The 57671-nt window shown below is 70.4% G+C and carries 42 protein-coding genes and 6 pseudogenes (1 of these 48 only partly in view); 17 read left to right on the top strand and 31 right to left on the bottom strand.

Annotated features, from left to right (window positions below):
* The first annotated feature begins 127 nt into the window (after positions 1–127).
* Both AQ610_RS31230 and AQ610_RS31235 read left to right on the top strand, forming a co-directional pair.
* The gene (locus AQ610_RS31230; RefSeq protein WP_006028260.1) at positions 128–400 is read left to right on the top strand and encodes a hypothetical protein; all 273 of its coding nucleotides are present in this window, start codon (positions 128–130) and stop codon (positions 398–400) included.
* Positions 379–930, top strand: a pseudogene (locus tag AQ610_RS31235) (glycosyltransferase family 2 protein). The gene AQ610_RS31230 and the pseudogene AQ610_RS31235 overlap by 22 nt, the downstream one beginning before the upstream one ends.
* A 39-nt stretch (positions 931–969) precedes the next feature.
* On the opposite strand, the gene AQ610_RS31240 reads toward AQ610_RS31235, so the two are convergent.
* Positions 970–2340, bottom strand: coding sequence for a sigma-54-dependent transcriptional regulator (locus tag AQ610_RS31240; RefSeq protein ID WP_006028262.1), 1371 nt, complete (start codon positions 2338–2340; stop codon positions 970–972).
* Positions 2341–2693: 353 nt separating this feature from the next.
* Between AQ610_RS31240 and AQ610_RS31245 the strand changes: the two genes are divergently transcribed.
* Positions 2694–3662: a sigma-54 interaction domain-containing protein gene (locus AQ610_RS31245; RefSeq protein WP_006028263.1), complete on the top strand. Its 969-nt coding sequence runs from the start codon at positions 2694–2696 to the stop codon at positions 3660–3662.
* 58 nt (positions 3663–3720) lie between these two features.
* On the opposite strand, the gene AQ610_RS31250 is transcribed toward AQ610_RS31245, so the two are convergent.
* From AQ610_RS31250 to AQ610_RS31280, 7 genes are all read right to left on the bottom strand, one after another.
* Positions 3721–4620: an NAD(P)-dependent oxidoreductase gene (locus AQ610_RS31250; RefSeq protein ID WP_009916072.1), complete on the bottom strand. Its 900-nt coding sequence runs from the start codon at positions 4618–4620 to the stop codon at positions 3721–3723.
* Positions 4621–4737: 117 nt separating this feature from the next.
* Positions 4738–6087 (bottom strand): LLM class flavin-dependent oxidoreductase, encoded by a 1350-nt coding sequence (locus AQ610_RS31255; protein ID WP_006028265.1) that lies wholly within the window; start codon positions 6085–6087, stop codon positions 4738–4740.
* 260 nt (positions 6088–6347) lie between these two features.
* Positions 6348–7163 carry a 4'-phosphopantetheinyl transferase family protein gene (locus AQ610_RS31260; protein ID WP_006028266.1) on the bottom strand — a complete coding sequence of 272 codons (816 nt, stop codon included), beginning with the start codon at positions 7161–7163 and terminating at the stop codon, positions 6348–6350.
* A 115-nt stretch (positions 7164–7278) separates the two neighbouring features.
* The gene (locus AQ610_RS31265; protein ID WP_015603460.1) at positions 7279–8532 is read right to left on the bottom strand and encodes an MFS transporter; all 1254 of its coding nucleotides are present in this window, start codon (positions 8530–8532) and stop codon (positions 7279–7281) included.
* 354 nt (positions 8533–8886) lie between these two features.
* The gene (locus AQ610_RS31270) at positions 8887–9567 is read right to left on the bottom strand and encodes a flavin reductase family protein (RefSeq protein WP_006028268.1); all 681 of its coding nucleotides are present in this window, start codon (positions 9565–9567) and stop codon (positions 8887–8889) included.
* Positions 9567–9827, bottom strand: coding sequence for a hypothetical protein (locus AQ610_RS31275; protein ID WP_043282944.1), 261 nt, complete (start codon positions 9825–9827; stop codon positions 9567–9569). The genes AQ610_RS31270 and AQ610_RS31275 overlap by 1 nt, the downstream gene beginning before the upstream one ends.
* A 420-nt stretch (positions 9828–10247) precedes the next feature.
* Positions 10248–11387 (bottom strand): autoinducer binding domain-containing protein, encoded by a 1140-nt coding sequence (locus AQ610_RS31280; RefSeq protein ID WP_006028270.1) that lies wholly within the window; start codon positions 11385–11387, stop codon positions 10248–10250.
* Positions 11388–11566: 179 nt separating this feature from the next.
* Here AQ610_RS31280 and AQ610_RS38285 point away from each other — a divergent pair, with 179 nt between their 5' ends.
* Positions 11567–11962, top strand: coding sequence for a hypothetical protein (locus tag AQ610_RS38285; protein ID WP_009916074.1), 396 nt, complete (start codon positions 11567–11569; stop codon positions 11960–11962).
* Between the two features lie 78 nt (positions 11963–12040).
* Here the strand turns inward: AQ610_RS38285 and lpdA are convergent, their stop codons facing one another.
* From lpdA to AQ610_RS31305, 4 genes are read right to left on the bottom strand one after another with little or no spacing between them, the layout of a single operon-like run.
* Positions 12041–13441: a dihydrolipoyl dehydrogenase gene (gene lpdA / locus AQ610_RS31290; RefSeq protein ID WP_009916077.1), complete on the bottom strand. Its 1401-nt coding sequence runs from the start codon at positions 13439–13441 to the stop codon at positions 12041–12043.
* A 4-nt stretch (positions 13442–13445) separates the two neighbouring features.
* Positions 13446–14816 carry a dihydrolipoamide acetyltransferase family protein gene (locus AQ610_RS31295; protein ID WP_006028272.1) on the bottom strand — a complete coding sequence of 457 codons (1371 nt, stop codon included), beginning with the start codon at positions 14814–14816 and terminating at the stop codon, positions 13446–13448.
* A gap of 1 nt (position 14817) precedes the next feature.
* The gene (locus AQ610_RS31300; RefSeq protein ID WP_009916082.1) at positions 14818–15861 is read right to left on the bottom strand and encodes an alpha-ketoacid dehydrogenase subunit beta; all 1044 of its coding nucleotides are present in this window, start codon (positions 15859–15861) and stop codon (positions 14818–14820) included.
* A 5-nt stretch (positions 15862–15866) separates the two neighbouring features.
* A complete protein-coding gene (locus AQ610_RS31305) occupies positions 15867–17099 on the bottom strand; it encodes a 3-methyl-2-oxobutanoate dehydrogenase (2-methylpropanoyl-transferring) subunit alpha (protein ID WP_009916083.1) in 1233 nt (410 codons plus the stop codon).
* Positions 17100–17738: 639 nt separating this feature from the next.
* Here AQ610_RS31305 and AQ610_RS31315 point away from each other — a divergent pair.
* On the top strand, positions 17739–18866 hold the full coding sequence (locus AQ610_RS31315) for a DUF6670 family protein (RefSeq protein WP_006028276.1): 1128 nt from the start codon (positions 17739–17741) through the stop codon (positions 18864–18866).
* A 265-nt stretch (positions 18867–19131) separates the two neighbouring features.
* Entirely contained in the window at positions 19132–19572 is a 441-nt protein-coding gene (locus tag AQ610_RS31320) for an SRPBCC family protein (RefSeq protein ID WP_006028277.1), read from the top strand.
* Between the two features lie 70 nt (positions 19573–19642).
* Here the strand turns inward: AQ610_RS31320 and AQ610_RS35620 are convergent.
* Positions 19643–19917, bottom strand: a pseudogene (locus AQ610_RS35620) (SRPBCC family protein); the annotation flags it as partial.
* A gap of 33 nt (positions 19918–19950) precedes the next feature.
* Here AQ610_RS35620 and bsrA point away from each other — a divergent pair.
* Positions 19951–20886, top strand: coding sequence for a LysR family transcriptional regulator BsrA (gene bsrA / locus AQ610_RS31325; RefSeq protein ID WP_006028278.1), 936 nt, complete (start codon positions 19951–19953; stop codon positions 20884–20886).
* 145 nt (positions 20887–21031) lie between these two features.
* Positions 21032–21745, top strand: a pseudogene (locus tag AQ610_RS38290) (GMC oxidoreductase).
* An 82-nt stretch (positions 21746–21827) separates the two neighbouring features.
* Here the strand turns inward: AQ610_RS38290 and AQ610_RS31335 are convergent.
* Together AQ610_RS31335 and AQ610_RS31340 are read right to left on the bottom strand one after the other, a co-directional pair.
* A complete protein-coding gene (locus AQ610_RS31335) occupies positions 21828–24101 on the bottom strand; it encodes an FAD-dependent oxidoreductase (RefSeq protein WP_006028280.1) in 2274 nt (757 codons plus the stop codon).
* Between the two features lie 96 nt (positions 24102–24197).
* Entirely contained in the window at positions 24198–24593 is a 396-nt protein-coding gene (locus tag AQ610_RS31340) for a TraR/DksA family transcriptional regulator (protein WP_006028281.1), read from the bottom strand.
* Positions 24594–25233: 640 nt separating this feature from the next.
* On the opposite strand from AQ610_RS31340, the gene phaZ reads away from it, so the two are divergent.
* The 5 genes from phaZ to AQ610_RS31365 all read left to right on the top strand — a co-directional run bounded on the left by phaZ (position 25234) and on the right by AQ610_RS31365 (position 33434).
* Complete coding sequence (phaZ, locus tag AQ610_RS31345; protein ID WP_006028282.1) at positions 25234–26511, top strand: polyhydroxyalkanoate depolymerase; 1278 nt, start codon at positions 25234–25236, stop codon at positions 26509–26511.
* A gap of 42 nt (positions 26512–26553) precedes the next feature.
* On the top strand, positions 26554–28395 hold the full coding sequence (locus AQ610_RS31350) for a ribonucleotide reductase barrel domain-containing protein (RefSeq protein ID WP_006028283.1): 1842 nt from the start codon (positions 26554–26556) through the stop codon (positions 28393–28395).
* 92 nt (positions 28396–28487) lie between these two features.
* Positions 28488–30290, top strand: a complete 1803-nt coding sequence (locus tag AQ610_RS31355) for a bifunctional aminoglycoside phosphotransferase/ATP-binding protein (protein ID WP_043282945.1) — start codon at positions 28488–28490, stop codon at positions 30288–30290.
* Positions 30291–30558: 268 nt separating this feature from the next.
* On the top strand, positions 30559–31590 hold the full coding sequence (locus tag AQ610_RS31360; protein WP_006028285.1) for an Acg family FMN-binding oxidoreductase: 1032 nt from the start codon (positions 30559–30561) through the stop codon (positions 31588–31590).
* Positions 31587–33434: a SulP family inorganic anion transporter gene (locus tag AQ610_RS31365; protein ID WP_006028286.1), complete on the top strand. Its 1848-nt coding sequence runs from the start codon at positions 31587–31589 to the stop codon at positions 33432–33434. The genes AQ610_RS31360 and AQ610_RS31365 overlap by 4 nt, the downstream gene beginning before the upstream one ends.
* A gap of 232 nt (positions 33435–33666) precedes the next feature.
* On the opposite strand, the gene AQ610_RS31370 is transcribed toward AQ610_RS31365, so the two are convergent.
* Positions 33667–34116: a CBS domain-containing protein gene (locus tag AQ610_RS31370; protein WP_006028287.1), complete on the bottom strand. Its 450-nt coding sequence runs from the start codon at positions 34114–34116 to the stop codon at positions 33667–33669.
* 305 nt (positions 34117–34421) lie between these two features.
* On the opposite strand from AQ610_RS31370, the gene AQ610_RS31375 reads away from it, so the two are divergent.
* Entirely contained in the window at positions 34422–35075 is a 654-nt protein-coding gene (locus tag AQ610_RS31375) for a nitroreductase family protein (protein WP_009916101.1), read from the top strand.
* 102 nt (positions 35076–35177) lie between these two features.
* On the opposite strand, the gene AQ610_RS31380 is transcribed toward AQ610_RS31375, so the two are convergent.
* Both AQ610_RS31380 and AQ610_RS38480 read right to left on the bottom strand, forming a co-directional pair.
* Positions 35178–35612 (bottom strand): Hsp20/alpha crystallin family protein, encoded by a 435-nt coding sequence (locus AQ610_RS31380; protein ID WP_009916102.1) that lies wholly within the window; start codon positions 35610–35612, stop codon positions 35178–35180.
* Positions 35613–35858: 246 nt separating this feature from the next.
* A pseudogene (locus AQ610_RS38480) lies at positions 35859–35936 on the bottom strand (LuxR family transcriptional regulator); the annotation flags it as partial.
* Positions 35937–36510: 574 nt separating this feature from the next.
* Between AQ610_RS38480 and AQ610_RS38485 the strand changes: the two are divergent.
* Positions 36511–36963: pseudogene (locus tag AQ610_RS38485) on the top strand (polysaccharide deacetylase family protein); the annotation flags it as partial.
* Positions 36964–37128: 165 nt separating this feature from the next.
* On the top strand, positions 37129–38481 hold the full coding sequence (locus AQ610_RS37855) for a putative glycoside hydrolase (RefSeq protein WP_045554773.1): 1353 nt from the start codon (positions 37129–37131) through the stop codon (positions 38479–38481).
* Between the two features lie 124 nt (positions 38482–38605).
* On the opposite strand, the gene AQ610_RS31390 is transcribed toward AQ610_RS37855, so the two are convergent.
* The 7 genes from AQ610_RS31390 to AQ610_RS31420 are packed head-to-tail and all read right to left on the bottom strand — an operon-like array spanning position 38606 to position 46107.
* Complete coding sequence (locus AQ610_RS31390; protein ID WP_006028291.1) at positions 38606–40099, bottom strand: M81 family metallopeptidase; 1494 nt, start codon at positions 40097–40099, stop codon at positions 38606–38608.
* Positions 40096–41436, bottom strand: a complete 1341-nt coding sequence (locus AQ610_RS31395) for a Zn-dependent hydrolase (protein WP_045554712.1) — start codon at positions 41434–41436, stop codon at positions 40096–40098. The genes AQ610_RS31390 and AQ610_RS31395 overlap by 4 nt, the downstream gene beginning before the upstream one ends.
* Before the next feature lie 37 nt (positions 41437–41473).
* Positions 41474–42175: an ABC transporter ATP-binding protein gene (locus AQ610_RS31400; protein ID WP_006028293.1), complete on the bottom strand. Its 702-nt coding sequence runs from the start codon at positions 42173–42175 to the stop codon at positions 41474–41476.
* On the bottom strand, positions 42172–42939 hold the full coding sequence (locus tag AQ610_RS31405) for an ABC transporter ATP-binding protein (RefSeq protein WP_006028294.1): 768 nt from the start codon (positions 42937–42939) through the stop codon (positions 42172–42174). The genes AQ610_RS31400 and AQ610_RS31405 overlap by 4 nt, the downstream gene beginning before the upstream one ends.
* Positions 42936–43988, bottom strand: a complete 1053-nt coding sequence (locus AQ610_RS31410; RefSeq protein WP_006028295.1) for a branched-chain amino acid ABC transporter permease — start codon at positions 43986–43988, stop codon at positions 42936–42938. The genes AQ610_RS31405 and AQ610_RS31410 overlap by 4 nt, the downstream gene beginning before the upstream one ends.
* A complete protein-coding gene (locus AQ610_RS31415) occupies positions 43985–44845 on the bottom strand; it encodes a branched-chain amino acid ABC transporter permease (RefSeq protein WP_006028296.1) in 861 nt (286 codons plus the stop codon). The genes AQ610_RS31410 and AQ610_RS31415 overlap by 4 nt, the downstream gene beginning before the upstream one ends.
* A gap of 53 nt (positions 44846–44898) precedes the next feature.
* Positions 44899–46107 (bottom strand): ABC transporter substrate-binding protein, encoded by a 1209-nt coding sequence (locus AQ610_RS31420; RefSeq protein WP_009917034.1) that lies wholly within the window; start codon positions 46105–46107, stop codon positions 44899–44901.
* A 210-nt stretch (positions 46108–46317) separates the two neighbouring features.
* Here AQ610_RS31420 and AQ610_RS31425 point away from each other — a divergent pair, with 210 nt between their 5' ends.
* Positions 46318–47151: a FadR/GntR family transcriptional regulator gene (locus AQ610_RS31425; RefSeq protein WP_043283029.1), complete on the top strand. Its 834-nt coding sequence runs from the start codon at positions 46318–46320 to the stop codon at positions 47149–47151.
* 85 nt (positions 47152–47236) lie between these two features.
* On the opposite strand, the gene AQ610_RS31430 is transcribed toward AQ610_RS31425, so the two are convergent.
* The 6 genes and pseudogenes from AQ610_RS31430 to AQ610_RS31460 all read right to left on the bottom strand — a co-directional run.
* Complete coding sequence (locus AQ610_RS31430; RefSeq protein ID WP_043282949.1) at positions 47237–49786, bottom strand: penicillin-binding protein 1A; 2550 nt, start codon at positions 49784–49786, stop codon at positions 47237–47239.
* 131 nt (positions 49787–49917) lie between these two features.
* Positions 49918–51486: a thioredoxin fold domain-containing protein gene (locus AQ610_RS31435; RefSeq protein WP_006028300.1), complete on the bottom strand. Its 1569-nt coding sequence runs from the start codon at positions 51484–51486 to the stop codon at positions 49918–49920.
* 287 nt (positions 51487–51773) lie between these two features.
* On the bottom strand, positions 51774–52946 hold the full coding sequence (locus tag AQ610_RS31440; protein ID WP_006028302.1) for a porin: 1173 nt from the start codon (positions 52944–52946) through the stop codon (positions 51774–51776).
* Between the two features lie 254 nt (positions 52947–53200).
* Entirely contained in the window at positions 53201–56377 is a 3177-nt protein-coding gene (locus AQ610_RS31450) for a multidrug efflux RND transporter permease subunit (protein WP_006028303.1), read from the bottom strand.
* 13 nt (positions 56378–56390) lie between these two features.
* Positions 56391–56528: pseudogene (locus AQ610_RS31455) on the bottom strand (GNAT family acetyltransferase); the annotation flags it as partial.
* 10 nt (positions 56529–56538) lie between these two features.
* On the bottom strand, positions 56539–57671 hold the 3' portion of the coding sequence (locus AQ610_RS31460; RefSeq protein ID WP_009917051.1) for a metallopeptidase TldD-related protein. Its footprint extends 229 nt past the window's final position; the window shows 1133 of its 1362 coding nt (coding positions 230–1362); the start codon falls outside the window, past its right edge; the stop codon is at positions 56539–56541.

Genomic DNA, 57671 nt, shown 5'->3' on the forward strand with positions numbered 1-57671 from the left:
TCTCCTGCCCGCGCATGCGCGCGCGGCCCGCCCGCGATGCCCTGCGCCAGCCGACGGCACGGAATTTGCGGACCCTGGCGGACAAGCCGCGCATCCACGCGCGCCGCATCGAGGAGGCTCGCGGACCATGACATCGACACACCGCCGGCTCGTCATCTCGCCGCCGCATCTCGACGGCGGCGTGTTCGGCTGCGGCCGGTCGCTCGCGCTGGCGGCGCTCGCGAGCGCCGTCGAGCGGCCCGCCGCGCCGATCGTCGGCGCACGAGCGAGTCCGCCGGCCCAAGCCGAAACGATGCGTGCGTATGCGAGCCAGGTTGCCCTCTTCGCCGCTCATGCGCTCGTCGACCTCCATGCTCCCGAAACCTGCCGGCGGCTCCAATGCGAGACCATGTCTGCGTAACGCCCGCGCGCGTCGTCGTGCCGACGCGCGAGCCGCGCATCACCGCGATCGTGCTCACGCACCGTCGCGAGCACGAGCTCGCGCGCACGCTCGCGCGTCTCGCGCGGCTGCCCGAACGGCCCGCGATCATCGTCGTCGACAACGCGTCGAACGACGGCACCGCGGCGATGGTGCGCCGGCGCTTCCCGTGCGCGACGCTCGTGCGCGCGCCGCGCAATCTCGGCGCGGCGGGCGCGCACGCCGTACATCGCGTTCTGCAACGACGACACATGGTGGGCGTCCGGCTCGCTCACGCTCGCCGCGCAGCTCTTCGACCGCCATCCGCGCATCGGCGCGCTGACCGCGCGCGTGCTCGTCGACGTCGAGCGCCGCGAAGATCCGGCCTGCGCGGCTGGCGGCGCACGCTCGCCGGCCTGCCGTGGACGCTGCGCGAACGCCGGCCGATTCCGATGCGCGTCGACGCGATGCGGCGCGTCGTCGAGGCCACCGAGCGCATCGCGCGCCGGCAGGCGCGGCGACAGCAACGGTAGCGGCGTCGGCATCGCGTGCGGTGTACGGCGCGCGCATCGTCATCGCTTCGCCTTGTCGTCCTCCTCTTCTTCGCGTTGCGCGAGCCGGTTGTAGATCGTCTTCAGGCTGATGTCGAGCACGTCGGCCGCGTGCGTCTTCACGCCGCCGCACTGCGCGAGCGTGCCGAGGATGATCCGTCTGTCGACTTCCTCGAGCGTCGTGCCGAACGGCACCGTCACCGAATCGCCCCCGCCGCCCGGCTCGCTCGCCACTTCGTCCATGATCGGCGGCGGCAGCGTGTCGATCACGTCGCCGTCGTTGAAAATGCACGCGCGCTGCACGAAGTTGCGCAGCTCGCGCACGTTGCCCGGCCAGTCGTATTCGGCGAGCGCGGCGAGCGCGGACGGCGAGAAGCGCATCTTGCGCCCGCTCTCTTCGCCGAGCTGCCGCAGGAACGCCTCGGCGAGCATCGGAATGTCGTCGCCGCGCGCGCGCAGCGGCGGCAGCGTGATCGGAAACACGTTGATCCGGTGATACAGGTCCGGGCGCAGCTTGCCGTCCGCCATCGCCGCTTCCGTGTCGAGGTTCGTCGCGGCGACGATCCGCACGTCGACATCGATCTCGCGCGCGGAGCCGAGCCGCGTGAGCCGCCCCGTCTCGAGCACGCGCAACAGCTTCACCTGCGACTCGACGGGCATCTCGGTGATCTCGTCGAGGAACAGCGTGCCGCCGTCCGCGCGCTCGAAGAAGCCCTTGTGCTGACGGTCCGCGCCGGTGAAGCTGCCGCGGTCGTGGCCGAACATCTCGCTCTCGACGAGATTCGCCGCGATCGCGCCGCAGTTGACCGCGAGAAACGGCCCCTTGCGGCGCAGGCTCAGATCGTGGATCGTCTGCGCGGCAAGCTCCTTGCCGGTGCCCGATTCACCCATCAGCAGCACGGACGCCTCGGTGCCAGCGACGCGGCCGATCGCGTCGTACATCGCCTGCATCACGGGCGAGCTGCCGAGCAGCCTGCCGAAGCGGCCGAGCCGCTGCAGCTCGGAGCGCAGCGCGGCGATCTCCTCGTGCAGCACGCCGGTGCGCGGCACGCGCGCGAAGATGCTGTTCAGCCGCTGCACGTTGATCGGCTTCACCAGATAATCGGTCGCCCCGCGCCGCAATGCGTCGATCGCGGTCTCGAGGCTCGCATGCCCCGTCGTCAACACCATCTCGACATGCGCGTCCTTCGGCAGCTCGTCGAACAGATCCATGCCGTTGCCGTCCGGCAGGACGAGATCGCACAGCACGAGATCCGGCGTGTGCGCCGCGATCAGCGCGCGCGCTTCCTCCAGCGTCGCCGCAGTGTCACAGGCAAGTTGCTGGGTGTGGGCGAGCGCGGACAGCATGTCGCGTGTGTCCGCATCGTCCTCGACGATGAGAATGCAGGGCATTCGTGCTCCTTCATTCGTTGCGCGCCGACACAAGCAACGAACGAGCCCGCATGCCGGCGCATATCCGATCAGGCAGCCGAACGATGCCGGCCGATGTGCGATGCGATCGACGATTCGATCGCGGCGACGAAGCGCGTTGCTCGTTACAGTATAGAAAACGCGCCCGCGGCAAAACCTGTTATCGGATATTTCTATCCGGTCCCATCGTCGACATGGAAATTTCAATTCATTGTTGAAAAATAGTCGCTAGGCTTCTTCTGTGTAAAAAATGCATGCGCCGGGCGCATCCGGCACCGTTCGACCGGAGCGAGCCCGCGCGGCCCCTCGGGGATATCCCACTCAGCGAGAGGTTCATGTCGCAACCCAGCAGTGACGGCAGACGGCTGCAAGGCAATTCGTGTCTGATCCAGGCGCTGTTGCACAAGGTCGAGAAAGTGGCCGGGACTCGCGCGAGCGTGTTGATCGTCGGTGAAAGCGGGGTCGGCAAGGATATCGTCGCGAGACTCCTGCATGACATGAGCCCGCGCCGCGACGGTCCGTTCGTTCCGGTCAATTGCGGCGCGATCCCGCGCGACATCGCCGAATCGCAGTTGTTCGGCCACGAGAAAGGCAGCTTCACCGGCGCGGCCGCGCAGCACATCGGCTTCTTCGAGGCCGCGCGCGGCGGCACCATCTTTCTCGACGAAGTGGCCGAAATGTCGCGCGATCTGCAGGTGAAGCTGCTGCGCGCGCTCGAATCGAACAGCATCACGCGCGTCGGCGGCAGCGAGCCGATCGCGCTCGACGTGCGCGTCGTCGCGGCGACCCATCACGATCCCGCCGAAGCGGTGCAGGAAGGACGCTTTCGCGAAGACCTGTTCTATCGCCTCGCGGTGTTCGCGCTGCGCGTGCCGGCGCTCAGGCATCGCGAGGACGACATCGAAGGCATCGCGCAGGAACTCGTCGACACGCTCAACGCCCGGCACCGCACGCGCAAGCGGCTGTCGGGGCAGGCGCTGAAGACGCTGCGCACCTATTCGTGGCCCGGCAACGTGCGCGAGCTGCGCAACGCGATCGAGCGCGCGTACATCCTCTCCGACGAGCAGATCGAGCAGTTGCCCCTGCGGCGGATCGCGCCGCGCGACGACGTGCGCAAGCACGCGATGACGCTGCCGCTCGGCATGACGCTCGCGCATTCGCAGCAGCGCTTCATCGCCGCGTCGCTCAAGTACTTCGACGGCGACAAGCCGCGCACCGCGAAGGCGCTCGGCATCAGCCTGAAAACGCTGTACAACCGGCTCGCGCTGATGCGCGAGCACGATGGAGAAACCGCGCAGCAATGAATGCGCCGGACGCGCTGCGCGCCTGTCGCGCAGCGATCGCGCGGCGAGACGCGCGTTGTCAACTGCCCGCGTACCGCGCGACGCTGCGCGCCTCGATCGCGCGCACGACGGCCGCCATGTCCGCTTGCCCGTACCCGAGCGCCTCGGTCTCGCGATACAGCTCGCAGCAGACTTCGAGCAGCGGCGCCGCGAGATGCGCGCCGTGCGCGGCCTCGGTCGCGAGCCGGCTGTTCTTGAACACGTCGGTGATCGACGCCTGAACGTCGAAATCCTCGTTGACGAGCTTGTCGATCTTCACGCGCGACACGCTGCTCGCCATCGGCCCCGCGTCGAGCGCCGCCTGGAACTGCTTCATGTCGAGCCCGAAGCCGCGCGCCGCGTGCGTGGCCTCGGCGAGCCCCGTCACCATCGCGATCAGGAACGTGTTGATCGCGAGCTTCATCAGCAGGCCGGTCGGCACCGGCCCCGTCACGACGATCTCGTGGCACATCGGCGCCAGCAGCGCTCGCACCTCGTCGACGGCGGCCGGCTCGCCCGCCAGCATCGCGACGAGCCGCCCGGCTTCGGCCGGCTTGCGCGAGCCGGACACCGGCGCCTCGACATAGCGGCCGCCCGCCGCGCGAATGTCGGCCTCGAGGCCGCGCGAATACTCGGCCGACACAGTCCCCATCTGGACGATCGTATGTTGTGCGACGTTGCGCGCGAACGCGGGCTTGCCGCGGCCGAGCACCGCGTCGATCGCGGCGTCGGTCGCCATCATCAGGATGACGATGCGCGCGTGCCGATAGACGTCGGCCACCGAATCGACGACTTGCGCGCCGGCCGCGCGCAGCGGCTCGCAACGCTCGCGCGTGCGGTTCCACACGACGAGCCCGGTTCCGGCGCGCGCGAGATTGAGCGCCATCGGCAGCCCCATCACGCCGATGCCAACGAAGCCTACTTTCATGATCGCCTCCATGAGCACGCCGCCGCACGCGGGCGGCGGCGCCATCGACAGGTTGCGGGCGATCGGAGCGCTTCAGTCGGCCGTGCGCCCGGGTTGGCGGCATGCGCGCCGCGCCGGCGGCCAGTTTAGCTAAATTGCCGCAACCTGTGCGTCATGGGCGTAGCGACTCTCCTTGTACGGCAGCCCGAGGTGGTCGCGCAGCGTCGCGCCGCGCCGCACCGGATCGAAGTAGCCGCGCGCGGTCAGCACCGGCAGCACGCGGTCGACGAAATCGTCTAGCCCGAAGCCCGTCACCGGCAGGCCTAGCATGAAGCCGTCCGCCGCGCCCTCGTCGACCCAGCGGATCATCTCGTCCGCGACCCTGTCCGGCGTGCCGATGAACGCCTCCGACGTACCGATGTTCGAGCGCCGCGTCGACACTTCGTACGCGACCTCGCGCAGCGTCAGCTTGCGCTCGCGCGCAAGCCGCTTGATGTTCTCGGTCGTCGACTGGAAGCCGTCGTTGCCGAGATTGCCGATGTCGGGAAACGGGCCGTCGAGCGGATACACGCTGAAATCGTGCTGCTGGAAGAAATGGCTGAGGTACGTGAGCGCCTCGCGCGGCGACAACAGGTCGCGCACCTGCCGATACTTGTCATCCGCGTCTTCCTGCGTTGCGCCGACGATCGGGCCGATGCCCGGAAACACCTTCACGTGATCGGGATCGCGGCCCGCGGCGGCGGCGGCGGCCTTCACTCGGCGATAGAACACGCGCGCTTCGTCGAACGTGCTGCCGTTCGAGAACACCGCATCCGCGTAGCGGCCCGCGAAGCCGATGCCGTCGTCCGACGAGCCTGCCTGGAAGATCACCGGCTGCCCTTGCGGCGAGCGGCGGATGTTGAGCGGCCCCTCGACCGAAAAGAAGCGGCCGCGATGATCGAGGCGATGCAGCTTGTCCGGATCGAAGAATTGGCCGGTCGCGCGATCGCGCACGAGCGCGTCGTCGTCCCAACTGTCCCACAGGCCCTGGACCACGTCGAGATGCTCCTCGGCGATCGCGTAGCGCTGCGCGTGATCCGGATGCGGGCGGCCGTAGTTCTTGCCCGTGCCCTCGATCGACGACGTCACGACGTTCCAGCCCGCGCGCCCGCCGCTGATCAGATCGAGCGACGCGAACTGCCGCGCGACGTTGTACGGCTCGCTGTACGACGACGACATCGTGCCGACAAGGCCGATCTTCGACGTGAGGACCGCGAGCGCGGACAGCAGCGAGATCGGCTCGAAGCGGTTGAGGAAGTGCGGCGCCGACTTCGGCGTCACGTACGCCGAATCCGCGATGAACGCGAACGCGATGCCGGCGCTTTCCGCGCGGCGCGCGCGATCGACGTAGAAATCGAAGTTGATGCTCGCGTCCGGGGGCACGCTCGGATGTTTCCATGCGTTCATGTTCGCACCCGCCCCTTGAATCAGGACGCCGAAATGGATGTGTTTTCTGGTCATGGGAAGGCTCTATCGAAACGTTCAAACAGCGCGCGCGAACGCAGCGGCGCGTCACGCCGCTCGGGCCGCGCGCCCGGGAAGGCCGCGCACCACGTCGCAGCCTCGCGGCGCCGTCGTCCGACGAACCCGGACTTCGTCGTGCGATGGCGCCTGTCTCGAACGTCGGGCGAACATCGCCCGTCAGTTCGCGATACTAAATAAATTCGCGCGACCGATCCGTGTACGGTGCGGCCGTCCTGCTTTCGGTGCGCGCTGCGCGCTCAGCCGAGCGCGGCCGCGCAGCGCGCGCTCGCGGCCGGGTTCGGCACGATCTCGCGCATCCTGATGTCGAACGGGCGCGCCGCCGCGTGCGCGTCGCGAATCCCGAGCGCCATCTGATGCTCGGCGCCGACGTCGAGCAACGCGAACTGCCAGTGGCTCGCGTCGTCGCCGACGTGCCGATCGAATGCGATGCGCACGGGCTGTGCGGGCAGCGCGAACGAGAACTCGCCGAGATCGATCGACAGCCCGACGCCGCGCGCCTTGATGTACGCCTCCTTCAACGTCCACAGCTCGAAGAAGCGCGTGCGCCGCTCGTCGGGCGGCAGCGCGAAGAACGCCGCGCGCTCGCGCGCCGAGAAGTGCGATGCGGCGATGCCGTCGAGATCGTTGCTGCGCGCGCGCTCCTCGACGTCGATTCCCGCGTCGGCCGTGCGCGTGACGACGCACGCGACGATGCTGCGCGCGTTCGACAGATTGAAGCGCAGCGGCGGCCGCGCATCGCCCGCGTCGATTTCCGGCCGGCCGTGCGCGTTCGCGCGAAATCGCCATTGCGCGGGCGCGACGTCGCCGGCATACGCGGACAGCACGGTGCGGCACAACGCGCGCGTCACGAGATATTCGAGCTTCAGGTGATCGAAGGCGAAGCGTCCGAGGCGCTCGCGCTCGTCGGCGCTCAGCAGCGCGCGATAGCGCTCGCGCAGCGCGGGCGTGTCGCAGGCAGCGGTGCGCGCGTACCACACGTGCGCGTCGCGTTCGCCGAGCGGCAGCGCAGTCGGTGCGTTCATCGTCGGGAAGGGCGTCGAGGCGTTCGTCATACGGGTCGTCGTATCGTGCGCGAGCCGCTCGCGCGGGTATTCGGGTCCATGTTCGAGTCGGCGCGCGCGATTGCGTCCGCATTCGCGGCGCCGACGCCTCGCGCGCCGCCCTGCGTCAAGCCCGCGCGACCGCCGCGCCGCCATGCGCGGGCGCGTCGTTGATCGGGAAGTGCAGCAGCGCCGCGAACAGCCCGGCGAGCGCCGTCGCGGCCCAGATCAGCGTGTACGACCCCGTCGCGTCGAACACGTAGCCGCCGAGCCACGAGCCGAGAAACGAGCCGATCTGATGGCTCAGGAAGCACACGCCGAACAGCGTGCCCAGATGCCGCGTGCCGAACACCTTCGCGACGAGCCCGCTCGTCAGCGGCACGGTGCCGAGCCACGTGAGCCCCATGATCGCCGCGAAGACGACGACCGACGTAGCGGACTTCGGCCCGAGGAAGAACAGCGCGATCGCCGCGCCGCGAATCAGGTACAGCCAGCCGAGCACGTGATGCTGCCGGTAGCGCCCGCCGAGCCAGCCGCACGCCCAACTGCCCGCCATGTTGAACAGGCCGATCAGCGCGAGCGCGGTCGCGCCGAGCCCGACCGGCATGTGGCAGAGCAGCAGATAGTTCGGCAAGTGCGTTCCGATGAACGCGAGCTGGAATCCGCAGGTGAAGAAGCCGAGCGTCAGCAGACAATAGCCGCGATGCCGCACCGCATACGACAGCGTGTCCTTCAGCGATACGGCCGCGGTCTCGTGCACGACCGCATGGCTGCCGCGCGTGTTCCGGTCGAGCAGCACGCCGAGCGGCGCGATCGCGATCATGCAGCCGGCAAGCACGAACAGCGCCACCATCGTGCCCGAATGCGACGTGAACCACTGCGCGACCGGCACGAGCGCGACCTGGCCGAGCGAGCCGCCCGCGCTCGCGATGCCCATCGCCATGCTGCGCTTTTCGGGCGGCGCGCCGCGGCCGACCGCGGTCAGCACGACGCCGAAGCTCGTGCAACTGATCCCGATGCCGACGAGCACGCCTATGCCGAGCACGAGCATCGCGCCCGTTGGCACGACCGCGGCGATCGCGAGGCCGAGCGCGAACACGACCGCGCCGATCGCGACGAGCGGCCCGGCACCGTAGCGGTCGGCGGCCGCGCCCGCGAACGGCTGCGCGGCGCCCCAGACGAGGTTGTGCAAGGCGATCGCGAACGCGATCGTCGTCACGGGCAAGCCGTGGTCGAACGAGAATGGCCCGATGAAAAGGCCGAAGGTTTGCCGCACGCCCATCGCCGCGCTCATCACGAGCGCGCCGGCGATCACGGCGATCATCATCGGATTGAAGAAACGTGGGGATCCGTCGCGTCGATGCGTTTCGGGTGCAAACATGTCCGCTCCTGTTATGGCGGCTATCCACGGCGCGAGCGCGACGCGGACAGCGCGATTCGTTTTAGTCGATACGGCGTCGCATCCTCGATCGCACGGCGCCCGCAAGCGTACGCCATCGCGAATGCAATGGCGCGTCGCGCGACAAGCGGCATGTCGCCGGCCCTCGGATGCGCGCGACGATTGCGCTTGGCGCCCGCACCGCACGCGAGCGTCTGAACGATCGAAGACTTTGCAGCGCAACAATCCGGCGCGTGTCGGCGCGCCGCGCTGCGGCCATGGAACCATCGGATGATTCGCATTGGAGTCTATATGAGCGTTTCGCATTTGTGCAGGAATTCCCTCGCCCGCTCGGCGTCATTGCGCATCGTGCAAGCATGGGGTCAGGGCGCGCGCCGCGCACGGCGCGCCGTCCTGCCACAGCAGCGGCGCGACGGGCCCGGCAACCAGCACCGAATCGACCCGGCCGATCACGATCGTATGGCTGCCGTAGCTGAAATCGCCGTCGACGGCGCACCACAGCGTCGCCTGCGCGCCGGCGAGCATCGGCACGCCGTGCGCGTCGCGCCATTCGCCGTGCGCGAAGCGCGCGTCGTGATCGAGCTTGCCGCTGAACGGCGCGATCAGGTCGAGCTGGCGCTCGTGCAGCAGGTTCAGCGAGAACCGGCGCGCGCGCATCAGCGGCGCATGCAGCGTCGCCGCGCGATTGATGCACACGAGGATCGCGGGCGGCTCGGTGGTGAGCGCGCTCACCGCGGTCGCCGCCATGCCGTAGCGGGCGCACGCGTCGCGCGTCGCGACGATCGACACCGTCGACGTCAGCCGGCGCATCGCGGCCTTGAAATGCTGCGCGAGCGCATCCGGCGCGGGCGCGGAAGATGCCGCGCGCATCGGCGCCGATGCGTGTGCATGCGGCGTCGATGCGCGCGGCTCGGCGCGCGATGCGTCGCGCCGTTCGCGCTCGGGCGCCGGCCGCTCGAATGCGGCGTGCGCGTCGCTTGAGGCGCGCGATGCGCGCTCGGTCCAGGGGCTCGCCATTACGTCTCCTCCTTTTGATATCGGGCGGTCGCCGCGAAACGGTCGTCGAACAACGCGAATTCGGATGTGCCGGAGCGCGCGGCGCCGCCGCCGATCAGGAACCAGCCGCCGCCGATGTACAGCGGCCCGGCCGACGCGATGCGCGCGTCGACCGAATAGCCCGCGCGGCCCGCGCCCGCCGCCACGATCGACAGCGCGCGCTTTCCCGCGCCGTGCGCAACACGCGATAACCGCCGCGCCAATCCGGTGTCTGTCGCCATCTGATCGAATCCTCGCTGCGAGGCGTCGCTTGTCGTCGCGATTCAGCGACATCGCGCGCCGGCGGGCGGGCGAACGGCGGGCCGCGCATCCGTGCGCCGATGCGCGCGCCCGTTCGTCGACGACTACCGGCCCCTCGTCGTCCAATTGCCTCTCGTTCGAATCTGCCCGTTTCTGTTTCTCGGCGTCCGGCGCGGTTCGGGCCCGCATCGAACGCACTTCGTCATGCATTCAACCTGAATCGTGAACCGATGGATGCAGCGGCCAACCTGACGGCGCATCCGCGCGACGCACCGCGCGCGTGCGCGGCGTTCGTCCGGCGACGCATCGCGCGTGACGGCCGATGCGTGCGATACAGGCTAACGGAAAACGCCCGCGTAATGACTTAGATCGTTTACGGCATATGGCAAGCATGCTTACGCTCATTTCGAGATATAGCCTTCGGCAAGCAATCCCAGGCGCTTCGCCTTCGTCGCGCTGCTCTTGATGTGCTTGCTGTCCATCTTGCGGTTGATCGCGGTGAAGAGCTGATAGACCGCGCGCTCGTCGAGCCGCAATTCCTCGGCGACGTGGCGCGCGCCGCCGCCGCGCGCGACGAGCCGCAGCGCCAGCACGTCCTGCGCGGCGAGCGACAGCTCCTGCGCGAGCTCGCGACGGCGCCGCACGACGCGCCATTCGAGCATCTCGTTCGCGAGCCCGCGCAGCACGCGCCGGTTGCGCCACAGCGCGTCCTCGCCGTGCGGCGCGGACAGCGGCGTCGCGACGTGCAGCAAGCCGAACGTCGACACGTCGCGGCGATGCGCGGGAAAGAACACGTTGCTGCCGAGCCCCTGCGTCTGCGCGTAGTGGTTCAGCCAGTGATCGGACGGCAATTCGGCAAGCGCCGAGCCGCGCAACGGCTGCGTGTTGTCGCGCGCGTGCGCGACGGCGGGATCGTTCAGATACCAGTGCTGGTGCACGTAGCGCTGCGCCCACGCAGGCGCGCCGCCGATCAGCAGATCGTGCGTCGTGAACTCGCCCGTGTCCTCGTCGACGACGAACCAGTGATAGAAGCACTGCGTCGCACCGCATGACGCGCAGATCCATCGCATCAGCGCGAGCAGCGCGCCGTCGTGCTCGCATTCGACCGCGAATTCCGGCTGCGCGGCGGGTGCGGCAAGTGCGGCGGGTGCGGCGGCCGCGCGCTCCGCTGGGCGGTATGCACCGGATGCGTCGTTCGCGGCATGCGCATGCCGTGCATCATGCACAGCGAGCGTGCCGTGCAGCCCCGCATCGCCTGCTGCGCGATGCACGTCGAGCAACGCGCGGTAGTCGATCCCGAGCTGCGCGGCATAAGGGTCGTGCTCGACGAACGCCGCGACGGCCGCCGGGTCGCGCAGGCCGACGCGCTGCGTCGACACCGGCTCGCCGGGGCTTTTGCAGCGCCGTTCGAGCACGAAGCCGCGCAACGCGTCGCCCTGCACGCCGAGCGAGATGCGCTTGCCGTCGACGATGCCGACGCGCGTGCGCGCGAGGTCGGAAGAGGAAGGTTCGAAAGGAACAGAGGTGGATTGTCGAGCCATGACGCCGATCCATTGGTTGGGGTGGGAAGGCGATGGCGGTTTGGCCCGACAGCCGCAAAGCGCACGACGACCGGGCGGCTCATGGCGACAGGTCAAATTGCGAACGGTGACGTGAACGCGTCGTGCGGAGTCGGGAAAGAAAAGAATTGCTCCTGCATCACGGCCACCGGCGGCCATCGGTGGTGATCAGTCGCGCGGCAGCGACGCTGCCGCCGTCAAGCGGAGTCGAGCAAAGGGAAAAGGAAGGGCACGCCCGCGCGATGCGCGGGCGAATCGGACGCCGGCGTGCCCGGCGGGCCTCGTTATCTGGGCTGGAACCGGTACGCCGGCACGGCGCACCGAATGCGAAAACGCGCGCGACGCGCGCGGCAGAGGCTGCGTTCGCTCAAGCGGCGCGCCGCCGGCGCGAGGCACGATGCCGCGCACCGGCGGCGCGCGCCGGAATGGCGAACGAAACGCGTCGGCCAGCGCAGCCCGCGACGCGCGAACGCGTCCGGCACGTCGCCGTACCGCTTAGTTTTCGTCGTAGTGGATGTTGGAGATCGCCATTCGCCCTCGCTCGCCTCTGTGCCTGATGGCCGGGATCGCGACGCGTCCCGGCGTCGTTGATGTCGGACGCGATCGCGCGGCGCGCGCGATCGCGAATGCGTGCTTCAGATGTGCAACGCGTGGCCGAGCGCGCGAAGTGCGGCTTCCATCACCGCTTCCCCGAGCGTCGGATGTGCATGAATCGTACCACTGACGTCCTCGAGGCGCGCACCCATTTCGAGCGATTGCGAGAACGCGGCCGCGAGCTCGGACACGCCCACGCCGACCGCCTGCCAGCCGACGATCACGTGATCGTCGCGGCGCGCGACGACGCGCACGAAGCCGTCCGCGCCTTCGAGCGTCAGCGCGCGGCCGTTCGCGGCGAACGGAAACGACGCGCTCAGGCATGCGCCGAACGCGCGCTCGGCTTCGTCGGGCGCGAGCCCGGCCGACACGACCTCGGGATCGGTGAAGCAGATCGCCGCAATCGCGGCGGGCATGAAATGGCGCCGCTTGCCGGCAACCAGCTCCGCAACCATCTCGCCTTGCGCCATCGCGCGATGCGCGAGCATCGGCTCGCCCGTCAGATCGCCGATCGCCCACACGTTGCGCATCGACGTGCGGCACATGTCGTCGATCTTCAGCGCGGCGCCCGCGCGGTCGAGCTGCAGCGTCTCGAGCCCCCAGCCCTGCGTGCGCGGACGGCGGCCGACCGTCACGAGCACCTGATCGGCGGCGAGCTCGGTTTGCGCGTGCGCGTCGTCCTGCACGCGCACCGCATCGCCACGCGCGTTCAGTCCGAGCACCTCGTGGCCGAGATGCACGCGCACGCCGAGGCGCTTGAGCGAAGCGGCGACGGGCTTCGTCAGCTCCGCATCGTAGATCGGCAGGATGCGCTCGCGCGCCTCGACGACGGTCACGTCGACGCCGAGCTTGCGGTACGCGATGCCCAGCTCGAGCCCGATGTACCCTGCCCCGACGACGACGAGCCGCTTCGGCAGCCTGCCCGGCGACAATGCCTCGGTCGACGAGATCACGTTGCCGCCGAACGGCATCGCCGGCAGCTCGACGGGCTCGGAGCCCGCGGCGAGCAGCAGATGCTCGCACTGGATACGCACGCGCGCGCCGTCGCCCGTGTCGACGTCGACGTTCTTGCCGTCGACGACGCGCGCGTCGCCGTGCACGACTTCGACGCCGTTCTTCTTCAGCAGCGCGCCGACGCCGCCCGTCAGCTTCTTCACGATGCCGTCCTTCCACGCCACCGTGCGCGCGATGTCGATCGCGGGCGCCTCGGTGCGGATGCCGAGCGGCGAATCGCTGGCGAAACCGCGCACCTTGTCGAATTCGCCCGCTGCGTGAATCAGCGCCTTCGACGGGATGCAGCCGATGTTCAGGCACGTGCCGCCCAGCCTGTCGCGCTCGACGAGGATCGTGCGCACGCCGAGCTGCCCCGCGCGAATCGCGGCGACATAGCCGCCGGGCCCGCCGCCGATCACGAGCAGGGTTGTTGTCCTGGTGTCGCTCATCGGCTCATTCCACGAAAAGAAGGGCGGGTTGCTCGAGCAGCGCGCGCACGGCCTGGATGAACTCGGCCGCATCCATGCCGTCGACCACGCGATGATCGAACGACGAAGACAGGTTCATCAGCTTGCGCGCGACGACGGCGCCGCCGCGGAACATCGGCCGCTCGACGATCCGGTTCACGCCGACGATGCCGACTTCGGGCGAATTGATGACGGGCGTCGACGCGATGCCGCCGAGCGCGCCCAGGCTCGTGATCGTGATCGTCGAGCCCGACAGCTCGTCGCGCTCCGCGCGGCCCGCGCGCACCGCGTCCGCGAGCCGTGCGATCTCGGCCGCGATCGCCCACGGATCGCGCGCCTCCGCATGGCGCACGACAGGCACCGTGAGGCCCGCCTTGCTCTGCGTGGCGATGCCCAGATGCACCGCGCCGTGACGCGTGACGACGCCGGCTTCGTCGTCGTAGCGCGCGTTGATCTGCGGGAAATCGCGCAGCGCGATCACCATCGCACGCGCGAGGAACGGCAGCACCGTCAGGCGGCCGCGCGCATCGCCGTACTTGCGGTTCAGCTCGGCGCGCAGCGCTTCGAGCTCGGTGACGTCGATCTCTTCGACGTAGCTGAAGTGCGGAATCCGGCGCTTCGCGTCCTGCATCCGCTGCGCGATCTTGCGGCGCAGGCCGATCACGGGCACCGCTTCCTCGTCGTGACGCTCGGCGTACACGGCATGGCCGCCGCGCGCGCGCGACTCGGCCGCGCCGCCGCCTTGCAGGAAGGCGTCCAGATCCTCGTGCCGGATACGGCCCGCTTCGCCCGTGCCGTGCACGTAGCGCAGCTCGACGCCGAGATCCCACGCGCGCTTGCGCACCGCAGGCGACGCGAGCGGACGCTCGCCCGGCCGGCGTGCGGGCGGCGGCGGCGAGGCGCTCTCGCGCGCGGCGGATTGCGCGGCGGCGGGCGATGCCGCGTGCGCGGCGCTCCGCGCTTCGCGGTCGTCGCCGGCATCGCGCTCGCTTCGCGCGGCTGCCGCGCCCGCATGCGCATGCGCCGCGTCGGCAATGCGCTCCCGCGCCGCGGCCGAGCCGCGCGCGTCGCCGTTCGCCGCCGTGCCATCGGGCTCGCCCTTGTGATTGCCGTCGCCTTCGACTTCGAGCCGCACGAGCTCGCTGCCGACCGGCAGCACGTCGCCTTCCTTGCCGCCCAGCGCGACGACGACGCCCGCGACGGGCGACGGAATCTCGACCGACGCCTTGTCGGTCATCACGTCGGCGATCGCCTGGTCTTCCTTCACGTGATCGCCGATCTTCACGTGCCACAGCCCGAGCTCGACCTCCGCGATCCCTTCGCCGATATCCGGCATCTTGATGACGTGGATGCCCATGTCAATTCTCCATCGCGCGCCGCAGCGCGTCGCCGACCCGGTTCGGGCCCGGGAAATACGCCCATTCCTGCGCATGCGGATACGGCGTGTCCCAGCCGGTCACGCGCTCGACGGGCGCTTCGAGCCAATGGAAGCAGTGCTCCTGCACGAGCGAGATGAGTTCCGCGCCGAAGCCGCAGGTGCGCGTCGCCTCGTGCACGACGACGCAGCGCCCCGTCTTGCGCACCGATTCGACGATCGTGTCGAGATCGAGCGGCCACAGGCTGCGCAGGTCGATCACCTCGGCGTCGATGCCGGTTTCCGCGGCGGCCACGAGCGACACGTGAACGGTCGTCCCGTAGGTGAGCACCGTCACGTCGCCGCCGGCGCGCACGATCGCCGCCGAATCGAGCGGCACCGTGTAGTAGCCGTCGGGCACGAGGCTCGCCGGATGCTTGCTCCACGGCGTCACCGGCCGATCGTGGTGGCCGTCGAACGGGCCGTTGTAGAGCCGCTTCGGCTCGAGGAAGATCACCGGATCGTCGTTCTCGATCGCCGAGATCAGCAGCCCCTTCGCGTCGTATGGATTCGACGGCATCACGGTGCGCAGCCCGCACACCTGCGTGAACATCGCCTCGGGGCTCTGGCTGTGCGTCTGGCCGCCGTAGATGCCGCCGCCGCACGGCATGCGGATCGTCAGCGGCGCGATGAACTCGGCCGCCGACCGGTAGCGCAGCCGCGCCGCCTCCGACACGATCTGGTCGGACGCCGGATAGAAGTAGTCGGCGAACTGGATCTCGCAGACGGGGCGCAGCCCGTACGCGCCCATCCCGACCGCCGCGCCGACGATGCCGCCTTCGTTGATCGGCGCATCGAACACGCGCGACTTGCCGTACTTGTTCTGCAGTCCTTCGGTGCAGCGGAACACGCCGCCGAAATAGCCGACGTCCTGCCCGAACACCACCACGTTGCCGTCGCGCTCGAGCATCACGTCCATCGCCGAGCGCAAAGCCTGGATCATGGTCATCGGCGAAGCCGCCGGACCGTCTTTGCCTGCTGTCGTCATCGCTGTCAAACCCCGAGCTGTTGGCGCTGCCGGCGCAAGTGCGCGGGCATCTCCTTGTAGACGTCCTCGAAAATGCTCGCGACGTTCGGCACGTGCTCGTCGGCCAGCGTGCCGTAGCGCTCCGCTTCCTTCTGCGCGGCGAGCACCTCGGCCTCGAACGCGGCCTTCGTGTCCTCGTGCTCCTGCTCGGACCACACGCCGAGGCCGACCATGTGGCGCTTCAGGCGCTCGAGCGGATCGCCGAGCGGGAAGTGCGTCCAGTCGTCGCCGGGGCGGTACTTGGTCGGATCGTCGGACGTCGAGTGCGGGCCCGCGCGATACGTGACCCATTCGATCAGCGTCGGCCCGAGGTTGCGGCGCGCGCGTTCGGCCGCCCAGCGGGACGCGGCGTAGACCGCGAGGAAGTCGTTGCCGTCGACGCGCAGCGATGCGATCCCGCAGCCGACGCCGCGCCCGGCGAACGTCGCGCCCTCGCCGCCCGCGATCGCCTGGAACGTCGAGATCGCCCACTGGTTGTTGACGACGTTCAGGATCACGGGCGCGCGGTACACGTGTGCGAACGTGAGCGCGGTATGGAAATCGGCTTCGGCCGTCGCGCCGTCGCCGATCCACGCGGAAGCGATGCGCGTGTCGCCCTTGATCGCCGAGGCCATCGCCCAGCCGACCGCCTGGATGAACTGCGTCGCGAGATTGCCCGAGATCGAGAAGAAGCCCGCGTCGCGCGACGAGTACATCACCGGCAACTGGCGGCCCTTCAGCGGATCGCGCGCGTTCGACATCAACTGGCACATCATGTCGACGAGCGAATAGTCGCGCACCATCAGGATCCCTTGCTGCCGATACGTCGGAAAGCACATGTCGCCGCGCTCGAGCGCGAGCGTGTGCGCGACTGCGATCGCTTCCTCGCCGAGGCACTGCATGTAGAACGAGATCTTCTTCTGGCGCTGCGCGATCTGCATGCGCGCGTCGAAGATGCGCGTCTTCAGCATCGCGCGGATGCCTTTGCGCAAGATGTCGGGATCGATGTCGGGCGCCCAGGGCCCGACGGCTCGTCCGTGCTCGTCGAGCACGCGCACGAGGCCATAGGCCAGGTCGCTCGTGTCGGCGGGCGCGACGTCGATAGGGGGTTTGCGCACCTTGCCGGCTGGCGACAGGCGCAGGTAAGTAAAATCGGTCTTGCATCCCGGACGCCCGGTAGGCTCCGGCACATGCAATCGCAATGGCCCGTACTGGCTCATTCAATTGTCTCCACGTTTGATTTTGTCGCACGCTTCGCCGCAGAGCGTAACAAAGTTATCGCGCATGGTGAAAGCTTCTTCGGCCCCGGAGTCGCCCCGATTTTCAAACGGACGCCGGAATGCTATGAGGTCGTTTGGCACGCTCGTTCGCGTGGCGTCGGTCGCGCGTGGCGGATGCTGCGGGCGCGATATCGCGCGGCATGTTGCCGTGCATGCGGCACGCGTGTTCGTCGAGTTCGTTTTTGTGCGATGCGCAAGCGCCGCGGCGCGAGCGCGCGCGCGAACCCGCCCGGCATTCGCGCGTCGCACGAGCGGCGCGCGCCGTGCGCGATGCCCCCACTCTCGTCACGAGTTATGCGCTTGCGTCCGCCCGCCGACGCGGGGAAAACGGCGGCGCATCGCGATTCGAATATCGCTTATCACCACAATCAATTTCCGCGGTTTCGCGTTTCGTCCTAGACTCTCCAGAACGTTACATCGATTGATGTAATTATTGGCTGGGCGGCGCGCATTCCGTCTCGACCGTTCGCGCGAAGTCCGCTTCATTCACGACATGGAGACCGCCCGCGCGCGACATCATCTGGATTCCGAATCGTCACGACTTCGTCGCCTGCGGCGCGCCACCGACTGCTTTCGCTCATGAACTCGATCCTTGCCCCGGACAACGCGCCGCCCGCCTGCGCGACGCGCACGAACCCGCTGATGTCGGCGCTCGCGCGCATCGTCGTCACCGCGCTGCTGCCGAGAATCGACCGCGCGGCCGATGCGTCGACGCGTCCGTTCGTCACGCCGGACATGCTCGTGCCGCACGTGCGCGACAAGCGCTACGGGCTCACGCATTACGGCATCTTCTTTCCCGAGTTGCCGGAACCGCACCGGTACTGCAACGTGATGACGCTGCTCGGCGCGACGGGCAGCGTCGCGTTCGACAATGACTACCTGACCGACGGCGATCCGCGCGACGTCGCGACGGTGCTGTCGTCGACGGCCGCCGACGGCGCGCATCACTATCGCGCGTATTCGATCGCGCGCGAATGCGCGGTACGGCGCGCGGACATGGTCGTCGCGTTCGGCGGCGACCTGACGATCGCGGGCGCGTACCCGCGCTACACGGTGAAGGCCGACTACGCGCACTTCGGCCTCGACGTCGCGATCGACTGCACCGACATCGTCTCGTGGTTCGTCCGCAACGTCGCATACGACCACCTGAGCCTGCTCGCGACGTGCTCGGGCACGATCCGCCACGGCGGCCGCACGATGCCGGTCGACACGCTGTGCACGTTCGAATACGCACGGATGACGACGCCGCAAGCGTGGTTCGCGAAGCCGCTCGGCGAGCGCTGGAAGCTGCCGCTCGATTTCTTCACGTACCAGATCGTGAACCTCGGCGAAGGCGTCCAGTTGCTGCTGACCGAAGTCCGCGTGCTCGGCGAAAAGGCGTTCAAGGGCATCCATCTGCGCGCGCTCGACGGCGCGGCCGAGATCCACGAGCGCGGCGTCGCGTTCGTCGTCGACGAATACGGGCCGGAGCTCGCGAACGCGCCGGACGGCCGGCGCATGCGGCTGCCACAACGGCTGTCGTGGACCGCGCGCGACGGCGCGGGCCGGCCGTGGCTCGAACTGCGCGGCACGATCGACAGCCCCTGGCGCTTCGGCCATGGGCGCGGGTATGTCGCGAGCTATCGCTTCGACGGCTTCGCCAAAGGCCGCGCATACAGCGGCCGCGGCTACATCGAGTACGTCGATTGCGAGGTGCCGCGGCGCTGACGGTTCGCTTCATTGTTGCTTGCCGTCGCTTCCCGTCGTCTCCGTCGCGCGTCGCGCGACGCTCGTCCGCAACTCGGCCCCGCATCCGCGCGGCGATGCACGGCGATCGTCCCGATTGACGATTACATTGATCGCTGTCATTGTCATTGCGTGTGCGACGAGGCCGGCTGCCGTGGCGCACCGCAGCATCGGCCGGCGCGCAGCCGGGCGATGCCCTGCTCGATTGCGCACCGGCCGCCCTCCACCCTCGAAACGCGAGCTTCATATGAAACAGCAACGCATAGAAATCGCCGAAGAGTTCGACGCCCCGGTTCAGCAGGTCTTCCGCTTCTTCAGCGAGCACGAGAATCTCAAGTCGATCTTCTCGCCCGCGAAAATCCGCCGGATCAGCGACGGCGAGCCCGCGCGCAACGGCGTCGGCTCGGCGCGCGAGATGCGCGTGCCGGGTGCGCCGCCGTTCGTCGAGACGGTGACCGCTTATCAGGAAAACGAACGGATCGAATACCGGATCACGCGCGGCAGCCCGCTGCGCGACCATCTCGGCGTGATGCGCTTCGTTCCGATCGACGAGCGCCGCACGTATTTTCATTACGTGATCACGTTCGAGGGCAAGGTGCCGTTCGTCGCGCCGCTCGTCCGGCACGTGCTCGAGGGCAGCATTCGCCGCGGGCTCGGGAAAGTGGCGACGCGGCGGCTCTGGGCGTGAGCGCGCGGAAAGCGGCGACAGGCGCGCCGTGAAGCGCGAAGCATGCGTTCGATACGCATGCTTCGCGGGGCGCGGCTTCGAGCCGCCGCTTCAGCAGCGTCAGCGAATGCGCGGACTCGCGTTCGACGCGCCTGCGCATCACGAGCGCGTTCGCGAGCCGCAGCAGCGGGCTCGGCGAATGGTAGTGCAGCGTGCGGACGAAACGCGTTCCATGCGCGCCGCAGCGACACTCGTAGGTCGGCAGGATGCTCAGGCTGCCGGCCGCGTTCGCGGCGCGCGCCTGCCACGGCGCGCCGCGGGCTCGTTGCGCACGACGTCCCGGCGCAGATGGTCGACGCGCCCCGCGCGCGGCATGCAACCCTTCCGGAGCGCCACCGAATGATCCAGAATCTGCGACAGCTCGACCTGAACCTGCTGCTCGTGTTCGACGCGCTGATGCAGGAGCAGAACCTGTCGCGCGCCGCGGTGCGCCTGCACATGAGCCAGCCGGCCGTCAGCAATGCGCTGACGCGGCTGCGCCAGCAGCTCGGCGAGTCGCTCTTCACGCGCACCGCGCGCGGCATGACGCCCACCGCACAGGCGCGCGCGCTGTACGAGCCGGTGCGTCAGGCGCTGTATCTGCTGCAGATCGGGCTTGGCCCGCAAGCCGATTTCGAGCCCGACACGCATCATCTGTTCAAGCTGTCGATGAACGATTACGGGCAAACGGTGCTGCTGCCCGATCTGCTCGCGCACATCAAGTCGCGCGCGCCGAACGTGATGCTCTCGGTGCAGAGCGACGACGCCGGCTCGATTCCCGCGCAACTGACGACGGGCACGCTCGATCTCGCGATCGACTATCTGCATTTCGACAATCCCGAGCTCTGCTACGAGCCGCTGCACGAGGAGCATCTCGTCGTGATCGGGCGCGCCGGCCATCCGGCGTTCGCCGGCGGGCTCGCGCTGCGCGGTTACGAGGAAAGCGGGCACGTGTCGATCCAGCCGCGCGACAGGCGCGGCTCGCCGCTCGAGATCGTGCTCGGCTCCGCGCGCGTGCGGCGCGTCGTGCATCTGCAGGTGCCGCACTATCTGACGATTCCCGCGCTCGTCGCGAAATCGGACCTGCTCGGCACGATCCCGCGCCGGCTCGCCGAACGGTTCGCCGATGTCCATGCGTTGCAGATCGCGCCGCTGCCAATCGACATCGCGCCGATCCAGGTGAGCCTCATCTGGCATCGGCAGCAGGACGCTCAGCCCGGCCTGCGCTGGCTGCGCGAGCAGATAGTCGTCACGCATCGCGCGATCGTCGAGTGCGCCGAGCACGCGCCGGCGTGACGCGCGTTCGCGATGAATCAGAAACCGCGCAAGCATCGCGGCCGTGCATCGCGCAGGCGCTGAGAGCTCCGCCGGCCGCTGTTTGAATCGCCGCGCAAACGAGCGGGAAATCAACGCGCTATCGCGCGCACCGCGTTTCGAATCGATGCTCGGCGCAAGGCGCTCGACACCGTGGGGTTCGCGCGGGAATACGCGGATCGGATCGGTGTGCGCGCGTCGTGCGCCGCATCGCGCGACAGCAGGAAAACAGGGAGACGAACCCGCTCGCGCACCGTCGCGCACGCCGGCCGGTTCGAACCATCAAAAAGGTGAACCGAATGAAGCAGCAGTCCTGCGATTACGACTATGTCGTGATCGGCTCCGGCTTTGGCGGCAGCGTATCGGCGCCGAGAAGAGCTTTTATCCGACCGAGGTCGGCGTGCTCTTCGGCGACGACGCCGACGCGCCCGGCACGCGCCATGCCGATCCGTACTTCGGCGGCGCGGGCCCCGAGCGCACGTCGTGCGTCGGCTGCGGCGGCTGCATGGTCGGCTGCCGCCACGTCTGGCCGTTCTCGAAGCAGCTCGCGACGTCCGGCGCGAAGATCCCCGCGTACATTCCGGCCGCGAACGACTTCGCGCGGAAGGCGGCGCGCGCGCTCGGCGGCGCGGAGATGGCGCGCGACGGCGTGTGCGACGGCCGCAGCCGCGTGTTCGGCTACCGGAACATGTACGTCTGCGACGGCTCGGTGCTCGGCGCGAATCTCGGGGTCAACCCGAGTCTCACGATCACCGCGCTCGCCGAGCATGCGATGAGCCACGTGCCCGCGGCGGGCGAGCAGCAGTGGGACAGCGCCGGGGAGGAACGCGCCGCGGCGTGAGCGAGGGCACGTGCGGGGCGACGCGAGCGCCTCGCGCGCGTCACACGTCACACGTCACACGTCACACGTCAAACGTCAAACGTCACGCGCCGCGATGCGCGCGCCGGCGCTGCGCGCGGCCGTTCGCGAGCGCGGCGAGCGCCGCGTCGTAGCCCTGCTTCTGCAATTGCGCGATCGCGTCCGACGAAAAATCGTAATCCTCGATGAACGACAGCCGCCCGTCCCGGTTCAGCGTGATCCGCTCGATGTCGATCGCCGCGCGATTGCCCATCAGCCGGATGTAGAGCGGCTGCTGACGGATCTCGTTCGCGGCCGGCGCGTCGACGTGCGCGAGGATGCCGTCGACGAGATCGCGAAAATCGCTCGCGTATTCCTCGAAGCGCAGATCGTTGCGAACGCGGTCCATGTACGCGATTTCCTCGCGGCGCAGCATCACTTCGACGAGGTTCGTCGGCAGCGTCTTCGTGCCCGAGAACAGATCGACGATGAACACGCGTCCGCCGATCTGCCCGCACCGCGCGATCACGAGATCGAGCGGCGAGTTGCTGACGACGCCGCCGTCCCAGTATGGCCGGCCGTCGACGACGGTCCACGGCATTCCCGGCGGCAGGCTGCCGCTCGCGAGCAGATGCGTGGGGCTCAGGCGATCGACGTAGCTGTCGAAGATGCGCGGCTCGCCCGTCTCCACGTCGACTGCGGCGATCAAGAGGCGCGTCGGGCTCATGCCGAGCGAATCGAAATCGACGTAGCGCTCGATCAGCTTCTCGATCGACGACGCGTCGAAGAAGCTCGTCCATTTCGCGCGAAGCCGATCGGCGTCGAAGCCGAGCCGCGACCATTGCGGCTTCAGGAAATTCGGCACGCCGAACGACAGCACATACGTCGACAGCCACGCCTGATGCCACTGCGAGCCGTGCGGCAGCGGCAGCGCGATCGACATGTCGCGCCAGAACGCTTCGAGCGCCTTCGACGCGCCCGTCGGGTGGCTCGCGACGATCGCGCCGTTGAACGCGCCGATCGACACCGCGGAGATCACGTCGGGCCGCACGCCGTGCTGCTCGAGCGCCTTGATCGCACCGCACTCGAACGCGCCGAGCGCGCCGCCGCCCTGCAGGATCAGGATCGTCTGCACGGGCAGCCTGTCGAGCGCAAAGTTCGGATCGCTCAGTTTCGACTTCTGCGCGGCGACGTTCACGTGCAGCCGGATCGCATCGTTCAGCGCGGCGATCTCGCCGGCCGGCCGGTCGATCGTGAACGCGGCGCGCAGCACGTCGTCGGCGAGATAGAGCAGCGTGTACGAGGAATCCTCGAACGAGCCGCGCTCGATCGTCTCGGTTGCGCCGGCCGGATAGCCGAGCAGGTTGTACGACAGCCCGAACACGCTGCCGTAGAAAATCGACACGTCGCGATACGGCAGCCGGCGCCCGAGCATGTTGCGCGCGGCGATCCTGCCCTGCCGCACCGCGTTGTCCCAGTGCTCGATCCGCCGCCGCACGCCGAAAATCGGATCGCCGAAGTGCGCGACGTCGCCCGCCGCGAACACGTCCGGATCGGCCGTCTGCAGGAACGCGTCGACTTCGACCCCATCACCGAGCACGAGGCCGCTGCCGTCAAGCCAGCCGCAGTTCGGCGTGACGCCGACCGCCGCGACGAACAGATCGCACGGCCGCGTGCCGCCGTCGCTCGTCTCGACCGCCTCGACGCGCGCGTCGCCGAGCACGCGGCGCACCTCGCGGCTCGTCAGCACCTCGATGCCGCGGGCCTTGCAGAGCGCGTCGAAATGGCTCGCGAGCGCCGGCGCGCGCAGTGTCGGCATCACATCGGGCGCATGCTCGACGAGCGTCACCTGCAGGCCGAGCGCCTGCAGCGTCGCGGCGATCTCGACGCCGAGAAAACCGCCGCCCAGCACCGTCGCGCGGCGCGCGTGCGCGCTCGCGTCCTTCAGCGCCTGCGCCTGCGCGACCGTGTGCAGCACGTGCACGCCGTCGAGCCCGATGCCGGGCAGCTCGGGCACCTTCGCGCTCGCGCCCGTCGCGATCAGCAGCTTGTGGTAACGGTATGCGACGCCGTTCGACGCGCGCACGATCCGCTTCGCGCGATCGAGGTGCTCGGCGCGCGCGTCGAGCACGATGTCGATGCGCTGCGATGCGTAGAACGCCGCGTCATGCAGCGTGATGCTCGCGGGCTGCGCGGCGCCCATCAGGAATTCCTGGCTGAGCGGCGGGCGCTGATACGGCAGCACGGGCTCGCCGCAGAGGATCGCGATGCTCGCCGACGCGTCCTCGCCGCGCAGCGTCCGCGCGGCGCTGACGCTCGCGATGCCGCCGCCGATGAGCAGATAGTCGAATTCACGCATCGGCGCCTCCCGTCGCCACGCCGCGCGCGGCGAACGCGGCGAACGCGGCGGGCTCGGCGCGCGTAGCGCGCGTGGTGTACGAACGACCGGCGCCGCTCACAGCGACGGCCTCGGCTGCGTCGCGAACCGCCGCTCGTGCGCGCGCTGGCACGATGCGCAGCGCAACGCGGTCGGGCGCGCGAGCAGGCGCTCGTAGGCGATCGGCTGCCCGCAATCCGCGCAGAAGCCGTAGTCGCGCCGCGCGATCCGTTGCAGCGCCGCATCGACGTCGCGCAGCTCGGCGAGCTTCATGCCGATCAGCGCATGGCCGACGTCGACGAACAGATCCGCGTTCGCCTCGTCGCCTTCGTCGGGCGCGGGGCCCGCGAGGTTCGCATACGGCTCGTTGGCGCGCTGCCGCTCGCCTGCGCGCACGTCCGCCTGGAGCGCCTGCCTGCACGCGCGCAGCAGGGCGCCCAGAACCTGGAGTTGATGTTCGTCGAACGCTGCCATCGGGTCCTCCGCGTTTCGCGTTGCCGCATCGGGCCGTCGCGCGGTGCGCGGCGACGGCGGGGCGATGCGTGCCGTGTTGCCTGCCGGGTTTGCCTTGAAGCTGCGATTTCCGCTTCGCCGCGCGGCGCTCCGCGTGCGGGCGCGTGTCCGGGCGACCGGCGGCGATCCGTTTCCGTTTCTGCTTCTGCTTCTGCTTCCGTTTCCGCGCGCCGCCCTCCGTGCGAAGCGCGTTCACGCCACGATGCCACCGCGATCGCGCCGCTGCAACGCCCTGCGTCGAACGATCGCGCGCCGGCGACCGCCGCCGTCATCGCGCCCCGCCGCCACATCGCGCCCCGCCGCCGGAACGCTCGGCTGCCGGGGCGCCCGGCCGCGATCTGCTTGACTATCGTCAATGACCCGCCGCACCCGGCTTTTAATCTGGCGATGCGGCGTTCGCCGGCCTATGCTGTCCCAATCCGATGCGCGTCGGACGCGCAGCGCCGCGGCAGGCGAATGCGCGCGCGCCCGCCGTCTCCGGCACGCTTTGCGAAGGCGGCCGCTTCGGTGCCGGAAGCGCCCCAGCCGCTTGCCGCTCCGCGCCCGCGCGCGCCGCGACGGCCGCGGCAGTGTGTCCCCGTACCGCCAGCAAGGAGGTCCGATGCTGTACGCGTGGCTCGAAGCGCAACGTGAATTCTTCCGCGCATGCCAGCCGTGGGCGGGCGCCGCGCAGCACGCGAGCGCGAGCGCGAGCGCGCGCCCGGCCGGCTGGCCGACATGGGGCCCGATGGCGCGCGCGGCCGATGCGGTCCCCGCGCCGCCGCCGTTCGCGATCGCATCGGTCGCGATCGACGGCGCGGCCGTCCCGGTCGACGAATGCATCGTCGACGACACGCCGTTCTGCGCGCTGCGCAAGTTCTCCCGCCGGCTCGACGGCGGCGCGGCCGCGCGCTCCGCGGTCTTTCTGTGCACGCCGCTCGCCGGCCACCATGCGGTGATGCTGCGCGAGACCGTCGAGACGATGCTCGCGACGCGTGACGTCTACGTGACCGACTGGCGCAACGCTCGCGACGTCCCGCCCGACGCGGGCGCGTTCGGCCTCGACGACTACGTGTGCACGCTCGAGCACTTCATCGCCGGCGCGGACGGAGACAGGCTGCACCTGATGGCGGTCTGCCAGGCGACGGTGCCCGCGCTCGCGGCCGCCGCGCTGCTTGCGGCGCGCGGCGTCCACGTCGCGAGCGTCGCGCTGCTCGGCGGCCCGATCGACACGCGCTCGCACCCGACGCTCGTCGACCGCTTCGCGCTCGAACACGACCTCGACTGGTTCCGCCGCGCGGCGATCGACGTCGTGCCGCCGCCGTATGCGGGCGCGGGGCGGCGCGTCTATCCGGGCTTCATCCAGCACGCGGCGATCGTCGTGGCGCATCCGCAGCGGCGCGTGTCGCTCGAAAGCCGCTACTGGGCCGCGTGGATGACGGGCGATCTCGCGTCCGCCGCGCGCTGCCTGCGCGAGATGAACGAATATGGCGCGGTGCTCGACATGACCGAGCGCTATTTCCTCGACACGATCCGCGTGATCTTTCACGAGCGGCTGCTCGCGCAAGGCCGCTGGTCGATCGGCTGCCGCCGCGTCGCGCCGGAGCAGCTCACGCGCACTGCGCTCTGCACGATCGAAGGCGGCCGCGACGACATCGCCGGCACCGGCCAGACGCACGCCGCGCATGAGCTGTGCAACGCGGTGCCCGACGCCGCGCGCGAGCGGATCACCGAGCCGGACTGCGATCACTACGACCTCTTTCTCGGCCCACACTGGCGGCGCTCGATCCATCCGGCGCTCGACGCGTTCTGGGCGCGCGCGGAAGCGGCGCGGCGCGCGGCCAGCGAGCCGCCGCGCGGCGCGCAGAGCGTCGAGCCCGAGCACCGAATCACGCATTGAGCCGCGCGGCGAACCACCGCGCGCGGCGCGCGCGCACGCCGCTTGCGGACGATCAACAAACGCACGCGCGTCGGTCGCCACGCCGATTCGTTCGTCCGCATGATCGGCATCATGGACGACCAACCGATCTGCGACGCCGTATTCGCCGACCGCTACGCGCTGCCGGGCGAGAACTCGCGCGCCCAGGCGTGCGCGCGGGTCGCTCGCGCGCTCGCGCTCGCGGAGCCGGCGGCGACGCGCTCGAGCGCCGCGCGGCGCTTCTACCGGAACCTGCTGAACGGCGCGCTCGGCGCGGGCCGCATCATGGCGCGCGCGGGCGCCGCGCCGGACCAGACGATGGCGAGCTGCTTCGTGCATCCGATCCGCGCGCCCGCCGCGCTCACGCGCTTTCAACCGAACCTAGACGAGGCGCTCGACGAAGCGCGCCTCGCGCTCGCGATGGGCGCCGACCTCGGCTACGACTTCTCGGACATCCCGCCCGCTGGCGCGCGGCCCGACGCGGACCAGCCGACGTCGCCCGGCGTGCGCGCGGCGCTCGACCGGTTCGATCGCATCGGCGCGCAGGCGGGCGAGCGCGACGGCCGCCACCGCGCGCAGCTCGCGGTGCTGCGCTGCGACCATCCGGATCTGTCCGCATTCGCCACAGCGAAGTGCGGTCGCGAGCGCGGACATGCGCACCGGACGACGCTCGAGCTCGCGGTGGCCGTCACCGACGCGTTCATGCAGGCGGTCGAGCAGGATCTGCCGTGGACGCTGCGGCACCCCGCGCCGCCGCGCGACGCGGCGAGCGGCGCGCTGCCCGCCGCGGACGGCGCATGGACGTATGCGAGCGTGCCCGCGCGCAATTTGTGGCGCGAGATCGTAGCGGCCGCGCGCGACGGCGCGGGGCCCGGCCTCGTGTTCGTCGACGCGATCGACGCCGCCGATCCGCTGCGCGGCCGCGAGCGAATCGACGCGACGAGCCCGTGCGGCGCGCAACCGCTGCCGCCGTACGGCAGCGCGATGCTGGGCGCGGTCGACCTGTCGCGCTTCGTGCGCAATCCGTTCGGCGCCGGCGGCGAGCCGCGCTTCGATTTCGCCGCGTTCGACGCGGCCGTGCGCGTCGAGGTGCGCCTGCTCGACAACGCGCTCGACATCGCACGCTGGCCGCTCGCCGCGCACGCGCGCGAGTCGTACCAGAAGCGGCGGATCGGCGTCGGCGTGACGGGGCTCGCGGACATGCTCGCGATGATGCGGCTGCGCTACGATTCGCCGGCCGCGCGCGAGATGGCGCGCTACATCGCGTCCGACCTGCGCAATCTCGCGTATTCGGCATCGGCCGAACTCGCCGCCGAGCGCGGCGCGTATCCGCTGTGCGACCGCCATGCGCATCTCGACGCGCTGCGCGCGGGGCCGCCGCTGCCGCATGCGGTCTGCCACGCGATCGAGCGCGACGGGCTGCGCAACAGCCATCTGACGTCGTTCGCGCCCGCCGTCGGCGTGAGCCTCGCGTTCGGCGACAACTGCTCGCCCGGCATCGAGCCGGCGCGCGCGTGGATCGAGCACCGGACGGTGCGCGCAGGCGCGGCCGGCGCGCCGGGGATGCGCGCGGAGAACCACGCGCACCGGCTGTTCCGGTCGCTGCGCGGCGAGCGCGTCGCGCTGCCGGAGTATTTCGCGACCGAAGCGGACATCGCGCCGGGCGACCGCCTCGCGATGCGCGCGGCGCTGCAGCCATGCGTCGACGCGGGGATCGGGAATACGCTGACCTTGGCGAGCCATTACTCGCTCGAGGAGGTCAACGCATTGCTGTTCGCCGCGTGGCGCGCGAAACTGAAGAGCGTCGCGATACGGCGAACGGATCTCGCGCGCGACGCGCAATCGGGCGACGGCGACCGCGCTTAGAGTCTGTTCACGCTGATGACGACCTGGCGCAGCGCTCGGCGCGCGCGGGCGCTTGACCCACGTCAAGCCGACGCCCGGCGCAATCGGGTCGAATGACGACGGGCGCGATCGCGGCGCGGCGGTCTCCACACTGCGGCAGCCGCGCGGCAGGCAGCGCCTCATCCCGCGCGACCACGATCCCCGGAGGTGACGAGATGCGCCGTTCGCGCCAGCCGAAGCCCGCGAAATCCGCCGACTTGCCGAGCCGCGCACGCGGCGCCGCGCGCACGACCGCCATCCGCGGCAACGGCCCGCGGCGGCGCGCCGTGCGCGAACGCGCGGCGCGCCGCCTGTCGCGCGAAATCGACGCGACGCTGCGCCGGGCGTCGACGTATCCGCATCCGGCCGGCCGCATCGTGCGCATCGAAACGCACATCTCCGTCGTCTATCTCGTCGGACGCTTCGCATACAAGCGCCTGAAGCCGTTCGACTTCGGCTTCGCGAACTTCGGCGACCTCGCCGCGCGCCGCCGCGCGTGCGAAGCGGAGCTCACGCTGAACCGCCCGCTCGCCGCGCCAATCTATCTCGCGACCGGCCCGGTCGTGCGTCGCACGCGCGGCCTGCGCCTGTTCGGCGCGGGCGCCGCCGTCGATCACGTCGTCCGGATGCGCCGCTTCGACGAGCGGATGCTGTTCTCCCGGCTGCTCGCGCGCGGCGCGCTCGGCGCGGCGGACATCGACGCCGCCGCGACGCGCCTCGCCGCGTACCATCTGCACGCGCCGCGCGACGTCCCGCGGCGCGCGTACGGCAGCGCGCACGAGCTGCGCAAGCAGATCGACGACGTGTTCGCGCCGCTCGAACGCGCGCTCGGCGCGGCGTTGCCGGCGGCGCTGCGCGCGTGGTGCGGGCGGCGCTGCGACGAACTCGCCGTGCATCTCGACGCACGGCGAGCCGACGGCTACGTCCGCGCGTGCCACGGCGACCTGCATCTGAACAACGTCGTGAAGCGCGGCCGGCACGCGCTGATGTTCGACTGCATCGATTTCGACGACGCGCTGCGCTGGATCGACGTGATCAACGATCTGTCTTTTCTGCTGATGGATCTGCGCGCGCACGATCGCGCCGATCTCGCGCACCGGCTGCTGAACCGCTGGCTCGACGAGACGGGCGATTTCGCGGGTCTCGCCGCGCTGCCGCTGTACGTCGCGTATCGCGCGCTCGTGCGGGCGCTCGTCGCGACGATGCGCGCGGGCGGCGGCGGCGCGGCGCGCGCCGAGCTCGCGCGCCAATACGTCGACGTCGCCGCGCACGCGGCCCGCGCGCGCCGCCCATGCCTGCTGCTGTGCCACGGCTATTCGGGTTCGGGCAAATCGGTCGCGAGCCGCGCGCTCGCCGACGTGTCCGGCGCGATCCGGCTATCGAGCGACAGCGAGCGCAAGCGCGCGCGGCCGTTCGCGGCGGTCGACGCGCGGCCGCTTCCCGCGGCCGCGTACACGCCGCAGCAGATCGACGCGCAATACGCGCGCCTGCGCGCGCTCGCGCGCGACGTGCTGCGCGCCGGCTACACGGCGCTCGTCGATGCGACGTTTCTCTCGCATGCGCGCCGCGCGCGTTTCGTCGCGCTCGCGCGCGAAACCGGCGTACCCGTGTTCATTCTCGATTTCCATGCGAGCCGCGCATGCCTCGAACGACGCGTCGATGCGCGCGCCGCCGCGCAGAACGATCGCTCGGACGCGGGCGCGGCCGTGCTTGCGGCGCAACTCGCGACCGCCGATCCGCTCGACGCCGGCGAACGCGCGCGCGCGATCGGCTTCGATACCGACGTGCCGCTCGCGACGATCCGGTCGGCCGGATATTGGCGGGCGGTGCTCGACGTGCTCGACGCCGCGAGTGCGGACGCACCCGCAACGGGCTGACGCCGCAGCGCGCCGCGCCCGCGCGAACACATCGCGCCGCCGCCGCGCATCGCGTGCCCATCTGCCCGCACTGCAACGACGAAGAGCGCTCCGCCCCGAACCGAATACCCGCTCGCCCCCCGCCCATTCGCCGTTGATCTGGGTCAAGCCCCGCGCGACAGCCGCTCCATAGACTGAAATCGACGCTGCGCAGCCCGCATCGCCCCCGAATCCCGGCGCGTCGTCCCCGCCCGCACGCGAACGCGCCTCCCGACAGGAGACCCGCAACATGGAAACATCCCCGCTCCAGACGACGCCGCACGAAGCCATCCCGCCATTCGATCCGTCGGCGAGCGTCGAGGACAAGCTGCGCCTCGCGATCCACTACGCGACACTCGCGCCGTCGAGCCACAACACGCAGCCGTGGCGCTTCATTCTCGGCGACGCGTCGGTGATGCTGTGCGCGGACCGGCTGCGCGCGCTGTCCGTCGTCGATCCGTACGATCGCGAGCTCCTCATCAGTTGCGGCGCGGCGCTCCTCAACCTGCGCGTCGCGCTGAGCCGCTTCGGTTTCGCGTACACGATCGACATGTTCCCGTCGACGTCGGACCCCGACGTGATCGCGCTCGTGCGGCTCGATCCGCACGGCTACCACGACGAGAGCCTCGTGCCGCTGTTCGATGCGATCGTCGAGCGCGTGACGACCCGCATGCCCTACGCGAACGAAGCGGTGCCGTGCGAAGTCCAGCGCGCGCTCGTCGCCGCCGGCGCGGCCGAGGGCGCGGAGATCGCCTGCGTCGACGCGCCCGACGCGCGCAACGAGATCGCCGAGCTGATCGCCGACGCCGACCGCCTGCAATTCGCCGATCCGCGCTTTCGCCGCGAGCTCGCGAACTGGGTGCATCCGCGCCGCCAGAACGACGGGATGCCCGCGTTCGCCGCCGGCGTGCCCGCGCTGCTCGACTTCGCGACGCCCGTCGTCGCGTCGGCGATCCGCACGTTCGATCTCGGCGGCGGCCTGGCGGCGATGCATCACAAACTCGTCGACGGCTCGCCGCTCATCGTCGGCATCTCGACCGCGAGCGACGATCACGACGCCTGGGTCGCGGCCGGCCAGGCGCTCGAACGCGTGCTGCTCGTCGCGACGGCCGCCGGGCTCACCGCGTCGTATCTGAATCAGCCGATCGAGATCGCCGCGCTGCGCGAAAGGCTGCGCCCGCTGCTGCACGTCGACGCGCACCCGCAACTGCTGCTGCGAGTCGGACGCGGCCCGGTCGTCGCGCACGCGCCGCGGCGCCCGATGATGGACGTCGTGTCTTGATCGAGCGGGAACGCGCCGCGCGCGGGCGGGACGCCGCGCGGCGCGGTGGCGATGAAGGCAGCGGCGGCGGCGAAGCGTGGCGGCGCTGGCTGCCGGGCGTCGCGGCGCTGCGCGCGTACCGGCGCGCATGGCTCGCGCGGGATCTGTACGCGGGCGTCGCGCTGACCGCGGTGCTGGTGCCCGTCGGCATGAGCTACGCACAGGCGGCGGGCCTGCCTGTCATCGCCGGCCTGAACGCGTCGATCGCCGCGCTTCTCGGCTACGCGATCTTCGGGCCGAGCCGGATTCTCGTGCTCGGCCCCGACTCGGCGCTCGCCGCGCTGATCGCCGGCGCGATCGCGCCGCTCGCGCACGGCGACCCCGCGCACGCGGTCGCGCTCTCCGCCGCGCTCGCGCTGATGTCCGGCGGCTTCTGCGTGCTCGCCGGCCTGCTGAAGTTCGGCTTCGTCACCGATCTGCTGTCCAAGCCGATTCAGTACGGCTATCTGAACGGGCTCGCGCTGACGCTGGTCGCGAGCCAGCTCCCGGGCCTGCTCGGCGCCGCGCCGCCCAGCGGCACGTGCATCGACGCGGTCGCGAGCATCGCCGCGACCGTCGCGCAAGGCCGCATCGACTTCGTGTCGCTCGCGCTCGGCGGCGGCTGCCTCGTCGGCATCGTGCTGCTGCGGCGCGTCGCGCCCGCGTGGCCCGGCATGCTGATCGCGGTCGCCGCCGCGTCGGCCGCCGCCGCTTGGCTCGGCGCGGCGCCGGAAGCGGCCGGCGCGAATGCGCATGTCGCAAACGCGCACGTCGCCTACGCGCACGTCGCCTACGCGCACGTCGCCCTCGTCGGCTCGCTCGCCGGGACCCTGCCGCCGCTCGGCCTGCCGTCGATCTCGCTCGCCGACGCGAGCCGGCTCGTCGCCGGCGCACTCGCGATCGCGATGGTGTCGGTCGCCGACATCAGCGTGCTGTCGCGCGTGTTCGCGCAGCACGACGGCAGCGAAGCCGATCGCAATCAGGAACTGATCGCGCTCGGCGCGGCGAACCTGCTCGCCGGCGTGCTGCGCGGCTGCGCGGTCAGCGGCAGCTCGTCGCGCACGCCCGTCGCGCTCGCGGCCGGCGCGCGCACGCAGTTGACAAGCGTCGTCGCGGCCGCCTGCATCGCGCTGCTGCTCGTCGCGCCGACGCTGCTCGCCCGCGTGCCGCTCCCGGCGCTCGCGGCCGTCGTCGTCTATGCGGCATACGGGCTCGTCGACGTGCGCGCGATCGTCCGGCTCTACCGCGTGCGCCGCGGCGAATGCGCGGTGTCGGTGCTGTGCTTCGCGGGCGTCGTGCTGCTCGGCGTCGTGCCGGGCATCCTGCTCGCGGTCGGGCTGTCGCTGCTGTCGTTCGTCTGGCGCGCGTGGCACCCGTACGACGCGGTGCTCGGCCACGTCGAGGGGATGCACGGCTATCACGACGTGTCGCGCCATCCGGATGCGCGGCGAATGCCGGGCCTCGTCGCGTTCCGCTGGGACGCGCCGCTGTTCCACGCGAACGCGGCGATCTTTCGCGATCACGTCCGCGACGCGATCGCCGAGGCCCGCGCGCCGGTGCGCTGCGTCGTGATCGCCGCCGAGCCGATCACCGACGTCGACGTCACCGCCGCCGACATGCTCGCGACGCTGCGCGACGAGCTCGCCGCGCGGCGGATCGCGCTGGTTTTCGCGGAAATGAAGGGGCCGGTGAAGGACCGGCTGCGCACGTACGGGCTCTTCGACAAGATCGGCGCCGACCACTTTTTCCCGACGGTGACGGACGCGATCGCGCACTTCGCGCAGATGCGCAAGGACGTGGCGACCGCGCGGCGGGCGCGGCGTTAGCGATGCTCCGGGTTCGAGCGGGCGCACGGTCGCGGCTCGAACGATCGAACGATCGCAATCGCTCGCAACGGCGGGCATCGCATGCGGGTGCGCCGCGCCGATGACGGTGCGTGCACGCATGCAATCGAATCGGCCACGCCGATAGCGTGAACCGCAATCAAAGCGACTGCGAAGCAGCGGCGACGCCGCCGCACGGCGCAGCGCGCTCTTGCCTTCGCCGCGTGCGCATCCGTCAATCCCGCGCCTTCTCCTCGAAGTGAACCTGGCGCCGCGAAATCGACGCGATCTCGTCGAACAGCCTCGCGGCGCTCGCCAGCAGGTCGTCGACGGACACCATCCCGACGAGCGCGCCGCCAGCGTTCACGACCGGCATCCGGCGCGCGCCCGTCAGCCGCATCCGCTGCGCGATCGTCCACAGGCTGTCGTGCTCGTGCACGACGACCGCCGGCGCGGACATGATCTCGCCGACGAACAGCGCGGCGGGATCGACTTCCTTCGCGATCAGCGACAGCACGATGTCGCGGTCGGTCAGCATGCCGACCGGCTCGTGCGCGCCCCCCACGTCGTCGACGACGATCAGGTCGCCGACATGGCGGTCGCGCATCAGGTGCGCGGCGTCGAGCACGGTGTCGGTGCGGCGGCACACGACGACGTCGCGGGTACAGATCTCGGCAGCGTTCACGATCGGCCTCCGTTCGTGAGCAGGGCGGGCGCAGCGTGCGCCACTGGAACAGCGCACGCGACAAGGCGCGGCGAAGCGCAACGATACCGGACGACGATCCAGAACGAAGCGCCCGCACGAGCGCGTCACCCAGCGTCGCATGCGCGCCCCTTCGCCATTTGATGCACGTCAACGCAAGCGGCCCGCGCGCGCCGGCGCGCGACGCTTGATCGGGATCAGACCGGCGCGCCGCGCGCTCGCTATCGTTGACGAACGCACGCGCTCGCGCGGGTGCGGCGCGCCATTCCACTGCCCAGGAGACGGACATGAGCGAACCCGAACTGCTGACCTATCAACCGATCGCCGTGGCATTGCCCGCGCCCGCCGAAGACGAGGCGCCGGCGATCATCGATCTGCCGCAGCCCGATCTCGGCGCGGGCCTGCCACTCATGGCCGCGTTGTCGCTGCGGGCGAGCACGCGCGAGTTCTCGTCCGCGGCGCTCGCGCCGACGACGCTCGGCGAGCTGCTGTGGGCCGCCGACGGCGTCAACCGCCCGGCGACGGGCGGCCGCACCGCACCGTCCGCGCATGCGTTCAACGAGATCGACATCTATGTCGCGCTGCCCGACGGCGTCTATCGCTACGATGCGGCGCTGCACCGGCTGCTGCTGAAACGCTCGATCGATGCGCGCAACCTCACCGGCTACCAGGATTTCGTCGGCGCGGCGCCGCTCGATCTCGTCTACGTCGTGCAGACGTCTCGGCTGCTGCCGATGCCGAAGCCGCTGCGCGAGACGTTCTCGGCGGTGGCGGCGGGCGCGATCGCGCAGAACGTCGCGCTGTATTGCGCGTCGACGGGGCTCGGCTGCGTCGTGCGCGGCTGGATCAACCACCGGCTGCTCGCCGACGCGCTCAGCCTGAACGAGGACGAATTGCCGATCCTCGCGCAAACGGTCGGCAAGCCCGTGGCGCGTGCGTGACGGCGCCGGGCCGCAAGCGGACGCCGGCGACCGACAGCGCGCGAGGCACGCGCGCCGCCCCGCTTCACGGCGCGCCGCCTGCGCGGCGGCGCACACGCGAATCTAGCCGATCGTCAGCTTCTTCTTTTCCGACGTCGCCTTCTTCGGCAGCGTCAGCGACAGCACGCCGTCCTGATACTGCGCGCTCGCCGTGTCTCGATCGAGGTCGCTCGCGAGCGAGAAGGTTCGCGCGAACTCGCCCGAATAGCGCTCGCGCCGGATCACGCGCTCGCCTTCCTTCAGCTCCTTGTTCCGCTCGACCTTCGCGGCGATCGACACGGTGTTGCCTTCGATCTGCACGTTGATGTCGTTCTTGTCGACGCCCGGCAGCTCGGCCTTGACGACGTAGGCCTGGTCGTTTTCGGTCACGTCGATCTTCATCGACGCGAGCTTCTCTTCTTCGACGTCGGCGAAGCCGCGCAGCGGACGGAACAAGCCCTGGAAAAGATCGGACACGGGCTCAAGCGAAAACGGGTCGTAACGCGTCACATTGCTCATTGCTCTCTCCTGGAATTCGCGGCCGCGCACGATGCGCGGCCTACGCCACGGACGGCACCCGGCGCGCGCCGGATGCCCGTCGATCGGTGATGCCGGTCCGGCTCGATACCGGCTGTCTTCAGCGTAGCGACGCAGGCAGGCCGGGCATTGACGTGAGTCAATCGGCGGCGATCGGGCGGCGGGCGCGAGCCAGGGCCTGTTCACGCGCCCGAAGCAAACTCGCGCGCCCGCCGCCCGACGCCCGCGCTACTCGGCCGATTCGAGCAGGCCCGGCACCAGCGCGCGGCACACCGCATGTCTGCGCGAGCTCGCGTCGAGCCTGCCGGGCCGGACGGCGCGCGGCGGGCGTTCTTGACTACGATCAACCGCCGCCCGTCAAACCGTAGCAGCATGGTCGACGCAGGACCGATCCCAGCGGGCCGCTCCGCGCTCATCCGTTGCGGCCGGTGCAGCGACAGTCGCGCCGCCGCCCGGCTCCGCAAAGGTGAAGCTTTACGGGAGCCGATGACTACCGGCTCCGCACGGTGCGCGAGCGCGGCGGGCAACCATCGGCGGCGCGCGAAACCGGGGCGCAAATCGGCTTCGTCGCGTGGCCGCCCGGTGGCGGAAACCACACGCTCGCGCGCCGCGCACGAAAAAAACGCCCACCGTCCGGCGCTATCGCGGCCGGTGGGCCCGAACACGTTACGAACAACCGACGGAATTGCCCTTGCGACACTCACGCTCCTGGCTCACCCGATTCCGGCTCGCGGCGGCTGCCTGGTGTCTCGCATGGGCGGGCGTCGCGCCGCCCGCATTCGCCGGCGCGGATGCCCCCGCCACCGCGCCGCCCGCCGACGCGTCGCGCCCCGCGATCCTCGTCTACCACCGCTTCTCGACATCCGCGCCGCCCGATTCGATGACCGTGCGCGTCAGCACGTTCGACGCGCAGCTCGCGTTCCTGCGCGCGCACGGCTATGCGATCGTGCCGCTGCGCGACGTCGTCGCGTGGGCGGCATCGCCATCCGCATCGCTGCCGGAAAAAGCAGTCGCGATCACCGTCGACGACGGCCACCGCTCGGTGTACGAACTGCTGCGCCCGATCGTGCTGCGCGAGCGCTTGCCCGTCACGCTGTTCATCTATCCGTCCGCGATCTCGAATGCGTCGTATGCGATGACGTGGGACGAGCTGCGCGCGTTGCGCAATACCGGCCGCTTCGACATCGAATCGCATACGTGGTGGCATCCGAACTTCCGCACCGAGCGGCGACGCCTCGCACCCGACGCGTTCCGCCGCTTCGCCGCGACCCAGTTCGCGCACGCGCGCGCGCTGCTCGAGCGCGAAGTCGGCGGCCCGGTCGATCTGCTCGCATGGCCGTTCGGCATCTACGACGACGAGCTGACTTCGCTCGCCGCACAGGCGGGCTACGTTGCAGGCTTCACGCTCGACGCGCGCAAGGTCCGCCGCGGCGACGCGCCGCTCGCGCTGCCGCGCTTTCTGATCGTCGACAGTTGCACGCCGGCCGTGCTCGCGCGGATGCTCGGCGAGCGCGGCGACGCGCAGACCGGCGTCGCCTTCGCCGCTCGCGCAACGGCCGGCGTTCCGGCCGCCGGCGTCGCGACAGCCTCGATGCCGATGCCCGACACCCCGGCGCGCGCCGCTTCGTCCGCCGCTTCGTCCACTGCTTCGTCCACTGCCCCGTCCGCCGCCATCCGCGGCAGCGTCGTCGACGCGCGGACCGGCAAGCCGATCGCCGCCGCGATCGTGACGATCGGCGGCCGCCCGATCCGTGCGGACGAGCGTGGAGCCTTCCCGGCCGACGCCGCGGCGGCCGGCATCGCCGTCCGCGCGCCCGGCTATCTGGCGACGCGCACGAGCGTCGAAGCCGGCCGGCCCGTCACCGTCGCGCTCGCGCCGTTCAGGCCGAAAGCCGTCTATCTGTCCGTGTTCGGGATCACGAGCAAGACGCTGCGCGAAGCCGCGGTCGATCTCAAGGGCGCGACCGCGATCAATGCGCTCGTCATCGACATGAAGGGCGACCGCGGCATCACGCCGTATCCGAGCGCGGCGCGCCGCGCGTCGGGCGCGGCCGCGCAGACGCCGAACGCGCCCGTCGTGCGCGACTTCGCGGCGCTCGTCGCCGAGCTGCGCCGGCGCGGGCTGTATCTGATCGCGCGGATCGTCGTGTTCAAGGACGATCCGCTTGCCGCCGCGCATCCGGACTGGACGGTGCGCGATGCGAACGGCGACATCTGGCGCGATCGCGAAAAGCTGCGCTGGATCGATCCGTCGCTGCGCGCAGCGTGGGCACACAATCTCGACGTCGCCGAGGAAGCGGCGAAGCTCGGCTTCGATGAAATCCAGTTCGACTACGTGCGCTTTCCGGACGCGCGCGGGCTGCGCTTCAGCGTGCCGAACACGCGCGCGAACCGCACTGCGGCGATCGCCGGCTTCCTGCAGGCGGCGCGCGAGCGACTCGCGCCGTACAACGTGTTCGTCGCCGCCGACATCTTCGGCTACGTCTGCTGGAACGAGGACGACACCGCGATCGGCCAGCAGATCGAGACGCTCGGCGGGCCGCTCGACTACATCTCGCCGATGCTCTATCCGTCCGGCTTCACGTGGGGATTGCCGGGCTGCACGCAGCCGACCGCCGATCCGGGGCAGATCGTGCGCCGCTCGCTCGCGGAGGCGCGCTTGCGGACCGGGCTGCCGGGCGTGCGGTTCCGGCCGTGGCTGCAGGCGTTCCGCGATTACGCGTTCGACCACCGCGATTTCGCGGCGGCGCAGATCCGCGCACAGGTGGACGCCGCCGAGGCCGCCGGCACGGACGGCTGGATGCTGTGGAACGCGCGCAATCGCTACGATCCGCAGCAGTTGCCGAAGTAGCCGCGCGGTTGCGTGCGCGAGCGCGCGGCGCGATGCCTGCGGCAATGCCGACATCGGCATCGGCATCGGCATCGCATTCGAAACTCCAATCGCCCCGGCACGGCCGCACGATCGCGGCCCCCTTTCAAGCGTCGAATGCGCTCCACTCCGTTCGCGAATCGAGCGGGAACACCGGCCGCTCGACGCGCTCGAAATCGAACAGCGCGTAATCGGAGCCCGTCACGCCGCGGCTGTCGCATTCGACGAGCGCCGCCGCGATCGGCACGAACACCGGCCGGCAGTACATCCGCGATTTCAGCAGCAGAAAGCGCGCGCGCCGCGGATCGACGCCGACGCTCTCGAACACGCCGAGATCCCATGGCTCGTGCGTGCGCTCGGTGACGACGAGCGTCGCCGCGCCGGTGTCGAGCACGGCCGCCCGCCCCATGTACGCGCGCTGGCCGGTGTAGGTCGGCCCGCTGATCACGTATTCGCCATCGGTGATCGCGCGCACGACGCCCGTCGCGCGAAACGGCGCGCGCGGCGCGGCGCCCGCGCGCGGCAGCTTGTTGCCGACGTCGATCGTCACGCGCGCGCCGACGCCCGCCGCGATCATCCGCGCCACCGCCTCGGGATCGCACAGCGGCCCGCTGACGAGGCCCGAAAGCCCTTGCGCGAGCGCCGCTTCGAGCAGGTCCATCGTGTCGCACGTGCCGCCCGACATGCAGTTGTCGCCGTGATCGAGCAGCAGCACCGGCCGGTCCGCGCCGTGCGCGAGCCCGGCCGCGCGCGCGACCGATTCCGCGAGCGGCGGGCTGCGATAGACGAACTCGTCGCGCGCGTCCCAGATCTGCTGCGCGATGCGGGCGGCCACCGCGTCGGCGGCGGCCGCGTCGCCGTCGCCGACGACGACCACGCTGATGCACGGCGCCGGAATGTCCGCGAGCGAAAACCCGGCGAGCACCGACACCGCGAGCATCCCGTTCGCCTGCGCCGCGCGCGCGGCGTCGAGCGCGCGCCGCATCGCGCCGTCGGCGGTCGCGCTGCGCAGCGTCGACGTCATCAGCGGCGGCCGCCGCCACGCGAGCACCGGCCGCGCGCGGCCGTGCACGCGGTCGAGCAGCAGCCGCGCCGCGTGCGCGCCCGTCTCGTACATGTCGACGTGCGGATAGGTCTTGAAGCTGACGATCACGTCCGCGTGATCGATCATCTTCTGCGTGACGTTCGCATGCAGATCGAGCGCGACGGCGATCGGCGCGCGCGGCAGCGCGGCGCGCACGCGCGCGAGCAGATCGCCCTCGCCGTCCGCCGACTGTTCGGCGACCATCGCGCCGTGCAGATCGAGCATCACCGCGTCGCAGCCGGGCGCGGCGGCGACGATCGCATCGCAGATCGCGTCGTACGCGTCGGCCGCGACAGGGCCGCTCGGGTTCGCGGCCGCCGACACCGGCGTCACGATTCGCGCGCCTTCGCGCTCGGCCGCGTCGATGAACGCGGCCATCGCGGTGCGCATGCCCCGGTTGTCGCGGTACGCGTGCTCGCCGTAGCTCGGGCCTTCCCGGCCGAACGCGGCAAGCGGCGTCGGCACCGGCGAGAACGTGTTCGTCTCGTGATTCATCCGCGCGATCAGGATCTTCATCGCGCGGCTCCGTCGGCGCCGCCCGCGACATCCTCGCCATCCATCGCATCCGCGACGCCCGCCGCGCTCAGCATCGCGTGCAGCAGCACGTTGCAGCCCGCTTCGAGATGCTCGGGGCGCGCGTCCTCGATTTCGTTGTGACTGATGCCGTCCTTGCACGGCACGAAGATCATCGCGGCCGGCGCGACGCGCGCGAGGTACACGGCGTCGTGGCCCGCGCCGCTGATCACGTCCATCGACGACAGGCCGAGCGCGTCCGCGCCCGCGCGCACCGCGCCGACGAGCGCCGCGTCGAACGGCTGCGGCGCGAAATGGACCACCTGCTCGACGTCGACCCCGATGCCCGGCTGCGCGCCCGCTTGCGCGCACGCCGCGCGCAGCGCCGCGTCCATCGCCAGCAGCGATGCGTCGTCGGCCGCGCGCAGATCGACGCTCAGCGTCACGCGCCCCGGAATCACGTTGCGCGAGTTCGGATGCACGTCGACCCAGCCGACCGTGCCGCGCCCGTGCGGCGCATGCGCGCGCGCGATCCGGTTCACCTCGGCGACCAGTTCGGCCGCGACGAGCAGCGCGTCGCGGCGCAGCGCCATCGGCGTCGGGCCCGCGTGCGCCTCCATGCCGCGCACGGTCACATCGTACCAGCGCTGGCCGAGCGCGCCCCGCACGACGCCGATCGTCGTGTCGTGCGCCTCCAGCACCGGGCCCTGCTCGATGTGCGCCTCGAAGTACGCGCCGACGCGATGCGGCGCGGCGCACGCGTCGCGCGCGTCGCCCGCATAGCCGATTGCGCGCAGCGCGTCGCGCACCGATACGCCGTCGCGGTCGCGCTGCGCGAGCGCATGCTCGAGCGTGAACGCGCCCGCGAACACGCCCGAGCCCATCATCACCGGCACGAAGCGCGAGCCCTCCTCGTTCGTCCACACCGCGACCTCGAGCGGCGCGTTCGTGCGCACGCCCGCGTCGGCGAGCGTGCGCAGCACTTCGAGCCCGGCGAGCACGCCGTAGTTGCCGTCGAACTTGCCGCCCGTCGGCTGCGTGTCGATGTGGCTGCCCGTCGCCACGGGCGGCAGGTCGTCGCGCGCGCCCGCGCGCCGCGCAAAGATGTTGCCGATCGCGTCGACGCGCACCGTGCAGCCGATCTCCTTCGCCCATGCGACGAACAGATCGCGCGCCGCGCGGTCGAGCTCGGTGAGCGCGAGCCGGCACACGCCGCCCTTGGCCGTCGCGCCGATCCGCGCGAGCCGCATCAGGCTGTCCCACAGGCGCGCGCCGTTCGTGCGCAGGCCGGCGGGCGAAGGCGCGGCGCGCGCGCCGGATGTCGAATCCTGAACTTGCATCGATGCGTTTCCTTGCATGGAAAAGAAGGCGCGGCGCTCAGACGACGCCGACGCCGAGATAGCGATCCTTGATCGAATGATCGGCGGCGAACGACGCGTTGTCGCCCTCGTAGACGATCACGCCCTGCTCGATCACGTAATGCCGGTCGGCGAGCTGCGTGCAGACTTCGAGGTTCTGCTCGACGAGCAGGATCGCGACGCCCGCCGCCTTGATCTGCTTCAGTTGCGCGACGATCTCCTCGACGATCACGGGCGCGAGCCCTTCGACCGGCTCGTCGAGCATCAGCAGGCGCGGGCGGTTCATCAGCGCGCGGCCGATCGCGAGCATCTGCTGCTCGCCGCCCGACAGTTGCGCGCCGCCGTTCCTGCGGCGCTCCTTCAGCCGCGGAAAGATCCGGTAGACGTCGTCGAGCTGCCACGGCGAATCGCGGCGCGCGCCGAGCCGCAGGTTTTCCTCGACGCTCAGCAGGCGGAAGACGCCGCGATGCTCGGGCACGAAGCACACGCCGCGCGACGCGATCCGGTGCGGCGCCGCGCCCGCGATCGGCGCGCCAACGAACGTCACCGCGCCGCCGCGCGCGGCGACGACGCCCGCGATCGTCTTCAGCGTCGTCGACTTGCCCGCGCCGTTGCGGCCGAGCAGCGTGACCGTCTCGCCTTCGCCCACCGCGAGCGATACGCCTTGCAGCACGTGGCTCTTGCCGTAGTACGCGTGAACGTCCTGCACGTCGAGCATCATGCGCGGCCTCCGGTGATCATGTTGCCGAGATACGCGGTGCGCACGCGCTCGTCGCCGCGAATGTCGCCCGGCCTGCCTTCGACGAGCACGCGCCCTTGCTGCATCACCGTGATCGTGTCCGAGATGTCCATCACGATGCCCATGTTGTGCTCGATCAGCACGACCGTGTAGTCGTCGCGCAGGCCGCGGATCAGCGCCTTCATGTCGTCGAGGTCGTCGATGCCCATGCCGGAGGTCGGCTCGTCGAGGAAGATCGCGCGCGGCCGCGCGGCGAGCGCCATGCCCACTTCGAGCCGGCGCTGCTGGCCGTGCGACAGCGCGCCCGCCGCCGTGCCCGCGAAGCGTTGCAGCGCGAGGCGTTCGAGCACGCCGTCGACCGTGTCGTCGTGCGCGAGCGCGCCGCGCGGCGGCTTCCATGCGTTCAGCGCGCGCCGCGCATCGACGCCCTGCGCGGCGACGCGCAGGTTCTCGCGCACGCTCAGGTTCTGGAACAGGCTCGTCACCTGGAACGAGCGCGCGATGCCGCGCCGCACGCGCCGGTGGTCAGGCTCCTGCGTGACGTCGCGCCCGTCGAACACGATCGAGCCCGCCGAGATCGGCACCGTGCCCGTCAGCACGTGAAAGAGCGTGGTCTTGCCGGCGCCGTTCGGGCCGATCACCGAATGGACCGTGCGCGGCGCGATCCGCAGATCGACGCCCGCGAGCGCGGTGAACTTGCCGTAGCGCTTGACGACGCCGCGCGCTTCGAGAATCGCGTCGCTCATCGTGCCTCCTGGTCGACGTGGGCGTCGGCCGCCGGCGGCGCGCGGCGCAGCGCGGCCGCGGCGCGCTCGCCGATCCCCCACAGCCCGCGCTGCATGAACAGGCTGACCGCGATCAGCGCGAGGCCGAGCAGCAGCAGCCAGCGCGGCCACAGCGTCGACAGCCAGTCGGCGAACAGCACGTAGAACGCCGCGCCGAGCACCGACGCGAACAGGTTGCCGGTGCCGCCGATCACCGTCATCACGAGGATCATCTCGCTCGTGTGATAGTCGATGTTCGACAGCGGCGCGATGCCCGTCATCAGCGCGTGCAGCGCGCCCGCGAGCCCCGTGACCGCGCCCGAGATCACGAACGCGACGAGCTTGAAGCGCTTCACGTCGTAGCCGGCGGCCGCGGCGCGCGCCTCGTTGTCGCGGATCGCGAGCAGCGTGCGTCCGAACACCGATTGCGACACGCGCGCCATCAGCCAGAACGCGGCGATGAACAGCGCGGCGACGAAGCCGTAGTACTGCCACGGCGAATCGAGCGGCACGAGCGTGCGGCCGAGCGCGCCGAGCGCCGGGCGCGGAATGTCGAGCAGGCCGTTGTCGCCGCCCGTGAGCTCGGGCGTCGTGTACGCGACGAAGTAGAACAGTTGCCCGAACGCGAGCGTCAGCATCACGAAATACGTGCCGCGCTGCCGGATCGAGAACCAGCCGACGAGTGCGGCCGCCGCCGCGCCGAGCGCGATCGCGGCGGCGAGCGCGACGGGCACCGAGGGCACGCCGCGCGTGAGCACGAGGCCCGCCGCGTAGCTGCCGAGCCCGAAGAAGACGCCCTGCCCGAACGACAAGAGGCCGGTGTAGCCGAGCAGCAGATTGCAGCCGAGCGCGGCGAGCGCGAACACGAGCACTTCGGTCGCGAGCGAGCCCGAGCGCAGCACGAGCGGCAGCGCGCAGACGACGGCCGCGGCGAGCAGCACATGGCGATGGCGATGCAGCGCGCCGTCCGCGCGTTGCGCCGCACGCCGCGCGGGCGCGCCGCCCGGCAGCGAATTCGACGATTCGATCATGCGGCCCTCCCGAGCAGCCCGTTCGGGCGCAGCAGCAGCACGGCCGCCATCGCCACGTAGATCATCAGCCGCGCGCCTTCCGGCCACAGCGTGCTCATCACGCTCTGCACGATGCCGACGAGCAGCCCGCCGACGAGCGCCCCCGGAAAATTCCCCATCCCGCCGACCACGACGACGACGAACGCGACGCCGAGCGCCTCGATCCCCATGAACGGGTCGACGCCGCGAATCGGCGCGGCGAGCACGCCGGCGAGCGCGGCCGTCGCGGCGCCGAGCGCGAACACGAGGCTGAACACGCGCGACACGTTGATGCCGAGCAGCGACACCATTTCCGACGATTCGCTGCCCGCGCGCACCGCACTGCCGAGCCGCGTGCCGTCGAGCACCCACCACAGCAGCGCGGCGAGCACGGCGGTGAAGCCGATCACGAAGAGCCGGTACTTCGGATAGACGAAGCCGCCCCAGATCACGACGCCGTTGAGCGCGTCGGGCACGGGCACGTTGTCGCCTAGCGGGCCCCATGCGAGGATCGCGCACTCCTGCAGCACGAGCGCGAGGCCGACCGTCGCGAGGATGTGGAATTCGTGCTGCTGCGCGTACACGTGCCGCAGCACGAGCTTCTCGACGATCCACGCGAACGCGCCGACCGCGAGCGGCACGGCGGCGAGCGCCACCCAGAAGCTCGCCGACCATTGCAGCGCCTGATAGCAGAAGTACGCGCCGAGCAGATAGAACGCGCCGTGCGCGAAGTTCACGAAGCGCAGGAGTCCGAACACGATCGACAGGCCGACCGCGAGCAGGAAATACAGCATCCCGACGCCGATCCCGTTGACGATCTGCAAGAGATAAACGTTCATGGCTTCAGTTCAGATCGAGTGGTGAGCCGAGTGATGAGCCGAGGCGGCCGACGTCAGGCGAGCTTGCAGCCCGTCTTGTCGACGGGCAGGAACGACTGGCCGGAGCTGACGATGTCCGCGTAGTCGTCGGCGTTGCGCATCCGGCTCTTCGGCTTGCCCTTCAGCAGGTAGTAGTTCTTCAGCACCTGATGGTCACCCTTGCGGATTGCCTCGGCGCCCGTCAGGCCGTCATATTTCATCCCTTCGAGCGCGGCGATCACCTTCTTCGGATCGGCGCTGCCCGCCTTCACCATCCCGTCGAGCAGGATCTTCGAGCAGATGTACGAGCCCGCGAGGCTGTAGTTCGGATTCGCCTTGAACGCCGCGCTCGCGCGCTTGACGAGATCGCGGTTCAGCGGCGAATCGATCCCGTGCCAGTATTGCGCGCCGAAGTAGACGCCGTCGCAGAGGTCCGCGCCGAGCGCCTCGAACTGCTCGAGCCCCGACGCCCACGCCATCAGGATCGTGCAGTTGTTCTTCATCCCGAAGCTCACCGCCTGCCGCAGCGTATCCGACGATTGCGAGCCGAAGTTCAGGATCAGCAGCACGTCGGGCTTCGCGGCAACCGCGTTCGTCAGGTAGCCGCTGAATTCCTTCTCGGCAAGCGAGTGATAGCTGTTGCCGACGTGCTCGATCCCCTTCTCCTTGAAGATCGCCTTCGCGGCCGTGAGCAGCCCCTCGCCGAACACGTACTGCGGCGTGATCGTGTACCAGCGCTTCGCCTTCGGCAGCATGCCGATCAGCGGACGCACCGTCTGCTCGATCGCGCCGAAGGTCGGCACCGACCAGCGGAACGTCGCGGCGTTGCAGTCCTTGCCGGTGATCTCGTCGGCGCCCGCCGTCGTGATGAACACGCCGCCCGCCTTCTCGACCTCCTTGCCCATCGCGAGCGCTTCGGACGACAGAATGCCGCCCGCGAAGAAGCGCACGCCCTTCTGCTGCGCGATCTCCTGCACGCGGCGCACCGCGGTCGCGGGCGAGCCCGCGGTGTCGAGCGTCATGTACGACAGCGGCATGCCGAGCACCTTGCCGTATTGCTGGATCGCGAGCTTCATGCCGAGATCGGCGTACTTGCCGTTCGCGGCGAACGGGCCGGACATCGGCACCGGGCACGCAAGCTGGACGCCCGCGCCCTGCGCGAACGCGGCACGGGACGAAAGCGCGCCGAGCGCGCCCGGGACGGCCGACAGCGCGGCCAGTTTCAACAGTTCTCGGCGATTCAAGTTGACGCTCCTTGGGGGGAAAGACACACGCGATGCGACCGACTGCCCGACCGCGCCGGCCATCTCTCGCGGATGCTGTGCCGGCCGTCGATCCTATTTATCATGATAAATAGGATTAACTTGATGCTAGGTATAATAAATTCGAGTGTCAATCGGGCAAAAATCGGGCAAAAAAAGGGGCGCCGCCCTACACACTTGGGAGTGTCGAAGATGGTCATGGACCGAGCGAACGCCGGGATCGCGGTCGAAATCAAGCAGCCGAAGCGCGCCGACCTCGTCGCCGAGGAGATCAAGCGGCTCATCACCGAGAAGGACCTGAAGCCGGGCGACCGGCTGCCGCGCGAGGCCGAGCTGCAGCAGCTCTACTCGGTGAGCAAGAGCACGATCCGCGAGGCGCTGAAGTCGCTCGAAGTGCAGGGGCTCATCAAGGTCACGACGGGGCCGAGCGGCGGCGGGATGGTCGTCGAGGTGCCGCTCGACCGCACGCTGCAATTGCTGCAGAACTATCTGTTCTTCAAGGACGTGTCGATCGACGACATCTACACCGCGCGCCGGCTGCTGGAGCCCGAGCTCGCGGCGGGCGCGGTGCCGCATCTGAGCGAGCGGGATTTCGCGGCGCTCGAAGCGAACATCGCGTGCTGCGACGGCTCGTCGGGGCCGCACGATCGCGGCCACATCGTGCGGCAGCGGCAGGAGGACATGACGTTCCACGACATCCTCGCGGCCGCGAATCCGAACCCGTTCCTGCGCTTCATCTGCGAGCTGATCAACGAGATGATCCGGCAGTTGATCGAATTCCGGAACGACACGCCGCTCGCCGAGCACCGCCGCTTCGGCGACGCGAACGTGAAGATCCATCGCGCGATCCTCGAAGCGGCGCGCGGACGCGACGCCGAGCGCGTGCGCGCGCTGATGGTCGAGCACATGACCGAGGCGCCGAAGCATGTGAAGCGGATGAAGGGCCGGCTGCGCGGCCGGCTGATTCTCGATTCGGAGATCCGCAAGCGGCCGCGCGCGGTCGCGGCGCCCGTCGAGAAAGACTAAGGTCTGTTTACATACGGAACGCACATGCGTTGCCACGAGAACGGCCGCTCGCGCGCCGCGCGCGAACCGCCGCCGCCGACCTGCGCTAGTTGCCGCCGCCCGCGCCGGTTGCGGCCGACGCATCGGGCGTCGGCGTCGGCGACATCGGCGCGTTGTCGTTCGGCAAGCCGCTGTCCGGCCGCGGCGCGGCGGGCGGCGACGCCGGAAACGGCGGCGGCGTCGACGGCAACAGCGGCGGCACCGCCAGCGCAGGCGCGGACGCGCCGCCCGGCGCAAACGGCACGCCGCCCGTGGGCGAAGCAGCCGAAGCAGCCGAAGCGGCCAAGGCGGCCGCCTCGGATGCGGCGCGCGCCGCCGCCTCCGACGCCGCCTCGACCTCGGAAGCCGGCATCACCTCCTCGACCGGCGCGCGCGGCGCCTTCGGCGGCGCGGCCTTCTGCTGCGGCTCGGGCTTCTCGAACAGGTAGCGATACCAGTCGCCGAGCCGGTTGCGGAACGTATCGAGCGCGCTCGGCGGCGCCTCGGTCGCGAAGCGCTCGCGCGTGTCGACGAGCCGCGCGCGTATCGCCCGTTGATAGAAGTCGCCGACGATCGGCAGCGCGCTCCTCGCGCCTTGCCCCCAGTCGCTGCCGAGCGTCACGCGGCCGTCGTCGAAGCCGACCCACGCGCCCGCGACAAGCGCCGGCTGCATCAGGATGAACCAGCCGTCGGTGTCGCCCTGCGTCGTGCCGGTCTTGCCGGCGATGTCCGCGCGAATCCCGTAGCGCGAGCGGATCGCCGCGCCGGTGCCGCGCTCGACGACGCCGCGCATCACGTCGATCAGCGTGCGCGCCGCCGGCGCGCCGAGCGCGCGCTCGGGCGACGCGCTCGCGAACTCCGCGAGCACGTCGCCGTTGCGATCCTCGATGCGCGTGACCATCCGCGGCTCGACGTATTCGCCGACGTTCGCGATCGTCGCGTACGCGGACACCATCTCCTTCAACGTCACGGGGCTCGTGCCGAGCGCGAGCGACGGCACCGCTTCGAGCGCGCTGTCGCGCACGCCCATCGCGCGCGCGAGGCGCGCCACCTTCTGCGGGCCGACCTTCATCATCAGTTGCGCGGTGATCCGGTTGCGCGAATACGCGATCGCGTCGCGCAGCGTCATCGGCTTGCCCGTGGGCGGCGCATCGTCGTCGGGCCGCCAGATCTCGCCGCCCGCGAGCGCAATCTCGACCGGCTGATCGACGAACGTATCGTCGGGCGTCGCGCCCGCCGCGAACGCCGCGCCATAGACGAACGGCTTGAACGTCGAGCCCGGCTGCCGGCGCGCCTGCTGCACGTGATCGAACGGCTCGGTCGTGAAGTCGCGGCTGCCGACCCACGCCTTGATCTGCCCGTTGCGCGGATCGATCGCGAGAAAGCCCGCCTGCACGTCGGCCTTCGCCTTGCAGAGCGCGCGCGCGAAGCCGCGATCGGCGAGCAGGCGCTTGAGCGCGGCATCCTCGGTCGCGCCGCCGTCGAGCGCCGCGCGGAACTCCAGCGTCTCGCGCACGAACGCGCGGAACAGCGGATTGCCGGGCGCGCAGCCGCTGCCGGCGTTCCACATTCCGTTCGCGATCCCTTGCAACTGGTTCGTCTGCCGCGCGAGCGCCTGCGTCGCATACGCCTGCAGCCGCGAATCGATCGTCGTGCGCACGACGAGGCCGTCCGAATAGATGTTGTAGTCGTTGCGGTCGGCCCACGCGATCAACCATTTGCGCAGTTGCTGCGCGAAATGCGGCGCGGGGCCTGGCGGCTCCTTCTGCCGCTCGAAATCGATGCGCAGCGGCTTCTTCTGCAGCGCCGCGTAGGCGGCCGGCGAGAGCTTGCCGTACTTCACCATCTGCGCGAGCACCGTGTTGCGTCGCACGAGCGCGCGCTCGGGGTTCAGCACCGGGTTGTAGTAGCTGTTGCCCTTCAGCATGCCGACGAGCGTCGCGGCGTCGAGCGCATCGAGCTGATCGGCCGATTTGTCGAAGTACGTGCGCGCCGCCATCTCGACGCCGTAAGCGTTGTAGAGGAACGGCACCGTGTTCAGATACGTCTCGAGAATCTGCGCCTTGCTGTAGACCGCCTCGATCTTCAGCGCGGTGATCGCTTCCTTCAGCTTGCGCGTGAGCGTGGGCGCGCGGCCGATCTCGTCCGGATACAGGTTGCGCGCGAGCTGCTGCGTGATCGTCGAGCCGCCCTGCCGGCCGCCCGAGAACGTGCGCAGCGCGGCGCCCGCGGTGCGGCGCCAGTCGAGCCCGTGGTGCTCGTAGAAGCGATGGTCCTCGGTCGAAATCAGCGCGTCGACCATCTTCGGCGAGATGTCGGCGAGCGGCACCCATTCGCGGTTCGACGGCTTGAACTCGGCGAGCAGCTTGCCATCGGCGGACATGATCTGCGCGGGCGCGTCGACGCGCGCCTTGCGGATGTCGCCGATGCTCGGCGTGAACGGGATCAGCGCGAGCACGTAGAGCACGCACAGCGCGGGGACCGCGGCGGCGGCGAGCAGCACGCCGCGTCGCGTCGGATGGCGCAGGCGGCGGAGGACGGCGGCGGCGTGCGGCTTCGCGGCGGCGAGCCGGGCCGCGCAACGGTCGAGGAAGGACGACACGATTCGGCGATTCACGCGGTGATGCGAATGGGTGGGAAAGCGTGAATCGTACCAAACGCGGGAGGGCGGGCTCCCAAGTGGCGCGAAGGCGGGCGGCGCAGCGGTGAATTGGCCGCGCGATCGCCGTCACGCCGCCGCGCCCGGCATCAGGCCCTCGCCGTCCTGATCAGGCCCTCGCAGGTTCCGACCTGCGGATCGCCCGCCGGCAGCTTCCCGCACACGCCCTCGAACTGCTTGACGAGCGCCTGCGCCGCCGCATCGTGCGCGCCGCGCTGCCGCCAGTGCGCGAGCTGCGTGACGACGCGCGTGAGCGCGCGCCGGTTCGCGCCATAGAATGCGTTGCGCGTCTGGCCCGCCTGCGTCAGCACGTCGTTCGCGATCCGGCGGATTTGCCCGGCGTCGTCCGGCGCGAGATCGACCGCGTTCGCGAAGTACGCCGCGCCCCAGCGCAGCCGCGTCGCCGGGCCGCTCGCCGCTTCATACGCTTTCCTGTACCAGTCGAGCGCCGCCGCCCGATCGCCGCGCGCCTTCGCGTTCGCGGCGAGCCCCGACATGAAGTAGTACGGCGTCGGCGAACGCGCGAGCTCCGCTTTCAGGAGCGCGTCGGCCGCATCGAACTGGCCGGCGTCGGTCAGCGTGTCGGCGGCCTCGCTGGCGACCGCCTGCCGCCCGTAGACGTTCGTCGATTCGGCAAGCGCCGACGCCGTCTGCCGCCGCACCGCATCGGCAAGCGCGGGCGGCAGCGGCGCGCCCGGTTTCGCGTCGAGCCGCGCGACGCGCACGCGGCCGTGCAGCGCCATCGTACGGTCGATCGCGGCGAGCGACGTGTCGGTGGACAGCCGCGCGAGCGCCGCGTCGAACTGCTTCGCGAGCGACGCGCGCGCCGCCGCATCGTCGCCCGCCAGATACCGGACGACGTCGGCCGGCGCCGCGACGAGCACGTCGTAATCGGCGCGCGCGCGCTTCGGGTCGCGCAGCGCGTCGCGCACGGCCGCGGCGGCCGCCGCCTTGTCGACGTCGCCCTGCTGCGGCGGATCGCCCGCCGCAGCCGACACGGCGGCCTTCAGATCGAGCCGCAGCGCCTGCGCGTCCGCGAGGTCCGCGCGCGCATGGCGGGCGAGCGTCTGCAACGTCGCCGCGACGCGCTCGGCCGACACCGGCAGATCGCCGTCGGTGTCCCACGAGTAATCGGCGAGCACGCGCCAATCGTCGGTCGTGACGCGCGCGCCGTCCTTCAGCGCGGCGGCGAGCGTCTGCCTGAACGGATGCGCCGCGTTCAGCCCGATCGACAGCGCCTGCATGTAGCGGTCGAGATCGACTTCGCCGGGCAGCCGCGTCACTTCGGTGCCGTCCGGCCGGAACAGGATCATCGTCGGATAGCCGCGCACCTTGAAGCGATCGCCGATCTTCTGCGCGTTCTCGGTGTCGCCGTCGAGATAGACGGGCACGAAGAACGACGAGCGCGACTTGAACGCCTGCTGGCTGAAGATCGTCGATTTCACCTGATTGCACGACGGGCACCAGACCGCGCCCCAGTACAGGAACAGCGGCTTGTTCGTGCGCTTCGCCTCGGCGAACGCGGCGTCGATGTCGCCTTGACGCCACGCGATGCCGGGCGGCAGATGCTCGGGGGCGTGCGGCGCGTCGGCGGCGAAGCACGCGGCCGCGGCGGCGACGAGCAGCGACGCCGTCAGCTTTCGAATCGCAGTTTTCATCGATGAGAGTCCGGTTGGGAGCGGCGCCGCGCGGGATCGGCATCGTCGTCGCGGTCCGCATCGGGTTGACGTTCGAGCGCGTCGGCCGCGCGCTCCGTTCTTTTACGGCGCAATCGTATGAAGTATAGAAACAATCGCGGGCGCTGAGGGAGACCTTGATGCGGACGGGGAAATCCGCGATGCGAGGGCGCGTGCGGCGGGCGGCCGCCCGCGCGATCGTCGCGTCGCGCTTCGCGAACCGCACGCCGCGAATCGAACATCGCGAATCGCACACCGCGCGAGCCGGATCAGAACTTGTGCCGAATCCCGACGATCGCGAGTTCCTGCGAATCGGTGCCCGAGTTCGCGCCATACGAGCCGACGGATGCCTGCGCGTCGATCACCGAGCCGTTCGCGCCGAGCGTGTGGCCGCTCGCCTTCTGATAGCCGAACAGCGCATAGAGATCGGTGCGCTTCGACAGCGCGTAGCCCGCGCCGAGGTTCACCTGGTGATAGTGCGCGGAAGCCGGCCCGGTCAGCGACGTGTAGTTGTAGCCGACGCCCGCGCGCAGCGCCGGCGAGAACTGGTAGTTGAAGAACGCGGAGCCGCTGTTGAATTTCGCGGTGTCGTTGAACGCCGACAGCGAATCGCGGCCGTACTGCGTGTTCGAATACGCGAGGCCGAACGTCGCCGAGCCGAGCGCATACTGGCCGCCGACGCGCACGATCTGAACCGACTTCGCGCTCGCGAAGCCCTGGTTGATCACCGTGTTGAACAGCGTATCGGAGCTGCCCGTCCAAGTGCGCACGCCGTTCGTCGCGGTGGCGCCGCCGTCGGCGTACAGGTAACCGGCGCCGAGCGACAGCGGCCCGTTCGCGTAGCTCGCCGCGAAGCTGTACGTGCGGCCGCTGCCCGTCGCGCCCGCGACGCCGCCGAAACCGTACAGCGCCTCGAACTGGAAGCCGGACAGCACGGGGCTCGTGTACTTCACCGAGTTGCTGACGCGCAGGCTGTTGTCGTAGTTGTCGAGATCGCCCGGCGTCGCGAACACGCCGCCGAAGTAGTTGTCCTCGGTGAGCCCTTGCACGAGGTCGACGACCGGATCGTACTGGCGGCCGAGCGTAATGGTGCCCCACGTGTTGCTCGCGAGGCCGACGATCGCCTTGCGGCCGAACTCGCGATTGCCGTTCTGCACGCCGGTGCCGAGATTGAAGCCGTTTTCGAGCTGGAACAGCGCGGCGAGGCCGCCGCCCAGATCCTCGGTGCCTTTCAGGCCCCAGCGGCTGCCGGACAGATTGCCGCTGCTGAACTTGAAGAGCGACGACTGATTGCGGCCGTCGGTTCCCTGGACGTTGTGCACGTACGCGATGCCCGCATCGACGATCCCGTACAGCGTGACGCTGCTTTGCGCGTGCGCGCCGACGGACAGCAGGAGGCCTGCCGGCACGGCGAGCGCCGCGAGATGCTTCGTTTGCTTCATGTGGTGGTTTTCCTCGTAGTCGACTTGTTGTTCGAATCGCTGAACGATACGGACAGGACGACGAATCGAAAACCAATTAATTCTGCGATGGTTATGATGGGCGAACGCGCGGCAGAAACGAACGACAGGACTGGTTCCTCACTCACGGTTTGCACCGAGCTCAGCACGCCGAGCGTGTGAAGGAACCGACGTCGTTTCATTCTTGTACGTCCTGTTCTCGTGATGCGGCCGCGCGCCCGCCGGCGTCCGCACGCTCATTCATTCGCCGCGACGCCACGCTCGTGCGGCTCGCGCCCCGGCTCGGCGGCCCGTCGCCCGCGTCGCCCGAGCGACGCGACCGCCTGAAACGCGATCGGCGCGAACGCGAGCCCGAACAGCGTCGCGGCGAGCACGCCGCCGAACGCGCCCGTGCCGATCGAGCGGCGGCTCTCGGCGCCCGCGCCCGTCGCGGTCACGAGCGGCACGACGCCGAGCACGAACGCCATCGACGTCATCACGATCGGCCTGAAGCGCGCCGCGGCCGCGTCGATCACCGCCTCGCGCAGCGCGACGCCGCGCGCATTCAGATCGCGCGCGAACTGCACGATCAGGATCGCGTTCTTCGCCGACAGCCCGATCACCGTGATCATCGCGACCTTGAAATACACGTCGTTCGGCATCCCGCGCAACTGCACGGCCGCCACCGCGCCGATCACGCCGAGCGGCACGACGGTCAGCACCGACAGCGGAATCGTCCAGCTCTCGTACAGCGCGGCGAGCGCCATGAACACCGCGAGCGCCGACAGCCCGATCAGGAGCGGCGTCTGCCGCGCGGCGACGGTTTCCTCGCGCGCCGCGTCCACCCAGTCGTAGCCGACGCCCGTCGGCAGGCTCGCGGCGAGCCGCTCCAGGTCGGCCATCGCCGCGCCGAGGCTGTATCCGTTCGCCGGACGGCCGGCGATATCGAGCGACGGATAGCCGTCGAAGCGGCTCAGCGCGACGGGCCCGACGCTCCAGCGCCGCGACGCGATCGCCGACAGCGGCACCATGTCGCCCGTCCGGTTCGGCACGGCGAGCGCCATCAACTGATCGTCGGAGCTGCGCGCGCCGGCGTCCGCCTCGATGATCACGCGCCGCATCCGCCCCGCCGCCGGAAAATCGTCGACGTAGTTCGAGCCGAACAACCCGCCGAGCAGGCCCGCGATCCGCTCGAACGGCACGCCGAACGCGTACGCCTTCGCGCGGTCGACGTCGAGCTCGACGCGCGGCGCGTCCGGCAGATCCTCGGCGTGCACGGACGCAAGCGCCGGATCGGCCTTCGCCGCATCGGCGAGGCGCTCGCGCGCCGCCTTCAGCGCGTCGATGCCGATGCCGCCGCGATCCTCGAGCCGCAGCGTGAAGCCGTCCGCATGTCCGATGCCGGGCACCGACGGCGGCAGCGACGCATCGACGTCGCCGTCGCGAATCCGCGCGAACGCGCCGTTCAGCCGGTCGCGCAGCGCGGCGGCGTCGATGCCGCGCTGCGCCCAGTCCTTCAGCTCGACGAACGCCATCGCGACGTTCTGCCCGCTGCCCGCGAAGCTCCAGCCGATCACGCTCGTCACGTTCGCGACGGCCGGCTGCGCGTGCAGGATCGCCTCGACCCGCTCGACGACCGCCATCGTGCGCGCCTGCGTCGCGCCCGCCGGTAGCTGGATCATCACCTGCAGTTGCCCCTGATCCTCGGTGGGCAGGAAGCCGTTCGGCATCGCCCAGTAAAGCAGCGCGCCGCCGGCGAGCAGCACCGCGTAGATCGCGGCCATCGGGCCGATGCGCGCGACCGTGCGCGCGGTGAGCGAGCGATAGCCCGCCGACGCGCGCGCGAAGCCCGCTGCGAAGCGGTCCGCGGCCCGCGCGCCGAGCCCGCGCACACCGCGCGGCCGCCCGATCCGCGCCGGCGCGCCGCCGGGCGGCAGCGGCTTGAGCAGGTTCGCGCACAGCGCGGGCGTGAGCGACAGCGCCATGAACGACGACACGAGCATCGACGCGATCATCGCAACGGAGAACTGCCGATAGATCCCGCCGACGCCGCCCGGAAAGAACGCCATCGGCACGAACACCGCGGTCAGCACCGCCGTCACGCCGACGATCGCGCCGACGATGCGCTTCATCGCGCGGCGCGTCGCCTCGCGCGGCGGCACGCGCTCCTCCTCCATCACGCGATGCACGCTCTCGACGACGACGATCGCATCGTCGACCAGAATGCCGATCGCGAGCACGAGGCCGAACATCGTGAACACGTTGATCGACAGCCCGAACGCCCACATCGCGACGAACGCGCCCATCAGCGTGACGGGAATCACGATCGTCGGCACGAGCGTGCAGCGCAGGTCGCGCAGGAACAGCCACATCACGAAGAACACGAGGACGATCGCCTCGACGAGCGTGAGCACCACTTCGTCGATCGCGATCCGGACGAAATGCGCGCCGTCGAACGGGATGTCGACCGCGATGCCGGGCGGCAGCCGCTTCGACAATTCGGCGAGGCGCGCGCGGATCGCGTTCGACGTTTCGAGCGCGTTGCCGCGCGGGCCGAGCTGGATGCCGACCGTCGCGGCCGTCTTGCCGTTCAGCCGCGACGAGAACGAATAGTCGTCGCGGCCGAGCTCGACGCGCGCGACGTCCGCGAGCCGCACAACGGAGCCGTCCGGCTTCGACTTCAGCACGATCTGGCCGAACTCGGCGGGCGACGCGAGCTGGCCTTTCACGATCACCGCCGCGCTCGTCTGCTGGCCGGCCGCGAACGGCGCATCGCCGATCGCGCCCGCCGTCACCGCCGCGTTCTGCGCGGCGACGGCCGCGATCACGTCGTCGGCACCGAGCCCGTACTCGCGCAGCTTCACCGGATCGAGCCAGATCCGCAGCGCCTCGTCGGCGTCCCACAACTGCGCGGAGCCGACGCCCGGCGCGCGCTTGAGCTCGCGCAGCACGTAGCGGCTCAGGTAGTCGCTCAATTGCGCGGAATCGCGCGTGCCGTCGGTCGACGTCAGCGCCACGAGCATCAGGAACGTGTTCGCCGCCTTGAACACGCCGATGCCCTGCTGGACGACCTGCTGCGGCAGCCGCGGCTCGACCTGCTTGAGCCGGTTCTGCACGTCGACGAGCGCGAGGTCCGGATCGGTGCCGGGCGCGAACGTCACGTCGATTTCGAGGTTGCCGTGGCCGTCGCTGCTGGTTTCGTCATAGAGCAGGCCGTCCGCGCCGTCGAGGCTCTCCTCGATGATGCTGCCGACGTCGCCGTCGACCGTCTCCGTCGATGCGCCGGGATACGTCGCGTTGATCACGATCCGCGGCGGCGCGAGGCGCGGATACTGCGCGACCGGCAGTTGCGGGATCGCGAGCACGCCCGCGACGACGATCGCGAGCGCGACGATCCACGCGAAGACGGGGCGGTCGATGAAGAACGACGGCATGCGCGCGGCCCCGTCAGCGCGACGCGAACGGCGGCGCGTCGGCAAGCGGCGCCATGTGCGGCACGTCCGCCACTTCGCCGCCGCGGATCGCGTAGCCGCGCGAGCGGCCCTCTTCGACGAAGCCGAAGCGGCGATACAGTGCGATCGCGCGCTCCATCGCCCTACAGCGTCAGCTCGAACGACCGGACAAGCAGGCCCGGCAGCTTCGCGCCGCCCGTCGGGCGCTCGCTCCACGACTGATCGTTCAGCAGGAGTTCGGGCGCCGCGCCGAGTTGCTCGAGCTCGGCGCCGAGCAGGCGGTACACGCTGTCGTCGAAGCGCATCGCATCGACCGGCGCGACGATCCTGCCGCGCTCGACCCAGAACGTCGCGAAGCGCGTCATCCCGGTGATCCGTCCGTTCATCTTGTCCGAGAAATTCAGATACCAGAGATTGCCGATGTAGAGGCCCGTGTCGAGCGCCGCGAGCACGTCGGCATCGGCGAGCGCGCCGCCCGCGAGCGCTAGCGTCTCCGGCATTTCGTCCGCGGCCGCGCCGTTCGGGCTCAGGCCGTGCTCGCGCGCGGTGCGCGCGCTGACGAGCCGCCCGACGCTGCGCCCTTCGGCGACGAGCGGCACGCTGTCGCGCCGATAGCCGTCCGCGTTGAACGCGGGCGCCACGCCCAGCGAAAAATCCTCGGCGATCGTCACGCGCGGATCGAGCGCCGCCTCGCCCGCGTGCAGCCGATGCAGGCTGCTGCGCGCGCTCGCGTTCGCGCGCGCGGAAAAGCCGTCCCAGCCGAGCAGCCCGACGATCTCGGCCACCGCGGCCGGCGCGAGATACGCGCGATAGCGGCCGGGCGCGAGCGCCTTCGGCGCGCGGCCGAGCACCGGCAAGCGCGCGGCGGTCTCTTCGATCTTGTGCGCGAACGCCGCGTCGCTCCACGCGTCGCCCGCGTGGACGGTCTTGATCGCGCGGCCGCTCGCGTCGTACAGCGACCAGCGGAAATCGAAATTCTCGACCTCGTACCAGCCGCGGCTGCCCGTCGACGACGCGAAGCCGCGCACGAGCGAGCCGCCCGCGTAGAAGCCGACGAAATCGAGCCCGCGCGCGGCATCGGCGACGACGTGCGCGAGCGAGTCGGGGTCCGGCAGGCGGCCGCTGCGGCGAACCGATTGCCGCCACGCCGACGTGTCGAACAACAGATGCGGATCGTCGCTCGCGCCGCGCAGGCTCTCGCGCAGCGTCGCGAGCGCTTCGGCGAGCTCGGGCGCGTCCGTCGCCGGATCGCCGCTCGCCGTCTGCGTGAACGACG

This window comes from Burkholderia humptydooensis (genome assembly GCF_001513745.1).
Taxonomy (GTDB): domain Bacteria; phylum Pseudomonadota; class Gammaproteobacteria; order Burkholderiales; family Burkholderiaceae; genus Burkholderia; species Burkholderia humptydooensis.

Excerpts from the sequence above, each read along its gene's own strand:
- AQ610_RS31230 (WP_006028260.1), top strand. The coding sequence starts at position 128 with ATGACATCGACACACCGCCGGCTCGTCATCTCGCCGCCGCATCTCGAC.
- AQ610_RS31240 (WP_006028262.1), bottom strand. The coding sequence starts at position 2,340 with ATGCCCTGCATTCTCATCGTCGAGGACGATGCGGACACACGCGACATG.
- AQ610_RS31245 (WP_006028263.1), top strand. The coding sequence starts at position 2,694 with ATGTCGCAACCCAGCAGTGACGGCAGACGGCTGCAAGGCAATTCGTGT.
- AQ610_RS31250 (WP_009916072.1), bottom strand. The coding sequence starts at position 4,620 with ATGGAGGCGATCATGAAAGTAGGCTTCGTTGGCATCGGCGTGATGGGG.
- AQ610_RS31255 (WP_006028265.1), bottom strand. The coding sequence starts at position 6,087 with ATGACCAGAAAACACATCCATTTCGGCGTCCTGATTCAAGGGGCGGGT.
- AQ610_RS31260 (WP_006028266.1), bottom strand. The coding sequence starts at position 7,163 with ATGACGAACGCCTCGACGCCCTTCCCGACGATGAACGCACCGACTGCG.
- AQ610_RS31265 (WP_015603460.1), bottom strand. The coding sequence starts at position 8,532 with ATGTTTGCACCCGAAACGCATCGACGCGACGGATCCCCACGTTTCTTC.
- AQ610_RS31270 (WP_006028268.1), bottom strand. The coding sequence starts at position 9,567 with ATGGCGAGCCCCTGGACCGAGCGCGCATCGCGCGCCTCAAGCGACGCG.
- AQ610_RS31275 (WP_043282944.1), bottom strand. The coding sequence starts at position 9,827 with ATGGCGACAGACACCGGATTGGCGCGGCGGTTATCGCGTGTTGCGCAC.
- AQ610_RS31280 (WP_006028270.1), bottom strand. The coding sequence starts at position 11,387 with ATGGCTCGACAATCCACCTCTGTTCCTTTCGAACCTTCCTCTTCCGAC.
- lpdA (WP_009916077.1), bottom strand. The coding sequence starts at position 13,441 with ATGAGCGACACCAGGACAACAACCCTGCTCGTGATCGGCGGCGGGCCC.
- AQ610_RS31295 (WP_006028272.1), bottom strand. The coding sequence starts at position 14,816 with ATGGGCATCCACGTCATCAAGATGCCGGATATCGGCGAAGGGATCGCG.
- AQ610_RS31300 (WP_009916082.1), bottom strand. The coding sequence starts at position 15,861 with ATGACGACAGCAGGCAAAGACGGTCCGGCGGCTTCGCCGATGACCATG.
- AQ610_RS31305 (WP_009916083.1), bottom strand. The coding sequence starts at position 17,099 with ATGAGCCAGTACGGGCCATTGCGATTGCATGTGCCGGAGCCTACCGGG.
- AQ610_RS31315 (WP_006028276.1), top strand. The coding sequence starts at position 17,739 with ATGAACTCGATCCTTGCCCCGGACAACGCGCCGCCCGCCTGCGCGACG.
- AQ610_RS31320 (WP_006028277.1), top strand. The coding sequence starts at position 19,132 with ATGAAACAGCAACGCATAGAAATCGCCGAAGAGTTCGACGCCCCGGTT.
- bsrA (WP_006028278.1), top strand. The coding sequence starts at position 19,951 with ATGATCCAGAATCTGCGACAGCTCGACCTGAACCTGCTGCTCGTGTTC.
- AQ610_RS31335 (WP_006028280.1), bottom strand. The coding sequence starts at position 24,101 with ATGCGTGAATTCGACTATCTGCTCATCGGCGGCGGCATCGCGAGCGTC.
- AQ610_RS31340 (WP_006028281.1), bottom strand. The coding sequence starts at position 24,593 with ATGGCAGCGTTCGACGAACATCAACTCCAGGTTCTGGGCGCCCTGCTG.
- phaZ (WP_006028282.1), top strand. The coding sequence starts at position 25,234 with ATGCTGTACGCGTGGCTCGAAGCGCAACGTGAATTCTTCCGCGCATGC.
- AQ610_RS31355 (WP_043282945.1), top strand. The coding sequence starts at position 28,488 with ATGACGACGGGCGCGATCGCGGCGCGGCGGTCTCCACACTGCGGCAGC.
- AQ610_RS31360 (WP_006028285.1), top strand. The coding sequence starts at position 30,559 with ATGGAAACATCCCCGCTCCAGACGACGCCGCACGAAGCCATCCCGCCA.
- AQ610_RS31375 (WP_009916101.1), top strand. The coding sequence starts at position 34,422 with ATGAGCGAACCCGAACTGCTGACCTATCAACCGATCGCCGTGGCATTG.
- AQ610_RS31380 (WP_009916102.1), bottom strand. The coding sequence starts at position 35,612 with ATGAGCAATGTGACGCGTTACGACCCGTTTTCGCTTGAGCCCGTGTCC.
- AQ610_RS37855 (WP_045554773.1), top strand. The coding sequence starts at position 37,129 with ATGCTCGGCGAGCGCGGCGACGCGCAGACCGGCGTCGCCTTCGCCGCT.
- AQ610_RS31390 (WP_006028291.1), bottom strand. The coding sequence starts at position 40,099 with ATGAAGATCCTGATCGCGCGGATGAATCACGAGACGAACACGTTCTCG.
- AQ610_RS31395 (WP_045554712.1), bottom strand. The coding sequence starts at position 41,436 with ATGCAAGTTCAGGATTCGACATCCGGCGCGCGCGCCGCGCCTTCGCCC.
- AQ610_RS31400 (WP_006028293.1), bottom strand. The coding sequence starts at position 42,175 with ATGATGCTCGACGTGCAGGACGTTCACGCGTACTACGGCAAGAGCCAC.
- AQ610_RS31405 (WP_006028294.1), bottom strand. The coding sequence starts at position 42,939 with ATGAGCGACGCGATTCTCGAAGCGCGCGGCGTCGTCAAGCGCTACGGC.
- AQ610_RS31410 (WP_006028295.1), bottom strand. The coding sequence starts at position 43,988 with ATGATCGAATCGTCGAATTCGCTGCCGGGCGGCGCGCCCGCGCGGCGT.
- AQ610_RS31415 (WP_006028296.1), bottom strand. The coding sequence starts at position 44,845 with ATGAACGTTTATCTCTTGCAGATCGTCAACGGGATCGGCGTCGGGATG.
- AQ610_RS31425 (WP_043283029.1), top strand. The coding sequence starts at position 46,318 with ATGGTCATGGACCGAGCGAACGCCGGGATCGCGGTCGAAATCAAGCAG.
- AQ610_RS31435 (WP_006028300.1), bottom strand. The coding sequence starts at position 51,486 with ATGAAAACTGCGATTCGAAAGCTGACGGCGTCGCTGCTCGTCGCCGCC.
- AQ610_RS31440 (WP_006028302.1), bottom strand. The coding sequence starts at position 52,946 with ATGAAGCAAACGAAGCATCTCGCGGCGCTCGCCGTGCCGGCAGGCCTC.
- AQ610_RS31450 (WP_006028303.1), bottom strand. The coding sequence starts at position 56,377 with ATGCCGTCGTTCTTCATCGACCGCCCCGTCTTCGCGTGGATCGTCGCG.